We start from the raw sequence: 54,582 nt of genomic DNA on the forward strand, positions 1-54,582 counted from the left end.
GAAAGGGCTCTCACGCACCAAGGAGTTTCGACCTTCCTCATCCAGCCGTAGCATCAGTATCGCCAACCAATAACTATTTTCATTCTCCGTGGTGTATAGCTTTTTTGTGATACATGGTTGACTGCGGTGGGAATGAAATCGGAGCTTCCTGCCTTCATAAATATTATCGGGGAGTGCCTGGGACTGCGCTAAATGCTCGCCCCACCGAAAGCATTGGGACTACGGTACAGTGGTTCCTCGTCCCACCGAAATGCCTGTCACTCCCCGAATTGTGTCGAAAAATAGGTGCAGAGCAAATGTAAATGCTGCTCCTGATAAATCCCTTTACTTCAAGCCCTACCACAATGGGGTTGTGGTTCTTTGCGTATCCGCTGTTGTTCACCAAAAATTTGCCGAAGTCTGTCCAAGTGTTTATCCGATTTATCAATGATGTGTTCCAGCATCCCGATAACCGTCTAAACATTTTTCATTTCATTGCCTCATTTTTGAAAAAAGTAAAGCAATGTTCTATTTATATATCAATCACGGTTACTGTTTATTTCCTCATCATAACAGTTCATATATAATTCCCAATTTTAAAGCATAAACTTTGTCATATATGGTAAAAGACAATCTTTATTTCCCGGGAAATATCGACAATAAAGTTGCGGAGGGGATATAAGTCCGGATCTGTATTCGATTAAAACGAAACTGATGGAAGTATAACGTCTCATGGGATCCTATCAATTTATTGACAAAATAGATGAAAATAAAGTTGGTTTGACAGGGAAGGGCAAAGAGTCACGTTATTTGGAGCGGTAATAAAGCACGCTTTTTGTTATTCCTTTCGAAGAGGCTTCCTTTAAATAGAATTTACCCCGATGGATGAATTGGGGGTGGTGATCAATATTGAATGATAAGATCCATAGAGTAACCTTGTTGATATGGAAAAACCATTTGGGTCTTTATATTTCTTATGATTTATTGGTTTTTATCTATTAAGAATAGAAGCGGCATTGGCCCTTTCTTGTTCTGTAATCACATAACTTGTATGAACGGGAAGGAGAGGGCGGGAATCTATAGCACATGTCATATAGATCCCCAAAAAATATTCCATAACTCTAATCCTCTCAAAGTCCCGCTCCTAAACTCACAAACACGCAATACACAACGCTACAGCGCGATTTAAATCCTCCTGAGACCAGCTTGGCCCTTTCTTTTGCTCGATTGCCAGCTCATGGGAAGCAGGGATGTGAATAAAACCGGCCGGGAGGGACAATTGATTTTTCCGAATATAATACAGCGCGTGATACATTACATTGTTGCACAAGTAAGTTCCTGCCGTGTTTGATATCTCTGCGGGTAATCCAGCTTCGGTCAAGTATTTTACCATTTGATCAATAGGGAGTGTCGTGAAAATTCCATCTTTGCCGTCGGCGAAAATCTTTTCCCCGTTTGGCTTCCATCCTGTATTATCCGCGGGGCCGTCATTACAGTTGATGGCAATCCTCTCCGGTGTCATCTTATGCCGGCCGCCAGCCAATCCGAGGGAAATGATGGCATCCGGCTTTATCTTTTCCACCGTTGCCAAAAGCTGCTCGCCGCTTTTGGCAAAATCAACTGTCAAAATTTCTCCATGAACTTCAAAATCATTGATGACCTTCCCGGATAAACTTTTGACAACCTCCCTTGTCGGGTTGATCGGATAATCTAAAAAGGGTTCAAACCCCGTTAATAATAATTTCTTCATTCGTTTCCACCTCTTTTTATTTTCAGCGGACGCGCTCGTTTGATGTTTACATTATTTTCTTCATATGTTTTCCGGATAGCCTGGACATCTTTATTAATCCAATCAACCGCACCTAAATCAAACAGCTGCTGCCCTTCTTTGCATATTTCCAATGTCTCCCCGTACACGGTCTCATCGGCCGCCTCGGATATTAATTCGGCGCTCACCCAGTCAGGGAAACGCTCAATCCCATTTGTTGATGCCGGATGTGCTTTTGCATTCCATTGATAAAAAATAAATTCCTCTACCAGTTCAATCGGGAATAGTTCCGGCATAAACTGATGGCCATATTTCTTGTATCTGTCCAGCCAGTATTGGTTTAGTTCATGAATTTTTGTTCTGCTGACCTTTGCCTGGATGGACGCTGTGATCTTATTTAATATATCCGTATGCTGCGGATATTTTTCCGCATCTAGCTGACGGGCTATGCCGTACAGCATGGCACTTGGAATCCAGAAGGACATGTTAAATCTCGGCGGAATATGGTACCCGGCAAAAGGCTGTGTCCATTCATGGCTTGGGATGCCGTGATTATCAATGAGGATGTCCGGCGCCCACCGGTCCATGATTTTAGGAAGCACATTTGCTTCACCAAACACAGTGTCTTTGTATCTCACATGAGAGAATTCCAGTCCCACCGCATTATACCTTGCCGCATGAAGCTTCCACTCCGGATTATCCACTGCCATTTGCTGCTGTAGTGCGGTTCCATCCGGATTGGCGCGTGGGATCACCACGAGATTCAGATGTTTTAAAATTTCCGGATGTTCCTTATCCAAATCATCCAGCATCTCCATCACACCCGGTGTACTGGAAACTTCATTCGCATGATGGCCTGTTTCAATAAGCACTGTCGGCTTATGCACCGAGAGCTTGATGGCGGAATAAAAATCTTCCTTTATATCTTGAAAAAGCTCATAAACAAAGATTGGTCTGCCACGGTAGGAATAATCTGCCAACCATGGACGTATCTGTGCTGATTCCGGTCTTGGAAGATCATCCGGCAAAGGTACAAAACCGTTTTCCTTATGTTTATCGAGCGCGACCTTTTGCGGCGTTCCATCAACAAAGCATTCCGCCCATAACGGGTGCCTGTGTCCATATTGGAAACCGAGTCTTTTCGTCACAATATCCGGTCTTTCACGTTCTCCCCATTGATAAACCGTTATTTCTGCGCTTGGCTTCCCACCGGGTGTCACTTTCATAAAAGGATAGACTCCGCCCGGCGTGATATATGCTTTGCCCGCCGCTTCTTCCCCTTTCACATGAAAATAATCCAGTGTATTAAAATAGATATCCTCATGCAGGGCTTCCAGTGAAGAAATACGTTCTTCGGCAACAGGAATTTTCATTTCTTCTTCACTCATGCTTGCCTTGATTTCAATACGGTCAAATAAAGGCTTTAATGTACAGCTCGTATCATCGGATTCATCCGATTTCTCCCAGAGTTTTGGCAGAATTTCTTCCGTGTAATACAAATAAAAACGTTCTCGGTCTGTTTGAATGATGGATGTTTCCAGGACTTCTCCATGCTGCTCAACGTATAAATAGCTGGTAGTCGGATAGCTGTATGTATTTTTTTCCACATAAGGCACCTTGGATACAGGAATGGAAATGGTAGCCTCCAATAAAGCCTCTCCATTACGGTTATTCGCGATTAATCGGTATGTAGCATCCAATTCTCCGGTTAGTTCAAATTGAACTTTGGAGGCATCGATATTTAATTGTTGCGCGATGATTTCATCGATCGGGTACATTTCCTGAATCCAGCGAATAGGCAGCTCCAGTCCGTCATCCCTTTTTTCTTCTAAACAATAAATAGTAACAGCGTCAATATCACCGTCCAATGCAGTTAGACGGGGTAATATTTCTTCGGTTACCCAAAAATATCCTGGTTTAAATGCAGATCTTACACGCACTTCACTTTGAGGAAACATTTTCTGGATTTTTTCACGGGTATGATCCCTGATCTCTTTGGAATCAGATAAATAAACGGTCATACGGCTTGGTTCAGCTTGATTCACTTTTCCTTCCAATTGCTGAATAAGCCTATCCAGTTCCGCAACTTCTCCTTCATCGCTCCAGGTGAGATGAAATAATTCTTTTTCCTCATTGGCAGCGGTATGAAAGGACCGCTCCCACGAACCGAAATGACCTTGGAAATGCCAATTTTTTTCTCGGAAAAAATAAGAAATTGCATTTTCCAAGGCATCATTATTCCCTGTAAAATAAACGCCATTATCTATTAATGCTATGGCTGCTTCTTCATCTTTGTTTGCTTCAAAATGAAGTGTGAAAGGATGTACTGATAGATTTCCTGTCATTGGAAAAGCAAGCGCTGTCGATTCCATGCCGACTCTTGCTGCGCCGTAACAAATTTCTGTCCAGGCCAGTTCCGACAAGCCTTCCGTCGTATGAAAAGTAATCGCTTGCTGATTATGCGGACTCGGTTCCTGTCCGTGTAGGAATCCGGTATCCTGCCAAACCTCTGTCAAACTGTCTACTTGGTAATTTATATCTGAAGGAGCAGGAGCTTGATCCAACGGCCATTTTTCATCATGGATAACAATGGCATCACCGTCCAATAAAACTTTGGAGACAGGAGCATCTTTTTGCATGAAATTCCTATGCCATTTGCCCGCTAAAAAACGAAGCAATGCAGATAAGCTTTCCGGGTCTTCGTAAAAAACCGTGATTTCATTAGGTGTCTGGCATTCCATGGCCGTTTGTTCGTCACTTTGCACAAAGGCCAGTTTATGCGTATAACGGCTATTTTCAAGAAAAAATTCAAAGGAAAGACTGGTTGTTTCAAAGCCTAACCGGGCACAAAAATCAATAAGCCCCGGAACAACTACATGCTTATCGAACTTGATCCAAAGATTTACCTGATCAGCCACACCGTCATGATTCTGATCTTCCACAAATCCGCCGATTTCCCACATATTTCTTAAGTCATTCATATCCTCACCTGCTTACCATTGTTTTGCGGAATAATGTAACCGAAAAAATCGGATGACATGGATAAACCGCATGAATTCAACACTTGGATTTCATGCGGTTTGATTCTACTATAATATTAAACCAATTCTAGCTTCGTCTCTAGCTTTTTATCCTGAATTAATTTTCCAAGTAAACATCTTTCAGCATTAAATATTGGGTTGGCAGCTGCTCTAAACCTTTTACCTCATCTCGTACACCAAGCAGATATTCGGTGTAATGAAGATAAATATTTGGTGAAAGATCCACAAGTTTTTCCTGAAGTTCCTGGTAAACGTCATGCCGCTCTTCTTCATCAAAGGTCTGGCGGCCCTCTTCCAATAAACTGTCTACCTCATCATCTTCTAGGAAAGTCCGGTTTCCGGGTGTCCCGACATTTTGCGAATGGTACAACGGGTATAATGCATAATCTGTATCACCTGTACCTGTTACCCAGCCGAGCACATACATTTCATGATCGCCATTTGCAGTTGCTTCCAGGTAGGCACCCCATTCGAGTACTTCAATGTCAACCTCAATGCCGATCTCTGCCAGTTGCGCTTGTACATTTGTAGCTGAATCAATACGCTCTCTATCATCGTTCGTCATGATGGTTGTTTCAAAACCGTCTTCATATCCTGCCTCAGCCAACAGTTCTCTTGCTCTGTCCACATCATAATCAAGTCCAGTAGCATTTTCATCATAGCCAAGCACACCTGGAGGAATAGGACCTGCAGCAGGTACGGCATATCCATCATAAATGCCTTCAATAATATTTTCTTTATTGACGGCCATGGAAATGGCTTGGCGGACAAGCTGGTCATCAAACGGCTCTTTATTGATATTGAATCCGATATACGCCAGGCTCACACTGTCTTGCTGCTGTACACTTGCTTCCTCATGTGCATCAACTTGCTCTACATCGGACGGACTGAGCGGATTCGTTATATGAGAATCCCCGGTTTGCAGTTCTGCCACCCGTGTCAAGTCTTCACTAGTCACTTTAAAAGTCACAGAATCAAGTTTAGCAGGTTCCTCCCAATAGTCATCATTTCTCGTTAAACGGACAAAATCTCCCGGAACCCATTCATCAAATTGGAAATATCCGGTTCCAATGGGATTCTCATTAATTTTTGAACCAGGTTCTGCCCCATTTTCCATCGCTTCATAATCCTCATCAATTAAATCCGGTGCAACCATCCCGCTGACAGGGTGCGCCAGATGGGCAGGGAGTGATGCAAATGGATATTCTGTAGTAAAGCGGATCGTATAGTCATCCACGACTTCTATATCAGTGATCATTTCAAATAACGATGCTTGTGAAGATGCTACATCCGGATCCTGTATCCGTTCTATATTCATTTTCACCACATCCGCATTAAATGCTGAACCGTTGTGAAAAGTTACGCCTTCTTGAAGTTCAAATTCCCATATATTTTCTTCAATAGCTTCCCATGCTGCAGCAAGACTTGGTGTTAATTCCATATCTTGATTTTGTTTCACCAAAGTTTCAAACATATTAATCTGTACATCATAGGAAGGGATATCATTCGAGCCATTCGGATCAAGGGAGACAGCGTCTGAAGCTTTGGAAATAACCAAATCTCCGCCTTGACTCTCCTCGGTCTCATCGTTATCGTTCGCTGTGTCGCCTCCCGCGTCCTCATCAGGTTCGCTCGCACAGGCTGTAAGTATTAGCGTCAAAAATAATCCAATTGTGAAGTAAGCGATTACTTTTTTAGTCGATTTCATAGATGTTTTCTCCTTTTGTGTATGTTTTTGTAAATATGAGAATGATAGATATTATTATAATCCACTCCCTAACAAAAAACAATTGAAATTCCATTGCAAAAATTTGAAAAACGAAGCTGCGAATTGCTTTTATAAAGTGAAAGGGTCATGCTTCGAAAAGGTCTTATTTCCAGCAGTGATATAATGGTAGAAAACACGCTCAAAATGGATAACTCCTGCAATGAATGAGATAATAAAGTGAAACTTCATTCAGTGGGGGTTAGGCCTACAGGACGTAGGTCATCCAGGACGTGGCGATTTTAGTCTGCGTTTTCCCTCCCCCGTTGAATGTTAGCACCGCAAGGGTATGACCTAAAGGCCCTTGAATGATTCGGGCCGTTACTGGCTGTTGGATCTCCCACTTAAGTTTCCTTCATTCATGAAGTGGGCGCTTTCCAGCCAGTTACACTGCGATAAATACGCACGAAAACCAAGTTGATAAGGAGAAATACAAAATGAAACTAATCGCTTCAGACCTTGATGGAACATTATTGGATGAAAATGGGCTAGTCAGTGAGGAAAATGCTGCTGCAATAAAAAAAGCAATCGATCATGGCATAGAGGTTGTTATAGCTACAGGCAGAAGCTTTGGTGCTGCAAATCTTCCGCTCCGTCACGCTGGATTAAGCACGCCGATCATCTCATTGAATGGTGCGAACACGTATACAGCGGAAAAAGAATTGCTTCGGGATGTACCGATGCATGAAAGCCAAGTACAAATGGTTTATGAGGAATGCCGGAAGCATGACTTATATTTTGAAGTGTTCACGAATAAAGGTGTTTTTTCTACAAATAGGGAACATTTTTTAGGCGTTATGCTTGATATATTAAAATCGGCCAATCCGAATAAACCGGAAGAGGAACTGCGAAAGACGGCGGAATTGCGTTTTCAATATGAGAACGTGGCGTTTATCGAGAATTATGATGACATTTTTTCTAGAAAAGATATTAGTGTATATAAAATCCTTGCGTTTTCCATGGAAAAAAGCAAGCTTCATCACGTCCATAAACAATTAATAAATGAAAAAAATATGGCCATCACCTCCTCCGGGGACATAAATATAGAGTTTAATAACACAGCTGCACAAAAGGGAGTTGCGCTTGAGGAATACGCAAAAAATCTTGGTATAGAGATGAAAGATATTATGGCGATTGGCGATAATTTAAATGACGCCAGTATGCTAAAGGCAGCCGGCCGTTCTGTTGCTATGGGAAATGCCACGGATGAAATAAAAAACTTATGTGATTTTACAACGAAACAGAATACAGAAAATGGTGTAGCTTTTGCTATAGAAGAGGTATTGGCGGATTTGGGGATTAAAAAAGTTAATAGTGAAGGTCAAAGTTATAGTTAATTGGTTTATGCAAAATTAAAAGAGAATCAGCCTGATTCAACTTCTTTAGTGGGTGTCGAAGCTATGTACAGCCACTTATAAGCTTGTAAAGAAAATATCTTTACAGGCTTTTTTTACGTACGGCAAATGATTTCAACAACTTTTATCAAAAGCGAGAACTCACCCTAAAAATGAAAAAATGTAGATTTCCAAATGATTATGATCTTAGCTTCTTTCCATCAAATACATTGTGCTTAATAAACCTAAACTTTAACTCCTAATCTAAGTGTGTTATAATTTTATGAAAATGAATGAACATTCAGTCGAACTAGCCTACATAAAAAGGAGCATACCCATGACAAAGGAAAAAGTCCAAAAGATGAATAAATCTATGAAACTACCAGTTATTATGGCGCCGATGTTTCTTGTCTCCAATCCGAAAATGACGATTGAAGCATGTAAGGAAGGGATTGTGGGAACATTTCCTGCGCTCAATGCGCGCACCGGTGACATGCTAGCGGAGTGGATGGAAGAGATCACGACTGAGCTGGAACAGGCGAAAAAAGACAATCCTGATCAAAAAATGGCGCCGTGGGGAATCAATTTTATTACCCACCGCTCCAATAAACGTTATCAGGAGGACCTGAAACTGATGGAAAAATATCAGCCGCCATTGATCATTACATCTCTCGGCGACCCGAGTCCTGCGGTGGAAATTGCCAGCGAATACGGTGGCATCGTGTTTTCCGATGTAATCAATATCAAATTTGCCAAAAAAGCGATTGAAAAAGGAGCCGACGGTCTGGTGCTTGTTGCAAGCGGAGCGGGCGGCCACGGTGGTGAGCTCAATCCAGTGGCATTCGTTAATGAAGTTCGGGAATTTTTTGACGGCCCGATTGTGCTGGCCGGTGCCTTGTCGAAGGGGGAGGACATCCTGGCTGCGGAAGTCATGGGTGCAGATTTTGCCTATATGGGCTCGCGCTTTATCCCAACCCACGAAAGTGTTGCAGAGAATGATTACAAAAATATGATGGTTGATGCAAACATCGATGATATCATATACACGGACGCATTCAGCGGCATCAATGCGAACTACTTGATTCCAAGCATCACGCGCGCAGGGCTGGATCCAAATAACTTGGAGAGCAAAAAGGAAATTAATTTTGACAAAATGAACCAAACAGACGCCAAAGCATGGAAAGACATCTGGGGTGCCGGCCAGGGCGTTGGAGCACTCACGAAAATCCAATCCGTGAAAGAAGTCGTGGATGAGCTCGAAGTCGCTTATCAGAAAGCGATTGACAGGGTTGTGGCTAAAAAATAAGGAAAATGTATCCCTTCATACTTTGAGATGAAGGGATTTTTCTTCCGTTCGTTACGATTGCCATGATCCGTTCGTATCAAAAAAGCATCCAGAAGCTCGAGCCTGCCATTGTTATGCAGAAAAACTCTTGAATGTTTCGCCGCATTAAATAGTTATTTAATAGAAGGAAGAAGAAAAAAACGGTGCCGTATAACGAAAATGCAACCTTTTTATAGGAGGGCTGCATTTCTATTTTCATTCAGGAAGAAATAATTTTTCCATGAAACTTCCTGCTCCGGGGTCCGTCAAACTCACAAAAATAAACCCCCTGCCACGTGCCAAGAACGAGTTCCCCATCAGAAATCACCAACGTCTGTGCATGGCCGACCGTACTCGTTTTCAAGTGAGCGGCTGTATTTCCTTCCCCATGCCTGTCTTTTGGATGCTCCCACGGATACACCTCATCCAGTCGCATAAGCATATCTGTCTTCACATCCGGATCCGCATCTTCATTGACCGTGATGCCAGCTGTCGTGTGCAAGGAAGTGACAATGAGTATCCCGTCCTTCACACCGTTTTCCTGAATCCAATTTTCGAGCTGCGAGGTGATATCAAGCATTTCCGAATGTTTGTTAGTGCGCAGTTGAAATATTTTTTCCATGTGGTACATCCTTTCTATAATAAAGCTGATGTTGAAAATTTTATTGCAAATATCATTTGGTTTCTCAAAATCTGCCTCAGGGAATTGGTTTTTTTGCCATAGTGAATAGGTCCAAAAAGCATTTTTCCACTTTTGTATTATTTTAACCTTTTTCGTATAGTAAAATAAAGCTATACAATTTTCTAAAACATATTTAAAATTAGATGAAGAGGAGGAAAAACAAGGGAGAGAAGAAATAGAACAGCTGCCAGAAGAGGAAGCAAACCGCATTTTTCGTTTGCCAAATTCTTACTTTGAAAAAGGGGTGAAACAAGGGGGAGGCAAGAAGGAATGGAAAAAGCTGCAAAAAGGATGTTATTAAAAGATATGCCCAAGGATGATATTGCTGATGTTACTGGGCTGAATAGGGAAGAAATAGAGAAAATTGCTGACGTATTGAATAAATAGCCTGGGTTTCACTGATGTTAGCAATGGCTGATATCAGCTTTTTCATAAATTCTTACACGATATACCTATTTTAAACTAAAAGGAGATTGCTATGATATTACGCAACAGACCCAAACCAGTGACTTTGGAAAAGTATGAAAGACTCATCCCACGTCTCAGCCCCCACGTCCCCGGCGTCAGAAAAATTCATGCAGAAGCAGATAGAAGGTTGAAAGGATATGTTGGCGAGAAAAAAACGGATAATCACACGAACCTGCTTGCTTCTCAATTTTCCATTCTGTATGATATCGGCCTAAAGATTCAAGGAAAAACCGTTCAATTTGACACGCTCATTATTACCCCACATGCCATCTTTCCAATTGAAAGTAAAAATTTCAGCGGCGTAATTACCTTCGACGCCATCCTTAAACAGCTAATCCGTGATAATGGAAAGGCGGAAAAGGGCTACCGCTATCCTATTACCCAAGCAGAACTTCAAAAAATGAAGCTCCAGTTATGGCTGCAGCAGCATAATCTAGCACATATTCCTATCTATCCGCTTGTTGCCATCAGCGATCCAGCTACAGTCGTAAAAGTTATTGGAGATCAGGAATCTATTGCTAAAATGGTGTTCCATGCAGAATATATTCCGAAGCAGATTATGGACATGGAGGCACAGCTTAAGGGAGATGAATTAAATCATTATAAAATAGCTAGAATGATTCTGAGAGAGTGTGTGGAATTGGATAGAGATATTATCGCTGAACACGAGATTAGCGTTACTGACTTAAAGCCAGGGGTACAATGTCCGGCTTGCAAATATATTGGTCTGAAGCGAATGTACGGCGCGTGGTGGTGTGAGAGATGCAGGAAGAAGCATCGAAATGCACATAAGCAGGCGTTAGAAGATTATATATTATTGGTAAGGTCTTATATTACAAATGAAGAAAATAGAAAGTGGTTAAATATAAATTCACGCCACTTATCAAAGACGCTGCTACAAAAGTCAAAGCTAGTTTATAATTCATATAAAAAAAGATGGGAAAGCAGATAAACTTTATTACTCGCACCCTGGCTGAAGTTGCTCATGAGGCCGAAAAAGTAGCTCGCGCTCGACCTAAAGTAGCTCACGACCCCAGAAAAGCAGCTCGCGCTCGCCCTAAAGTTGCTCACGAACTCAGAAAAGCAGCTCGCGCTCGACCTAAAGTTGCTCACGAACCCAGAAAAGTAGCTCACGACCCCAGAAAAGTAGCTCACGCTCGACCTAAAGTTGCTCACGAACTCAGAAAAGCAGCTCGCGCTCGACCTAAAGTTGCTCACGACCCCAGAAAAGTAGCTCACGCTCGACCTAAAGTTGCTCGCGAACTCAGAAAAGTAGCTCGCGCTCGCCCTAAAGTTGCTCATGAACTCAGAAAAGCAGCTCGCGCTTGGCCTAAAGTAGCTCACGAACTCAGAAAAGTAGCTCGCGCTCGGCCTAAAGTAGCTCACGAACTCAGAAAAGTAGCTCGCGCTCGACCTAAAGTAGCTCACGACCCCAGAAAAGTAGCTCGCGCTCGGCCTAAAGTAGCTCACGACCCCAGAAAAGCAGCTCGCGCTCGCCCTAAAGTTGCTCACGAACTCAGAAAAGTAGCTCGCGCTCGACCTAAAGTTGCTCGCGAACCTAAAAAATAGCTCATATAGCCACCACTCACCCAATCAAAAGAACTCCAGCATCCGCTGAAGTTCTCACATAAACTATTATATTAATAAAATCGTTTAAATCCTTCAAAATGGCTCTTCCAATATGAATTATCCAAACTTGTCACCGTTACACCTGTTGATGACCCCGCATGAATGAACTGATTATTGCCTACGTAAATGCCCATATGCGAGATTCCTGACCGGTAAGTTCCGGAAAAGAATACGAGATCCCCGACTTGTGGTTTGTTTACATAGTAAGAACGATTATAATAACCGTCGGTAGACAAGCGGCTGATATCCATGCCTGCTTCCTTATATGCATAATAAATAAATCCGCTGCAGTCAAACCCGCTCGTTGATGTGCCGCCCCAAACGTAGCGTGTTCCTGTTAAGCTATTTGCTGTGCTGATTAGCTTGTCCACGTTATAGTCTACATCAGCAGATCCGCCACCTGAGCTGCCCGAACTGCCCCCTGAGCTTCCGGAATCACTGGAGCTGCTATTGATGTTCAGTTTTTGGCCAACGATAATCAAGTCGGAACTTAAGCTATTCCAACTTCTCAGATTTGACACGGATACCCCGTGATTGGCGGCAATTTTTGATAAATTGTCGCCTGCTTTTACGGTATAAACAGTAGCACTTCCCGTTTGCCCTGAACCGCTGGATGAACCTGAGTCCCCTGAACTACCAGAGCTGCCGTTGATTTTCAGCTTCTGATTCACTCTAATTAAGTCTGAGCTTAAGTTGTTCCAATTTTTTAGGTTGGAAACAGAAACGCCATGACTGGCAGCAATGTGTGACAATGTATCCCCGGATTTTACCGTGTATGTCGTTGAACTGCCGGAACTTCCTGATGACCCTGAGCTTCCACCCGATGAACCTGAACTGCCGGAAGAACCACTTGATCCGCTGCTTACAGCTAATTTATTTCCCGGATGAATCAAAGTGGAACTTAAATCATTCCATTTCATTAAATTAGACACGGATATATTGTGCCTTGAAGCGATGCCACTAAGTGTATCCCCGCTTTTTACTGTGTATGTAGATTGTGAATTTGATGAAGTTGAGTTGGAATTAGAGCTGGATGAACTGCTTGAACTGTTGCTTGTGCTAATAACCTGATTTGGAAAAATGGTGTCTCCGGATAAATTGTTCCAGGATTTTAAATTGGAGACAGATGTGTTATGATTTTGTGCGATGGTCCACAGGGAATCTCCGCTCTCGACTGTATAAGAAGCTGCCTCTGCTTCTTCTGCTGCAAAAATAGCCGATGCGATTGCGGCACTTGCTGTTACGGAAAAAATAATTTTCTTGTTCGCCAATTTTTATACCTCCTCATGCAGTTAAATAACAAGTATATTAACGATATGCATGCTATTTTATGAAAATTTGCATGGCTTCTGATTACCAAAATATACTAGAAAGTATTTCTATTATAGCTACTATGACAAAAAAATGATAGATAACTAGGTGTTTTGTAATGTATTTGTAATATATGTCGAACGGAAGTCGGTGTTTGTCGAGTGATTAGGATAGATGCTGTGAAAATTTGCGAGGCAAGAGAGAGGTAGCGAATTAGGGGGCATCTTGCTTTAGATGAAAAATGGTTTCAATATGTTAGTTCCAGTGAAGAGGTATTTAACTATATAAAAAATTTAACTAGTGAGATTGGAATTCTAGTCATGCAAAGCAGGGTAGCATTAAATAATACACATCGCAAATTAGATGTGGAAGCATTTCGTGCCTTTACGCTTGTAGATGAATAGCCCCATATCAAAAAATTTACCATGGTACGGTTAATAAGAAATTGGAAGAATACGTAATAAAAAACAATGGCGGACAATTTATGCAGGGAAGAAAGTGTAAAAACTTTCTTCCCTGCATAAGTGTAACTAAGGCATTCACCCAAAAGCTGGCGAATGCCAAGTTTTCTAGTAATACGGCACAGTCACGTCTAGACCATCGATTTTTTTAGGCGATGTCAAAGATAGTAAAATATTAAATACTACAGCTTATCAATTAACTGGATTAAACAGATATACTTTTGACCACTTGGAGAAAGTGATAGAAGGGGATGAAGGTTAATAAATATTTCTTTCCTTTTTAATAGTATTACTGTTATGGGCGAAGAGGCTTAACTATTTGTTCTGTCTTGGCTGACTAGTGTTCTTTTTGTTTAAAATATAAAAAAGACTATGTCCGAGCACGCGCACCTAAAAATCTTCATAATAAGGAAGTGGAAACGATGATTTATCCATATGAAAAACACAAAGGTGCAGGTCAGAGCAAACGTAATAATAAGAACTTCAGCCAAAGGCTTGCTGGAAAATTATAAAAACCCTGATCCCCTGGATGAGGTAAAAAGTGCCTGGTTAAAAGTAGTGGAAGAAAATCATGAAGGTTATAGACTCAAACCTAGATTAAATGAATGTAACAATACGCCATATTATCTATGACTTCACTTCAGCAATCCCCCCGCTCAGTTTCCAACAGTATTCGCCCCTGTTTTATGAAATAGTTTTAACAAACAAAGCACCTCTATCCCACTCACCGTCTATCCTTCATCCTAAACTGCTGAAAGATCGTGTTCCGCTTATTTCGATATACTTCCCGTCCGGCAAGAAAATTGATGATCTGAATGTTCCTTTGCACAGATAAGCCCAGATTGGTGGCAGCTGTCCCATGAGAATGCTCCAAATTGGTCAGGGTGAAAAAATGGTGCTCCCGCTCCGCTTGGTCGTTGAAAATAAGCCTGTAATCTCTTGTGACCTTATACCGCTTATCGTCTTCCCAGGCTATTTTTTTCCCAAAACGGTCATAGAACCAATCAGGAATATGGGGCTTATAACCCGTTGCCAGGATCACCTTATTTGTTTCATAGTCAAAGGAATTTTCCACCTGCCATTGCTGGCAATGAAGCACATATTTGTCCTGCTTTTTACTGAGGTGCTGAACTTCGGTATTCGGCTGGATTGTTACAGGCTGCTCTTTTTGCCCGATTGTTTTATGATACAGAGTCTCGTACAAATCTCTTAATGTATCCGGGTTAATCCCTTTTCTCAGCGTTCCCAAGGTTTCCAGCGTCTCATTCCGCTCTTTGAAGCTCAAACCATGAAAATAATCCACAAAATCAGGCGAGAAAAACTCCAGACCAAACTCTCCCTTCTCCAGCTGGAAAAGTCCGCTGGAGCGGGTGAATAACGTCAATTGAAATTCTTTATTTTCCTGCTCCTTTAACAGATCAAGGAGCACCTCAATAGCGCTCTGTCCGGACCCCACTACCGCAATTTCAGGATACTGCACCAAATTTTCCTTTTCGTACATGTAACGGCTCGAATGCAGCACATCTGATTCCGGGTTTCCTTCCATCGCATCCAGGATCAAAGGCTCACTCCCAGTTCCCATGACCACATGTTTGGCGAAATAAGAGGTTTCGCTTTGGGTGGAAGTATTTCTTACGACGACCTCATAATGCGGCTCGGAAGCTTTTTTATGATCAATCACATCCACAACTTCAAAACCGAAATGCAGTCCCTCCAGCTGCGTCGTGACCCATTGCAAATAATCATTATACTCCCGGCGCGGAATCATGGACTTACTGGAAATATAAAATTCATAAAGGCGGTTATGTTCATGTAAATAGTTGACATAGGTGAACCTGCTCGTCGGATTGGCAAAAGTGACTAGGTCTGCTAAAAAGGGGATCGTCAACACTGTCCCTTCAATTAACATGCCGGGATGCCATTCAAACTTTGCGGTTTTATCAAAAAAGACAGCATCCAGTTCCGGGGTATCATCCAGCAGTGCCGCCAATCCAAGGTTAAAAGGTCCGATGCCAATACCAATTATATCGTGCAATTTATCCGTCATTTTTCCACTTCCCTTATGTAAAGTACATTTTTGCTTAATGTACCCTTTTTTGCCGGTTAATATGCTTTGGAAAAAAGATGGAAGGGATGTGCTTGTAGCTCGAATTCGGTGCCTGAGACTGCGCTAAATGCTCGCCCCACCGAAAAGTATTTGTCACTCCCCGGTTTTGGCAACTTTTTTCGAAGAGGGATGTGTGATTTCTGTTTGTTGGTTAAAGGGAGGGGGTGAGCGGCTCGGAGATCTTTCAAATCAAATGAGTTCACTTATGTTCAAATTCAGAACAATATATAAATTCTTGTGGCATTTATATTGGAAGATCTGTAATATAGTAGTCGTAGTAACTGCATAAAGCGGATGGGCAGTTGGCACTTCCTGTATGAAAGGGGGTGTTAGTATAGTGACATATGATGCAATGAATATGCTATTCCAATTTGGAATTTTCCTGGCGACAGGATTAACAGCTATGGTTGCAATCGTAGCAATTGTCATCAAAAGAAAAAAGTAATCGTCCTCTGCTTTGCCCAAGTGTGAGACGATTACTTCTATGCTAAAACAATTCATTGGTCAACCACTCAAAAAGGTGGTATGCAGTTACTTCTGCTGGGTGCTTAAAGCATCCAGCTTCTTTTATTATACTACATTTCTATTTATAGTATACACCAATTGCATTATAGTATCATTTTTTTTAAAAAAATAATCGTCCTCCGCTTTGCCCAAGTGTGAGACGATTACTACCGTATTAAAACAACATATCGGTCAACCACGCAAACATGCAGTTACTCATGCTGAGCAGCACTTCACAACCAGCGATATTTTTATTATACTACAAATTAGCCTAGTGTAAACAATGGGCTGAAGATAAGGTGAATTGACACCAGGAGGAGTTGACATGATGGAATACAGTTTTATGGACATGCTGCTTTTAATTATAGGAATCTATTTAATACTCACGGTTACAAAACTTGATGGACGACTGAAAAACATAAAGTATACGCTGAACCAGATTTCCAAAAGCGTAGACATCCCAGAAAATCCAATCAATGATGAATTGCGTAAATTAATTAATGAAGGTAAGGATGTAAAAGCAGTGAAAAAGGCGCGGGAAACGCTGGGTCTTTCATTGGTAGAGGGTAAACAATACGTGGATGCTTTAAAACTGGAGAATAAATAAGTGAATTGTTATAAGAAAATAGAGGGGAACGAGAAAATTTTCCCATGCTCCTCTATTCAAATCACAAGAAAAACCTGATCCGTCCCCGCATTTATTTTGCAGCTATTTCCCCGGGAAGTGTCGTTTAAGCTTTCCCAGTCATTGAAATTACTTATTCACGGATTGGTTGTCACTTGAAGAAAGGAAAGTGGACTCCTGGGATACCACAATTCCAAGTCGGCCGCCTGCTTTGATAATCTCGCCTGTCACAAAAGAAGACAGCTCAGAACCAAGGATTGTCAACGCATTCTGTTCGTATTTCTTCAAGTTCATCCCGCAAGTCTTTCGGATTCATTTCCGCTGTTTTTTTGTGCTCCGTCTCCCGTAACCATCTGACAGGCTCCTATCATAGATAGTATGTATAACTTCAAACTCGATCCCATTAACTTTCATTGAGTCATCTATATTGTGTTTTCTATATCTATAAGCATGGAACCCTGCTAATACAATTTGGAATTTTTCTTGCAACCGGGTTAACAGCCATGATAGCGATCATTTGCACTCGTCACCAAAAGAAAAAAGAAGTAATCGTCCTCCGCTCGGCAAAAGTGCAGGAGATTACCTCTTTCACATAGCATACATCATTCACATAGCATTTCATTTATTAGTCAATATCTTTACACCATCCTCCAAACGATTGGTACACTTTTATCATCTATCGGTGGTTTTGCCCAACGGTTACGCAATTTCATCCAGCGATTCGCCACATTTCAGCATTTAACCCGGGACAAGAAACCTGTCCGCATGTCCCACGAGAATCCGCCTTATCCAGGGAAATCCTGTCTAGTTATGTCCCCGGTTTTCACGTGGCAGCTGTATACTTCTTTATTGGTTAGATCTACAAGAGATAGTGTTTTTCCATGACCGGCACCAGTGTCTATCCCAATTTTATCGGGTCGTACCCAAATATGGTTTGCCATCCCCAGGCGATCGGTTGAAGTATGGCCGAAGATCACCTGTTTTGGCAATTGATGCGGCTGGTTCAAAAATGGTTCCCGAATACGGAGCAGGTCTTCGGCAAGCTGCAATTTCATAGGGATGCCCGGGCGGATGCCGGCATGTACATAGATGTATTGATTATCTTCATAGTATAGGGGCATATGATGAAAAAAATTTTTTCCCCGTTCCATAAAGTACTGGGTTCCGGGCAAGGCATCTATTACTTTTTGTTCATGGTTTCCCCTTAAAACGACGGCTTCCTGATCCCATAATTCCCTGATGATGTTTATAGTTCCTTTCGTATCAGGTCCTTTATGTATATAGTCACCCAACAATATTAACTGATCAAATGGAGGGTGATAACAGGCGGCGTGTAAGAGGGAGAGCAGGAGCTCCCCATGCCCGTGAATATCAGAGATGGCAAGTTTCCTATTCACGCAAATCTTCCTTATATATAAATGTATGTTGCACAGGAAAGCCGATCGTTAGTTCATCACCTATATGCAATGGATGATCAGTAATAAAGGATAAACTTTCCCCTTTATTAACATCAAGAATGACACGCCATGACAAGCCTTGAAATACAGCATGCCTGACCCTTACTTTGATCCCGTTATAATCCTGATCTTCTTTCATTTCATCCATTACCTGGATATGCTCCGGATGAATGATAACTTTCCAGTTGCCTGCAGTTCCTTTGTGATTGCCCAGTACTATCCCTTTGATCTTTTGATCACCCCATATTACAGTCCCTGATTGGCTGTGCTGCGGATCCATTTCCGCATTTACTGATTGAAGCCGGTTGGTATAACCCAATAGCTGTGCCACCCATTCTGTTTTTGGAAACCGGAACACTTCTTCTTTTGGACCAAATTGTTCCAATTGGCCATCCCGCATGATCAATAGAGAGTCCGCTAACGCGAAAGCCTCCATCGGATCATGTGTCACATGTACAGCGGTGATATTTAATTCACTCAGCAGCATGGAGAGTTCTTCGCGCATTTCCAATCGTAACTTAATATCCAGATTGGATAATGGTTCATCCATAAGTAAAATGCTTGGTTCGGTTACTAATGCCCTGGCTATACCGACTCTTTGCTGCTGCCCGCCGGATAGATGGGAGACCATTCTATTTTTTAGTCCATCTAAGTGTAACTTGTGGAGAATATCTTCTACTTTTCCTTTGTTCCTCTTCGCATTTCCTTTACCTCTTTTTAATCCATAGACGATGTTTTCATACACGTTCATATGCGGCCACAAGGCATAATCCTGAAAAACCATATTAATGGGGCGTTTTTCGGGCGGTATGACAACCCTACTGTCCGATACTTTTTGTTGATCTATGAATATCTCACCGGATGAAGGTTTGATTAAACCTGCTATAGCTTGTAATAAAGTTGATTTTCCGCAGCCAGAAGGTCCTAAAATACTGACTAATTCACCTGGCTTAATAGAAAAAGATAAATGATCCAATGCGGAAACATTCCCATACTTTTTGCTTACGTTTTCGACTGTTAATAAATTATTCATCGTTTACTTCACCTTTCTTTGGTCTATCATCCGGAATAAGACTTTAAAGGTTGCCTCAACCATAAGTATGATCGCAATAATGACTAATCCGCCAATGATCGTAGCTGAAGTGGAAAAACCGTAGTCAGCCCGTTCAAATGCATTATCAATGGTAACAGGCAGCAGGTGGTAATTAGGCGGATGCAGCATGGTTCCTAATGCCAGATCGAATACACTTGTCCCCATCGAAGCAATAAAAGATATAACTAACGCACTTCTTACAAAAGGAAGGACGATCGAATACATTCGCTTGCGCACTGTAGCCCCCTGTAAGGCAGCAGCATGCAGCATCGTCTCCGGAATATTGGAAAAAGCGCCGACCTGCAGACGAACAGCAAATGGAATGGCACCGGCAATGGCTGCAAGGACAAGAATATAAGGTGTACCATATAAATTTAAATTGATTGACTCAAGCCAGGTCTGATTCCAAATAAAAATGTATCCTACACTTAATACAATGCCAGGAACAGCCAATGAAATAAGAGACATCATATTAATAAACCCTTTAAAGGGAAACTTTGTAAAGTAAATAATGAATGAAACAACAAAACCGATTATCATACTGAAAAATGCAGCTATTCCGGCTATTCGTAAGGAATTCAGCAAACTGGTGATAAATGTTTCATTGGTTAACGTGTCCAAGTAATATTGAATCGTTAGATTGTCTGCCGCAAATCCTCCCCCTATGGTGGACATAAATGACACCATCAGACTGGAACCGACCGGGATCCCAAGTACAATAGCGATAAACAGAAGAGTCCCAATGGTAAGCAGAGGGTGCCAGCTCACTGTCTTTGCCTCAAGTTTGACCGCCCGGTTTGTTAAAAAATCATACCGTGCCCGTTTCATGGCAATAAATAAAATAATTAACGCTAAAATGATAATAACCACAAGATAAAAGGAAAGTACCCCTGCCAGATCAAAACGGGTCGGCGACATATTGATGGAAGAATAAATGGTATAAGGCAATGTCGGAAAACGATAAACTGTCGATAAAGCAGAAGGGAGCCCGAAATCTCCTATGGTTTCCATGAATACAAGCGACCATCCTGCAACAAATGCAGGGATTAACAATGGCAGCCTGATGGTTAATAAGGCGTCAAAATTATTTGCCCCATTTAATCTGGCAGCATCTATATAATCAACGACATTCCATTCCAGTGCAGCCCTTAGTGACAAATAGGCAAGTGGGAACTTACTCAAAGCCATAATCACAATCAGGCCAAATGGCTGAAATATGAAATCGGTGACCCAGGTTACACCAAGCCATTCGTTAGCTAAACCATTCCCGCTGCCAAATAACACCCATCCCTGGGCAATAATAAATGACGGCATGATCAACAACACCCATACAGTGACATCCAGCCATTTTGCTCCTTTAAATTGCCAGCTGGATCGAACAATCGCCAATGTACCACCTATAAACGTTCCCAAAAAAGCAGCACCTGTTGCCAGTATCAAAGAATTTGTCAATGATACCTTCCAAAGCGGCCGTTCAAATAGTTCCAATAGTAATCCGAACCCTGCAAACTCCCTGCTCCCAAAGAAAAAACCAGGATAAATAATTTGTAAAATGACCGCCAGTAAAGGAAGCAGGATTAAAAAGAATAGAAGCAGGGTAGTACCTGCCCCTAATAGTTGTGTCGATTTTATTGACCGAAAATGTGGAAACCTCATTACTTCGCCACTCCGTTCGTCAGATTAATGAATAGCCTGATCCGCAAACCATTCTTTTATCTCCGCTTCATGTTCACTCGCCCATTCCGTATCCGGTAATTCAATATATGGTTCAGGTTCCCGTTCTGGATCAGCCACAGCTCCTTCAGCGAATGGTGTAAATAAGCTATCTCTGTCATCAATTTCAGCAAGTGCTGTTTGAGTTTCCGGATCCAGCATAAATTCCACAAATGCTTCTGCTGCTTCCAGATTGTCCGTGTCTTTGCTAATACCTACTGCACGTATGGATCCAGCCGCGCCATCTTCCGGCCATATAAAATCAACTGGTTCTCCATCCCATTTAAAATCATAGGCATGGTGCTCCTGCAACGCGGCAATTTCTGCTTCTTCATTGATTAGCGCCTGGCCAAGCGGACCATTTTTAGGGAATACACTTAAGCGGCCGTCTTCAAATAAGGTCTGGAATTTCTCTTTGGATTCATCCATCCCAATGTGGTCAAATATATGAGAAACAACAGGATACGCAGGTGCTGCCACTGCCGGATCAGCCATCGCCATGGTTCCTTCATAGTTCAGGAAATCTTCCCATGTTGCGGGCACTTCTTCTTCACTCATTAGATTCGTATTATAGGCAATTACTGCAGCAGCATGTACGCTCATAGGGAAATAACCATTATTCTCCGGTAAATGCTCCATACCTTCATCAGTCATGTATTGAAGATTCTCCGGTTCAAATCCTTCATGGAAAAAATCTCTTTCATTGAATCCATGAAAAGAACTTAAAGCGCCAGTCCAAACAACATCCCATTGTGGGTTCCCCTGTTCTGCTTCCATTCGGGATAAAATCTCTCCGCCGCCACCATGAACGACTTCCATTTCATAACCGGTGGCTTCTTCAAACATGTCGGCAATATAGTCGGTTAAGTCGTTGGCATAGAGTACCAGCGGCTCACTGCTGCTATTATCTTCCGTATTCTCCGATTCTGCTTCTGCATTGGAATCTGTTTCACTTCCTTCAGACTGATTATCAGCATCACCACACGCTGCCAGAAACAGTAAAGCTGTTAATAAAAAGATGATACTCAAATTTACACGATTCAACTGCATGCTTTCTCCTCCTATAATATGCTTGGATTTTCACTCATGAATAGCGTATCAAACAGATGTCAACTAAATATTAAGGGAATGTAAATTAATGATTAAATAATGTTTAATTTATTGAAAAAATATTAGATAAAATCTAATATAGAATGAAGTCAACCTAATAGGAGAGGGTTTAAGATGAATATTCAGCAATTATTAACCTTTGTTACGTTGGTAGAATATAAAACGCTTAAAGAGGTATCAAACCAGTTACATATTCGACAGCCAACCGTTTATTTTCATTTGAAAAATCTGGAAGAAAAATACCCGTTTGCCTTATTTAAATCCGGCCATAGTAAAACAACGGAACTAACGAAAGAAGGGAGGGTACTTTATCATCAGGCAAAACAAATCATTTCACTCTTGGATAAAACAAGTCTAATGATGGAGGATTTTGCTGAAAAGCGAATGGGCAGTCTGTCCATCGGTTCCACATACACTCCGGCAACGTACATGATATTGCCTACAATAAGCAGATTTAAAACGGCATACCCAAATGCAAATTTATCTGTAGAAGTAAAACCGGCAAATGTCTTAATTGATAAACTGAAAAACTTTGAAATTGATCTGGCCATCTTTTCCTACAATGAATTTAATGATGCGGAAATGCATGCCGATAAATTAATAAAGGAAGATCTCCAATTGCTTTTGCATCCTGATCACAAGTTAGCCGGGAAACAGACCATTACTGCTTCCGATTTAAATAATCAGCCTTTTATATTGCATGAAAAAGGTTCTCTCACCAGATCTTTTGTAGACAACTGGTTAAATGAGTATCAATTGAAAGTGAATGAGGTAATGGAACTTTCTTCAACAGAAACAATGAAAGAAGCGGTAAAAAATCAACTCGGCATCGCCATTGTTTCCATAAGCTGTGCAATGGAAGAACAAAAAAACGGTAAACTTGCCGGCCGGCCAATACCAAATTTTGAGGTGAATCGCTATATTTATGTGGGATACCATAAGAGACAGGTTTTGACGGATACCATGGAGAGTTTTTTGAATATGCTTAAGGAGGACTTTGAAAGCATTCGTAAAACAAGGGTAAATTAATCCAAAAGTGTTGCTGAATTGGGAGAACAAGATGGAAAAATTCGGTTTAGGATTCATGTCTTATAGGAGAAATAAAAAAGTAAGGACAAAAAAGAGTAAAGAGCACGACAACTATAAGACAAATAGAAGCAGCTAAGCATTCAGTGATTATATGGGTTCAAGGGTGTTTTTGACTGCGAAGTGGAACATTCAGCTTTATATCGCAATAGAAATCGTGCTGCTCACAGTTTTATTCAGCGATTCTCTCCGATTGTCCCACAGTTTAGCAGTTTCGTTCCGTAATTCAAGCGGTTTATCCTGCGGTACGTCGTAGTTAGCCAGCGTTTCTCCCTATTTCGAAAGTTAATTCAGCGGAGCGTTACAAGCAATATGCAGCAAATCACACAATTAATCCCGCGATATGCCAAATTTCCTGTAAATACACTTCTCCACGGCTTTTCCTGCTCCAATATTTTCCTCCAATAATTCCCCAACATCTTAAAATTCTGCAAAAAAGCTATACTTAAACCTTCCCAAATATGCTATAATCGTTTATTGTAATATGGAAATAGAAAATAGATTAATAGAAAAGGCTGTAGAATGCTGACTCAAAATGCAACTCATGGCACGAGTTAATATTTAGCTGGGGCAATGTACCTACCATGTGCCCCGCACTCAACTGGGACAAGGTATCCGGGGCTGTGCTAAAATGCTCGCCCCACCGAAAAAAAATGTCCTCATGTCCCAAAATTTACAAAAGGAAGAAGGGTTAACACCATGGAAGAAACGATTTCCTTAAAGGAAATATTTGAAGTCATTAAAAAGCGGCTACTTATGATTACCGCGTTTATTTTTAGTGCGGCTTTGATTGCTGCTGTCGTCAGTTATTTTGTGCTGACACCGACTTATGAATCCAGCTCCCAATTTATTGTTAATCAGGGAGAGCAGGATCCGAATGTCCAATATAGTGTAAATGATAACTGGTCTAATACTGAAATTATAAATACATATAATGCAATTATTACAAGTCCTGCTATTTTGGATGAGGTTGTGGAGGAGCTGAGCCTTTCGTATTCTGCGAGCACGCTTGCTGATAAAATTCAGGTGTCCAACCAGGATAATTCTCAGGTGGTCACCGTAACAGCTACGGATGAAAGCCCGAGTATGGCGGTTCAGCTGGCTAACACAACCGTTTCCGTTTTCCAGCAAAACATCCCAGAAATATTAAGTGTTGACAATGTTACCATATTGTCCCAGGCGGAGCTCAGTGCAAATCCGTCTCCAGTAGCACCAAACCCTGTGCTGAATATCGCCATTGCCATTGTCCTTGGCGGGATGATCGGTGTTGGGCTGGCCTTCTTGCTGGAGTACTTGGACAACACGATCACCACCGAGGATGATATTGAGAAAAAACTGGAACTTCCGGTACTCGGCGTGATTTCCCATGTGGAAGACAAGGACATACGCGAAGGGCAGTTTACATTTAAACCAAAGCAAAAACAGCAGAATCGAGGTGACGGGTATAATGGCGCGGAAAAGAAATCAGTCTAAAACAAATAAAATGAGGCATGTGATTGCCAAATTGAACCCAAAATCTCCGATTACGGAGCAGTATCGTACGGTCCGAACGAACCTGCAGTTTGCTTCTATAGATAATGAGCTCAAGTCGATGATTGTTACATCATCCGGGCCAGGAGAAGGGAAATCAATGACAACGGCAAACCTTGCTGTTGTTTATGCACAGCAGGGAAAAAAGGTGCTGCTTATTGATGCGGACCTGAGAAAGCCAACGGTACATTACACGTTCCGCCTTGATAATTTGCGCGGTTTAAGTAATATCCTTGTCGGGGAGCATACGCTGGAAAAATCGGTGAACCGGTCAGATGTCGATAATCTGGATGTCATTTCATGTGGGCCAATCCCGCCGAACCCATCTGAACTGCTTGCTTCAAAAAAAATGCAGCAGCTCTTACATGATGCAAAATTATCCTACGACCTCGTGATTTTCGATACACCGCCCGTGCTTGCGGTTACGGACGCACAAATTATGGCAAATATCGTGGATGGTTCCCTGCTGGTTGTCAGAAGTAACCAGACAGAAAATGAAGCAGCAATTAAAGCGAAGGAAGCATTGGAACCGGCACATGCGAAACTGCTCGGTACGGTGCTCAATGACCGTGAGAAGAAAAAGGCAAACTATTATTATTACTATGGGGCGAATTAAAGTAGAATGTATTACAATTTTTTTATTATTTCTCGCATGAGATGATATTCGGTGTTTTCTGTAATTATAACCCAATAAGACTCATGCGTTTTTTTATGACTTTAGAATGTAGAGGTAAGCTGTCGGTATATCATTATTTTTTTCAAATAGTTCATTGAAAATGATGCGCTGGGAGGGGAACCTCGAATAGTACCGACACGTCTTGCGCCAAACGTCGAAGCCACCACATCGCGGGTGGCTCGACGTTAACTTGCTTTTCAAATACTCCAAGTTAAGCTGCATCGAATTTTTCAGTCCTTTTATCATTCTTTGAACAAGTACTATGATGTTCTTATACGCTTCTCATTTTAAATATAATGAAAGGGCTTACATGATAAGGGAGATATTCTATATTTTACAAATGTCGAAAATTTCCTGTTGATAAGTGGAAAAAAATATAATAATAATATAATATTATTATTAGGGATGATAAAGTTACACCTGTTTTCTGTTTGGAGAAAAAAGGGCATCTGACCTAAGGGCGAACGAATAAACTTGGAAAGTATCGAAAAGGTTAAATTCCTTTTGCTACTTTCCGAATAGATGAGGGGGATTATGATGAGACCTTTTAATTTAAGTGAGCAATTACTGCATGATCTCGGCAAAGATATAGTGAATGGTGTATTAAAGCCGGGAACAGTGCTGCCGAAAGTGGAATTACTGAGTGAACAAAGAGGTGTCAGCCGGACTGTCAGCAGGGAAGCAATAAAAGGATTGGTCGCACGGCGATTGGTGGAAAGTTCGACGAGAACCGGTACGGTCGTAAAGGCCAGGGAAGAATGGCTGTGGCTGGATCCGGATGTATTAATATGGGCTTCTGAATCGGATCATCAAAAAGAATTCTTTATGCAATTAAATCAGCTGCGGTTTGCGATTGAACCAGCTGCAGTGGAACTTGCGGCGCAGTTTGCAACCGAGGAAGACAAAAAGGAAATCCGGTATCGATATGAACAATTGGAAAAATATTATAATGATAAAGAAAAATGGCCTGAAGCAGATTATGCTTATCATTGGAGTATTATTTCCTCTTCTCACAATGAATTAATGTTGAGCTTAATGCAGAACTTATATAATGCACTTATTAAAACCCGACGAATTAACGTTACGATCAGTTCAAAAAAAGAAAGAGACAGAAGTCTGAAATTACATAAGGAATTAATGGAAGAGGTTTGCAATGGAAATGGCAAGCTTGCAAAAGAAGCCATGAGAGAACAATTATTACAAGTAGAAAGCATTGTAAAAGCATATTAATAAAAATAAACGGTGACTGTCTTCAAGGCAGTCACCGTTTATTTTTATAAAACATTTCTATCACCATTTCATAACAGTTCCATTTCTTATTTTATTAAAAGAATTTAAAAAAATTTCACTATATCTATTGCTTTTTTTAATAATAATAATATAATATTATTAATCATAAATGCAGAGAGTAAGTAAAGTTAAATTTAGTTAGATTATCATCTTAAGGAGCTGGAAGAATGGAAGGCAACATGCTTGAAAAAAATAAAAAAACATCATTTGATCCATCAGAATGGACTTCCCATCGACAACTGAGGAAACGGGTGAATGAGATGAAAGAAAACAGTCTTGGAAGAATAAAAGTAACTACTCTTGGAACATCTTTTCAAGGAAGAGAAATCTACGCTGCGCGTGTGGGCACTGGGAAAAAGGTATTGCTTCTTACCAGTGAAATGGATGGGAAACAAAAATTTGGTACCGAAGTGCTGCTCTCCCTTCTTGACGCACTTTCAACCGATCGCAGTGGCAAGAATGAAGCATTATTAGAACAACTTACAATCGTGGCTGTGCCCAAGTTAAATCCAGATGGTTCTGAATTAGTACAAAAACAAAATGAAATTTCCTGGGAAGAAATAACTGAAATTTATCCCCAATTAAAAGGTACGGATCCATGTTGGTATTACAAAGGGAACGGATTGGAATTAAACAGGGATTTTCACGCAGATTTCAATTACGAACCCCGTGCAGAAGACTTGCCGGGCGACAGCTCTGAATTTGGACTCATGCTAACCAATGAAGCAAGAATTATACGAGATTTATATGTTTCACTTTTAGCGGAATTTGACGAGGTGGAAGCTTATGTTGACCTCAGGCAGATGGGCGGAAACTTTTCCCCCGTTAACTATATCAATGGCACCGACCAGCTTGTTACGATCGCACTCAACTATCCTAGTCTTGGTAAGGATGGTAACGAGAGATATGCAAAAGACTGGCCAAAGCTCGATCAGGACAAATCCCGCCGTTACGCAATGGCTGCTGTGAAAGGCGTTATGGAAAACGCGGATGCGGAATTAAGAAAAGGGTTGGCGCAATTTTATCATCCGATTGATCAGGATATGCCGGGATTATTTGGCAGCGCGCTCGCATTGCATGGAAGTGCAAGTGTATTAATAGAAATCCCTGGTCAACAACCTGATTACCCTAAGGATGAGAAATTATTAGAGCTGATGGATTACGCATTATGGGGGATTATTCAAAACATGGCAGATGGCACAGTGGATGATTTAGACGGTAATGAATACTATAGCCTGCCGAAATATTGGTAATATCAATCTATTAAAAAATACATGAGCTTTAACATATAAATTTAGGAGGAAAATACATGAAAATATCAAAATACTTTTATTACTTAATGGTTGCTTCTTTTCTGTTTTTGACTGCTTGTTCAGATGATGATCCATCTACAGATAATAGCGCTGCAGAAGAAGTAGATAGTGCAAGTGATTTAGTCGTAGCTATTCCTAACGATGCATCAGATTTAAATGTCCAGGGAGCCAACTCCATTGATACAGGCACGATTAAGTCCCATATTTTTGAAACCTTATTAACTCAAGATGAAAATATGGACATACAGTCAGGCCTCGCAGAAGATTACAATATGATAGATGATCTTACCTGGGAGTTTCATTTAAGAGAAGGTGTTACATTTCATGATGACACCCCATTTAATGCAGAAGCAGTGAAGACAAATTTTGACCGGATGTTTGACCCGGAAGTAGCCTCTGCCGTTGCTTCACAATTCGATATGGTAGAGGAAGTACAAGTGATCGATGATTATACGGTTCACTTTGTGTTATCGGAACCATTCATGTCCTTGCCAAAATCGCTTACCCACTACACGGGTGCCATCATGAGTCCGAAATCCATTGAAGATGATTATGCAGGGGATGTTAATCTTGATACAAACCCGGTGGGAACAGGGCCGTTTGTTTTTGAAGAATGGGAGCATGGAAATGAAATTGTTCTAGTTGAAAATGACGATTACTGGGGTGAACCGGCTCAATTGGATTCACTTACCTATAAAGTGGTACCGGAGGAAAATACAAGGATAGCCATGCTTTCCAATGGGGAAGCCCATGTTATTACCAATATCACGTCAGTCAATACTGATCAAGTAGAGCAGATGGATAATGCGAGTCTCCTGGCAGAAGATAGTGTGCGGGTAAATACAATAGAGTTTAATACGGAAAAAGAACCGCTTAATGACGCTAGCGTCCGCCAAGCTATTGCATCTGCGATAGACATTGATCAAATTGTAGAAGGAATATACCAAGGTTATGCAAATAAACCGACCGGTCCGATTGATGAATTTACTTTTGGCTTTAATCCGGAAGTAGAACCTTATCCATATGATATGGATGCTGCAAAACAACTGCTCGTAGAAGCGGGATATGAAGACGGGTTTTCCCTATCCATTTGGGCAGCAAATACGGATGCCCAAGCTATACAAAAAGCCGAATATATACAAGATCAATTATCAGAATTAAATATCGATTTATCCATTGAACAGGTGGAATTCAGTACTTTGGTATCCGAATCGGGAGCAGGAGATCATGATATCGTGATTACAGGATGGTCTAATAGTATCGCCGATCCGAATGATGCCCTTTATCGAATTTATCATTCCAACAATCACGGATCTGCGGGTAACCGCATGTTTTACACGAACGAACAAGTGGATGAACTGTTATGGGAAGCTAGACAGGAAGATGATGATGCAAATAGGGAAGCCATGTATCAGGAAGCGCAGGCAATTATAGCAGAGGATATCCCGAGAATCGCAGTAGCCAGCCCGCAGTATTTATTCGGGGTATCGGATGATGTGGAAGGTTTTGTTCAATATTTATCCAGCCATCACTCATTCAAGAATGCAACCGTGACAGGTGGCGTAACCCAGGACGGCGGCTATTAATCTTAAATAAAAATATGGATTGGTGTTACTGTTCTTTCGGTAACACCAATTAATCTATAATTTTCCTAAATGAAAAGCCAGTTATAAAGGAGTGATGAAGATAATGGAGACAATGAAAGAACCGTCGATGGAGGACGTAAAAATGGAACCAACCTGGAAATCATTGTTCAAAAAAATGCTGCGAAACAAATCATCACTCATTGGAGGAGCTATTATTGCATTTTTCATGATGGTTGCTATTCTGTCCCCGCTTCTCCAGATGCATGATCCGACGGAAGTGAACCTGATGGAGCGGTTTCAAACACCATCGGCAACACATTGGTTCGGTACAGATGAGTCAGGAAGGGATATTTTCAGCCGTATCATTGCGGGTACACATTTAACGCTTTATGTAGGGCTGGCTGCTGTAGCCATTGGTGCGTTTATCGGAACAGTGCTTGGCTTGTTTGCGGGTTTTTACGGGAGAGTGGCTGATTCTATTATAATGCGGACCTGTGATGTTTTGCTTGCTTTTCCCGGCATCCTGCTTTCATTAGCTATTATAAGTGCACTGGGTCCGAGCCTGAATAATATCATTATCGCTTTATCCATCTATAATATTCCTGTTTTTATCAGAATGGTCAGAGGATCCGTCCTTGAGGTGAAGAACATGGAATTTATCGATGCAATCAGGGTGGTCGGTGCAAAGGATAGTAAGATCATTTTTAAACATATTCTTGGAAACGTAACTTCACCAATCATCGTGACCATCACACTAAGGATCGCAAATTCTATTTTATTGGCTTCAGGATTGTCTTTTCTTGGTCTCGGTGCACAACCCCCAACACCAGAATGGGGAGCGATGTTAAATGCCGGCCAGAACTACATGTTGAACTACCCCCACTTGACTATCTTTCCCGGTTTAATGATTGTACTGGTCATTCTTGGATTCAATCTGCTGGGTGATGGTTTAAGGGACATTCTTGATCCGAAATCTAAATAAGAAGGGGGTAAAAAAATGCATATATTTATTATTCGGCGTTTATTGCAGCTTATTCCAATCCTGATTGGTGTAACGATTGTAGCATTTTTAATTATTCAAATTGTCCCTGGAGATGCTGCGGAGGTGGCTGCAGGTGAAGGGGCAACAGAAGTACAATTGGAACAAATACGAGAAAATTTGGGTCTTAACGATCCTTTACCTGTACAATATGGCAATTTTTTAATGAATCTCATTCAATTTGATTTAGGCGAATCGGTAAGTACCGGTCAATCTGTTACAGAATTAGTGGTTCCACGGTTCTGGATCACATTGGAGCTGGCCTTCTGGAGTTTGCTGATTGCGATTACAGGCGGTGTGCTGGCAGGGATTATTGCAGCGATGAGACATAATTCATTGAGTGATTATGGAACCATGATGGTTGCAGTCCTTGGACTTTCTGTACCGAATTTCTGGCTTGGACTTATATTAATGTATATCTTCTCCGTCCAGCTGGGATGGCTTCCAAGTTCGGGGTGGGGAACCTGGCAGCAGATCATTTTGCCGGCAGTCACAATGGGTGTGGCCGGTGCGGCGGTAATTGCCAGAATGACAAGGTCAAGTATGCTCGAAGTGATTGAAAAGGACTACGTGAGAACTGCAATGGCCAAAGGGGTAAAAGAGCGGGTAGTTATATATAAACATGCTTTTAGAAACGCACTCATCCCAATCATTACAATCATTGGTCTGCAGTTTGGATTTTTCCTGAGCGGTGCCGTTTTAACGGAAAAAGTATTTAGTATAAACGGGCTGGGCAGATTGGTCGTGGATTCCATTGCACAGCGGGATTTTCCAGTCGTTCAAGGTAGTGTTGTCATTTTTGCGATCACCTTTGTGATACTGAATTTTGTGGTTGATATTATTTACCATTTTGTAAACAAAAGAATTGAAATGAATTAGATGGGAGGTTGAAGCAAACAAATGGAAACCGACAATAAGGAAACTGTATTGGAAGTAAAAGACTTGAGAACTTCTTTTTTTACACCAGACGGGGAAGTGAAAGCAGTGGACGGCGTGGACTTCTCTGTCGGTAAAAATGAAACATTGGGAATCGTGGGGGAGTCAGGATCAGGTAAAAGTATTACTTCCCTGTCCGTTATGAATCTATTGCATAAGACCGGAAAAGTAACGAGTGGAGAAATAAAATTAAGCGGGGAAGACCTGACAAAAAAGTCAAAAAGAGAAATGGAGAAATACCGGGGAAATCGGATATCCATGATCTTTCAGGAACCAATGACTTCACTGAATCCCGTGTTGACTGTCGGGCATCAGGTGGCTGAAGCAATCCGCATTCATAAGAAAATCAGTACGAAAGAAGCAAATAAACAAGCTGTCCATATGTTAAAGCTGGTAGGGATTCCTGCACCTGCAGACAGGGCTAAAAGGTATCCTCATGAATTATCTGGCGGGATGCGACAGCGTGTCATGATTGCGATCGCATTATCCTGTGATCCCGAATTGCTTATTGCAGATGAGCCTACCACAGCATTGGATGTTACCGTACAAGCCCAGATTCTGAGATTAATAAAGATATTACAGAAAGAATCGGATATGGGAGTCATTATGATTACGCATGACCTTGGCGTCATTGCAGAGGTGGCAGATAAAGTGGTCGTCATGTATGCCGGGGAAATTGTGGAACAAGCAGATGTAAAATCCTTGTATAAAAAAACGCTGCATCCCTATACACAGGCATTAATGAAGTCCATGCCAAGGCATGATGTGGATGTAGAAGAACTGGAAACCATTGAAGGAATGGTCCCGCTACCTTCCAACATGCCATCCGGCTGCCGTTTTGCCGAAAGATGTCCATTTGCAAGGGATATTTGCAAACAACATCCTGTGCTTGAACAGCCCGAAGACGAGCAAACAGATCGAAAAGTGCGGTGCTGGATGCACACAGCAAAATGGGATAAATCAACAGGGGAGAAGGAGGCGACTGAACAGTCATGACTGCTCCATTATTAGAAGTAAAGCATTTAAAAAAGTACTTTCCTGTAAAAGGCGGTATTCTCAATAGAAAAATCAATGATGTAAAAGCAGTGGATGACATCTCCTTTTACATCGATTCAAGAGAAACATTAAGTGTAGTAGGAGAATCCGGATGCGGCAAATCAACGACAGGAAGAGCAATTCTAAGGCTGGATGAACCCACCTCAGGAGAAGTGCTCTTTGAAGGAAAAGATTTTCTCGAATTAAAAAAAGAAGCCTTAAGAAAAAAGCGGAAAGACATCCAAGTTATTTTCCAGGATCCGTTTGCTTCTCTTAATCCTCGTCAAAAGGTGAAGGAAATACTGGATGAAGCCATGGAAGTGCAAGGTTTGGGAGATAAAAAGGAAAGAAGTAAGAAGATAAAGGAACTCATGACAATGGTGGGCCTGCGTCCAAGCCATGCAGAACGTTACCCGCATGAATTCAGCGGCGGACAAAGACAAAGAATCGGCATTGCAAGAGCATTATCCTTGGAACCTAAATTAATTATTTGCGATGAAGCTGTTTCCGCGCTGGACGTTTCCACACAGGCGCAAATCTTGAATTTATTAAAAAAGCTGCAAAAGGAATTAGACCTGACTTATTTATTTATATCGCATGATCTTGGTGTCGTGCGCCATATTTCAGACCGTGTCATTGTCATGTACTTAGGAAAAATTGTAGAGACAGGGACGAAAAAAGAGATATTTGATGCGCCAAGTCATCCCTACACCCAGGCATTACTCTCGGCTATTCCGGTACCGGATCCGGAACACCTTACAAACAAGATCATGCTTGAAGGAGACATTCCTTCACCCATGAATCCACCGAGCGGCTGTCATTTCCATACAAGATGTCCATTTGCCACTGAACTATGCAAAAAGGAATATCCGGAAATGCGCACGGTTGACCAAGATGGAGGTAAACACCAGGCAGCATGTCATCATATGGAAGAAATAGCGATGAATCAGGACCCGGTGCTCCCGGAGCAGGTATAATCGCGCAGTCACCGCAAAACAAACATCTTGGACATATACGTATTCAAAAGAAACGAAGTACCGAAGTTTCCTATGAGGAGATAATATGAATGGGCTTTGAAAAGAAAAAAACAACAACATCATCCTACCGTGAACGGCTGCTCGAAGCACTCCAGGTGGCTGCAAAACTTGGTGTCACCGCTTTCGGTGGCCCAATTGCCCATCTTGGTTATTTCCGGGATGAATATATTGCGCGCCGAAAGTGGACGTCAGATGCAAATTATACGAATCTCATCGCTTTAAGCCAAATGCTGCCCGGTCCTGCCAGCAGTAAAGTAGGAACTTCCCTCGGTTTTATCCGGGCAGGGTTTTGGGGAGGCTTCCTGTCATTCCTGGCATTCACCCTTCCGTCATCCATTGCGCTTGTACTATTTGCTTATCTGCTTCAAGGGTATGATCTGACAGATGCGGGGTGGCTGAACGGATTAAAGATCGTTGCGGTAGCCATTGTCGCCCATGCGCTCATCGGCATGGCAAAAAGGTTAACGCCGGACTGGCAGAGAATCACCATTGCATTGATTGTCATAGGCGGAATTCTATTATGGGATATCCCCTACATTCAAATCTTATTCATTGTAGTTGGCGGACTATCGGGTATATTATTTCTGAAAAACAACGATATGCAAAAGAAAGAAACGATACAATCTCCATTTAGCCGGAGGACAGGTTTAATAAGCTTAGCTGCCTACTTTGCCTTACTCATCATACTGCCGATCATAAGTTACTTTTATTCCAATCAGTTAGTAAGCCTTTTTGACAGTTTCTATAGAGCGGGTGCACTCGTATTTGGCGGGGGGCATGTATTGCTACCTTTGCTGGAAAATGAAGTGATTGCTACGAATTTAATGGACGCAGATACCTTTTTGGCAGGATATGGAGCAGCACAGGCAGTCCCGGGGCCTATGTTCACATTTGCTTCTTACCTGGGGGCGATCATTTATGGCATTCCGGGTGCTATTATAACGACCATTGCGATATTTTTGCCTGGGTTTTTGTTAGTGATTGGCACACTTCCTTTTTTTAGCTATATCAGTCACTTCAAGAAAGTGCAAAGTGCGCTCATAGGAATAAACGCAGCAGTAGTTGGCATACTGGCTGCAGCTTGGTTTGATCCAATTATTACCAATGCTATTTCCTCCGTATCAGATGTCGTCTTAGCTATCGCATTATTTGTATTAATCCATTACTGGAAGGTTTCTCCTCTCTTTGTTGTTGCTATCGGAGCAGCAGCCGGATTTATCATTGGCTGATATGATCGGCATAACAATACTTCACAAATTCGCAATATATAGGTTAGTCATCCTATCGTAGAAAAGGCTGTCTCATGAGAAGATATTCTCTCGTTGAGACGGCCTTTTTCGTGCTCTTGTAATTTTTTCCATCTATTAAAAAGCATCCAAAGCTGTTAAACTTAATGTTTGACTAGATACCTATTCAGGGAATACACCTATAGATGGGTGTGTAAACTGTGGAGGTGTAGCGAAAAACCTGTATTATTGTAAAAAATTGACGCATTCTGCTATACTGTACAATATTAAACTATTCAATAATTCTAACAAAAACACTGTTTATTAAAATAGGAAGTGAACTCACATGATTGATATACACAGCCATATATTGCCGGGCGTGGATGATGGTGCGCAAACGGAAGCTGACAGTATTGCCATGGCGAAAGCTGCGGTAGAGCAGGGCATCGATACGATCATCGCCACCCCGCACCATAAAAATGGAAAATATAACAATGAGCGGAGAGCGATTATCCAATATACGGAAATTCTCAGTGAACTGCTTGTCAAAGAGGATATCCCGCTGACTGTGCTCCCGGGTCAGGAAATCCGTATCTACGGGGAACTGCTGGAAGATATGGAGAATGACCTTATTCTTCCTTTAAATGAGACAAAATATCTTTTCATCGAATTTCCGTCCGGCCATGTGCCGCGGTTCTCCAAGCAAATGATTTTTGACATTCAGGTGGCAGGTTATACACCGATCATCGTTCATCCCGAACGGAACCGGGAGCTAATCGAGCACCCGACAAAACTATATGATTTCGTGCAAAACGGTGCACTCACGCAAGTTACCGCCGGCAGTGTCACCGGAAAGTTTGGAAAAAATATTCAGAAGTTCTCCCAGCAGCTCTTGGAAAATCATTTGACGCATTTTATTGCTTCAGATGCACATAATACCAAGACGCGTGCTTTTTGGATGGAGGAAGCATTTCAGGAAGTAAAGAAAAACTTCGGCAGTGATTACTTCTATATGTTCCTGGAAAACAGCCAGCTGCTCGTCGACAACATGAATGTGAATCGTTTTGAACCATCCAAAATAAAAAAGAAGAAGTTTCTTGGTTTATTTTAGAGAGGGTTATCCAACGAAAAGTGATGGTGCTCACAACAATGTATACCCTTTCTAGTACAATGTAATGGTAAGTAGAAATCCGGAGCAAGGGAGCTGGAATCATGGTGAAGGTGATGATGGTGGATGGCCAGCGGCTGTTTATTGAAGGGGTCCGGGCCATCTTATCACAAGAAGAGGATATTGAGGTGGTAGGCCTTGCTTCCGATGGGCTGAAGATACTGGATGATATCGAGGCGTTAAAACCGGATGTGCTGCTCATGGACATCAATATTCCAGAGAGTAACGGGATTGAAGCCACCTTTCAAATAAAAGATCGGTACCCCCACATCAAGATTATTCTACTTACCACATTTGCCGAGGAAGAACTAATTATTTATGGATTTAACGCAGGCGCTGACGGATACCTTTTAAAAGAGCTGGATCAGGAACAGCTGATAAGAGCAATTCTAGACGTGAGCTATGATGAAGTGGTGATCTCGGGCAAGGCTGCAAAATTAATGGCAACCAAGATTCGTCACTTGAAATATGACAAGAAAGTCATACTGCAAGACAGGCTGAAAGGGCAGCACATTCATCTGACGAAACGGGAACTGGAACTGGCCTACATGCTGACAGAAGATGCGACAAATAAAAAAATGGCCGAAAAACTGATGTTAAGTGAAGGCACGATTAAAAATTATATCAGTGATTTATATGACCAGCTTAAAATGCGTAATCGAAAAGAAGTAAAGGCCTTCCTCAAAACTTTAATTACATGATGTTTATCACAAAAGGGAGAGCACAAGCGAAGCATTATGCAGACTTTGTCATATTATGTCGAACGAAAAAATGAAAATATGACTTTAATTTACAAAAGTCACTTCCAATATGACTAGTTATTTAGTACTATTGATGATGTTGCTTTTTTGTAAAGAAAATGTAAAGATAGTTTAAAGAAATGCAGATAGATTTAGATCGTAGAGAAATACATAGTATACTTAGTAATTGAAGTAGAAACATACTTATTCAAAGAGACGTGAATATTGAGGTGAGACCCCGAAAGAAAGCTAGTAAACTACGAAATACTTTATGTAGCTAAAAAAATTACCGAAATACGTCGAGACCAGCGTATACATAAGATAAGCGCACCCCATACCGTCATCCCAGGAAAGGAGCCGAGCGAATGACATACAAAACGAGATTAACTCTCTTGATCCTGTTGGATTCGATCATTGTCAGTACAGCGATATTCATTGCTTCCTGGATAGTTTTCCCGGTTTATTCCGACAGCCGGATTGAAGTATTGATTATCAGCGCCATTGCACTTTTACTTTTTCATCATTTATTCGCTTTTATTTATAAGCTGTACAATAAAGTTTGGGCATACGCGAGTATCGGGGAACTGCTTACGATTGTACAAGCAGTCACTTTTTCGATTGTGGCAGCAGGACTCGTCCAGTTTCTTGTGAATGACTTTGGGATTTACCGGAGAGCACTAGTCGTCACCTGGATGCTCCATATCATTTTCATTGGCGGTTCCCGTTTCATGTGGCGCATCTTCCGCGACAGATACATAACAGCAGCAGGCAAGCAAAAACGAACACTGATCGTCGGAGCAGGTTCAGCCGGTGCGATGATCGTCCGTCAGTTGAAAAATGATGGACAGCAATTCGAACTGCGGCCTGTTGCCTTTGTCGATGATGATATTACGAAGCAGAAAATGCAGATTTATGACCTGCCAGTTGCTGGCAGGGTAAAGGATATACCAGCTATCGTTGAGGAGATGAGAATTAAACATATTGTCATTGCGATCCCTTCTCTTCATAATGGCGCACTCGAGAATATTATCAATGCGTGTAATAAAACGAATGCCCAAGTACAAATGATCCCGAAAATTGAAGATCTGATGACCGGAAAAGTGTCGGTAAGCCACTTAAAAAATGTCGAAGTGGAAGATTTACTTGGCCGGGAGCCGGTTAAACTTGATATTAACGCGATATCCGGCTATGTAACGGACCGTACTGTGATGGTGACAGGAGCAGGAGGTTCCATTGGCTCCGAGATCTGTCGTCAGCTTATGCATTTCACACCAGGAAAAATTGTACTGGTTGGGCACGGGGAATTCAGTATTTATTCGATTGATATGGAACTCAAGCAAAAATTCGCTGATACGGATACGGAAATTCTGCCGGTCATTGGTGATGTGCAGGACAGACAGCGAATGTTTGAGATTGTGGAAGAGCATCAGCCGGCAATTGTTTATCATGCTGCAGCCCATAAGCATGTTCCGTTGATGGAATATAACCCGCATGAAGCAGTGAAAAATAATGTGATTGGGACGAAAAATGTCGCTGAAGCTGCAGATACATTTGGGATTGGCAAGTTTGTACTTGTATCTACGGATAAGGCGGTCAACCCAACGAATGTGATGGGAGCAACGAAGCGTGTAGCGGAAATGGTAGTCCAGACTATTGCCAAGCGGAGCAGGACGAAATTTGTTGCGGTGAGGTTCGGGAATGTGCTCGGCAGCCGGGGCAGTGTGATTCCACTATTTAAAAAACAAATTGAGAACGGCGGCCCTGTCACGGTAACAGATCCGGAAATGACTCGTTACTTTATGACGATCCCTGAAGCATCCAGGCTTGTTATTCAGGCCGGAACCCTGGCAAAGGGTGGAGAAATTTTTGTTCTGGATATGGGTGAGCCTGTGAAGATTGTTGATTTGGCTCGAAACCTTATTAAACTATCAGGTTATTCGGAGGATGAGATTCCGATAGCATTCTCTGGGATTCGACCTGGGGAGAAGATGTATGAGGAGCTGCTTGGGGAGGATGAAGTTCATCCTGGAGCGGTTTACGAGAAGATTTATGTTGGCCGGACGGTGGAAGTGGATGAAGGTATGTTGGAGAATTTGTTTGATGGGTTTGATACATACAACGGTGAGAAACTGAAGGATGAATTGATGAAGATTGTTTATATGGAGCGAACTATATTGTCTGTGAAGGGATCATAAGAAAAAAATACTGTATTTGCAGGGTTAAGGAGTTTGCAAATGATTGAGTACGCGAGATTGAAAAATAAAGAAGATAAAATAGCTGTTATTGGTCTAGGTTATGTTGGATTCCCGTTAGCGATTGAACTTGCTAGAAAATACGATTTAGTAGGGTTTGATACTAACAGTGAAAAAATAGAGACATATAAAAAAGGAAAAGATGTAACAGCAGAAGTTGGCGATGAAGCAACTAAGAATACCACTGCGTTATTGACCGATGATGAAAAAGAATTACAAAGATGTAAATTCATTATAGTGTCTGTCCCTACACCCATAAATGCTGACAAAACACCAAATTTAACACCTATCATAGAAGCAAGTAAAACAGTTGCAAGAAATCTATCTGAAGGATCTATTGTTGTTTATGAGTCAACGGTTTATCCAGGAACTACAGAAGAAGTATGTGTACCTATACTTGAGGAATACTCTAGCTTAAAGTTTAATGAGGATTTTAAAGTAGGTTATTCTCCTGAAAGAATTAACCCAGGAGACAAAATAAATACATTAACCAAGATAACAAAAATAGTTTCCGGATCGGATGAAGATTCTCTTGAGTCAATTTATGAAGTATACAATTCTATTATAGAAGCTGGTATTCATAAAGCTCCAACTATTAAAGTAGCTGAAGCAGCAAAAGTAATAGAAAATTCACAGAGAGATATTAATATTGCATTTATGAATGAACTATCTATGGTATTTAATAAGATGGATATAAATACAAATGATGTTTTGGAAGCTGCGGGAACAAAATGGAACTTTCTTAAATTCCAGCCAGGGTTAGTTGGCGGTCATTGTATTGGAGTAGACCCTTATTACTTCACTTATAAAGCAGAACAATTAGGTTATCATTCACAAATTATCCTTGCGGGTAGAAAAATTAATGATGAGATGGGAAAGCATGTTGCAACGAATGTAATAAAACAGATTATACATTCAGGTCAAGCTGTTAAAGGTGCAAGAGTTGCTATACTCGGTATTACCTTTAAGGAAAACGTGTCTGATGTCAGAAATACGAAAGTTATAGACATTGTTGATGAGTTAAAGGATTTTGGCGTAGATGTGTTAGTTCATGATCCTGTTGCAGATCAACAGGAAGTAAAAAAACAATATAATATAGGTCTAGTAAGTAATGAGGAACTTAAAAATCTGAATGCTGTGGTAGTGGCAGTCCCACACAAAGAGTTTACAAATTACAAACCAGATTTTTTTGATTCGTTATATTCCAATAAAAGAGTATTAGTAGATATAAAAGGGATATTAAATAGCAAGGAATTTGAAACCAAAGGCTATTATTATTGGAGTTTATAAGATGTTTAAACTATAAAACTCAGACATCAATTTTGTGATGGCATATTGTTAGGAGGGCTAGGATGAAACAAGTTAAAAAAGCGATTATCCCCGCAGCTGGGATGGGAACGAGATTCTTACCGGTGACAAAAGCGATGCCAAAAGAAATGCTGCCTGTTGTTGATAAACCTACTATTCAATATATTGTTGAAGAGGCCATTGAATCAGGAATAGAAGATATTATTATTGTTACCGGGAAAGGTAAGCGTGCGATTGAAGATCATTTTGACCACAACTATGAATTAGAAGATAGTCTAATGAAGAAGGGAAAATTTGATCTGCTTGATAAAGTGAATTATGCTTCCAATGTTGATCTGCATTACATAAGACAGAAGGATCCAAAAGGATTAGGCCATGCTGTATGGTGTGCACGGAAATTTATAGGGAATGAGCCATTTGCGGTACTGCTTGGAGATGATATTGTAAAAGCTGAAACTCCAGGGCTAAGGCAGTTAATTCAGCAATATGAAGAAACACAATCTTCTATTGTAGGTGTTCAACAAGTTGGGGATAATGAAACACATCGATATGGAATAGTAGATCCAAGTACGATTGAAGGCAGACGTTATCAGGTTCATGATTTTGTAGAAAAACCTAAACCAGGAACTGCTCCTTCTAATTTAGCTATTATGGGCAGGTATGTGTTTAATCCTGAAATATTTGATTTCCTGGATAAGCATGAAATTGGTGCTGGTGGAGAAATTCAGCTTACGGATGCTATTCAGAAGTTAAATGAGCTGCAAAAGGTGTATGCTTATGATTTTGAAGGAATGCGGTACGATGTTGGGGAGAAGTTAGGGTTTGTGAAGACGAATATTGAGTTGGCTTTGGAGAATGAGGAGATTAAGGACGAACTTTATAAGTATTTAGTAGAGAAAATAAAAGAAGAAAAATTGACTATTTAATGAGGAAAGGTAGTCTTACACATGGCAGACAGAATTTTCCTTTCATCACCTCATATGAGTGATGAAGGCTACGAACAGCAGTACGTACAAGAAGCTTTTGATACCAATTGGATTGCACCACTTGGCGAAAATGTGAATCAGTTTGAAAAAGAGTTGGCGGCAAAGGTCGGATCTACAGATGCTGCTGCTCTTTCATCTGGTACTGCAGCAATACATTTAGCTTTAAAAGCTGCCGGTGTGGGTGAAGGAGATATTGTTTTCTGTCCGACACTAACATTCTCTGCTACGGCTAACCCTATCATCTATCAAAACGCAATACCTGTTTTTATTGACAGTGATTTTGAAACTTGGAACATGAGTCCAAAAGCATTGGAAAAGGCTTTTGAAAAGTACCCAGAAGTTAAAGCAGTTATCGTTGTTCATTTATATGGTCTGTCTGCAGATATGGATAAAATTATGGAAATATGTAAAAAACATAATGTAGTGGTTATAGAAGATGCTGCAGAGTCTTTAGGGACATATTATAAAGGTCAGCATACTGGTACCTTTGGTGATTATGGTGTTTTTTCTTTTAATGGAAATAAGATTATTACCACGTCTGGTGGTGGGATGCTAGTTTCTGATAATGAGGAGAAAGTTGCTAAAGCCAGATTTTGGGCTACTCAATCAAGGGATAAGGCAAGGCATTATCAGCATAGCGAATTGGGTTTTAATTATCGAATGAGTAATGTAGTTGCTGGTATTGGTAGAGGACAACTTAAAGTATTAGACCGGCGAGTTGAAAAGAAGATATATATATTTGAGTTTTACAAGAGAGAACTTGGAGGACTTGGTGGCATGGAGTTTATGCCTAGTAATGAATGGGATGAGCCAAACTATTGGTTAAGTTCAATGACCCTGACTGGTAAAGTAAGACCGATTAACATTATGGAGGCTCTTGAAAAAGAGTATATTGAATCAAGGCCTATATGGAAACCAATGCACCTACAGCCATACTTTGAAAAATATGATTTTGTTGGTGAAGGTGTGTCAGAGAAGCTGTTTGAAAATGGTATCTGTTTACCTTCAGATACGAAGATGACAGATGAAGATCTGATGAAAATATGTAACCTTATTAAGGGGCTGTGGAATAAATAATGAGCACTTTAAATTTATTTATTAAACGTATGATTGATCTTCTTGGTAGTATAATAGGAACAATAATCCTTTCTCCTCTTCTCATCATTATAGCACTTTGTATAAAATTAACATCTAAAGGTCCTGTGTTTTTTAAACAGAGACGACTAGGAAAAAATGGTAAAACTTTTAAAATAATTAAATTTAGAACCATGGTAGTTAATGCTGAAAAAATTGGAGATGGGTTAACTGTAAAAAATGAGAAGGATAATCGGATTACTAAAGTAGGTAAAATCCTACGTGCAACAAGCCTTGATGAATTACCACAACTATTTAACGTTATAGCGGGACAAATGAGTCTTGTAGGTCCACGTCCCCCAGTTACTTATTTTCCGTATGATGGATTTGAAAATTATCCGGAGTGGGCAAAAAAAAGGTTTTCAATGAATCCTGGGGTAACAGGGTTAACTCAAGTAACTGTTAGGAATTCAGTTAGTTGGGATAATAGAATTGTTGTTGATAATAAATATATTGATGGATTTAACTTATGGATTGATATCAAGATTCTATTAAAAACTCTAATAAAACTTTTTAAATCTGAAGATATATATATGAAAACTGAAAATAAAGCTGAATAGAATAAATTATTATAAGTATAGAGGTGAGAATGTGATTAAAGGAGAAAAAGTATATCTTCGACCTATACTTAAAAATGATATTACATTTTTAAATGAATGGAAAAATAATGAGAACATTTTTCAGAATTTAGGTGGAGGGTTTATGCCAACGTCTATTGACCAACAAGAAAAATGGATAGAATCTATGATAGATACTACTGGTAATAATAAACGTTTTATCATTTGTGACATAGAAAATTCACCTATAGGTATGGTTGGTTTATATGGAATAAATTGGGTTCATAGGACATGTGAAATTGGTATTTATATTGGGAATATAGATTCTCAAGGTAACGGGTATGGAAAAGAAGCATGTAAACTGATGGAGCAATTTGCAAAAAAGTATTTAAATTTAAGAAAAATAAAATTAAATGTAGTATTTGATAATGAGGCAGCTACTCACATGTGGGAATCACTAGGATATGAAGTGATTGGTAAATTCAAAGAAGAAAGATATATTAAAGGTGAGTACAGAGACTTAATTTTAATGGAAAAGTTTATTTGAATACAGTAATAAATTGATAATATTTTTTTAAATGTGCTGCATTTTGGAGGATCCATCAAATGAGTAACGATATAAATATATTAATTTTAAGTTGTGGAACAAGGAATAAAATTGTTCAGTATTTTAAAAGAGAAGTAGACACTAAGGGGACTGTTATAGCCACAGACTGTACTGAATTAGCTCCAGCTTTATATGAAGCAGATAAACATTACATTGTACCAAGAATGGATGCTGATGGATATGTAGAGAAAATACTTTCTATTTGTAAGGAAAACAATGTAAAAGCAGTTTTATCATTGATAGACCCGGAACTTAGCCTTCTTGCAAAACATAAACAAGCATTCTTGGATGTAGGCACAACTCCTATAGTACCAGACCATGATGTAGTTGAACTGTCTTTTGATAAATATAAGATGTTTGAATTCTTGGTTCGAAATGGATTCAAAACTGTTAAAAGTTATATAGACAAGGAACAGTTTTACAATGATGTCAGGGCTGGTGTTATAGATTATCCAGTTTTTGTTAAGCCAGTTAAAGGTAGTGCAAGTATTAATATCAGTAAGGTTAACTCAAAAGAAGAAATTGAATTCTTATTTAGTAGGTTTGATAATTTAATGATCCAAGAGTTTATGGATGGGATTGAATATGGTGTTGATGTGTATATTGATATGATTTCTAGTGAATCGGTTTCCATATTTATAAAGCAAAAGCTTAAGATGAAAGCTGGTGAAACTGATAAATCAGTTTCAATTAAGGATGAGCAACTATTTGAATTGATAAAGCAATTTGTTAAAAAGACTGAATTTAAAGGGATTATTGATGTAGATGTTTTTAAAGTTAATGGAAAATATTATATCTCTGAAGTAAATCCCCGGTTTGGTGGAGGTTATCCTCATGCGTATGAAAGTGGAATGAATGTACCAGAGATGATTATTAATAATATAAATGGAATAGAGAATCCAAATTCCAATAGTAACTATAATGAAGGAAGTTATATGATGAAATATGCTGATGTTAAGATTATAAATATGTATTCGAAAGAGAAAAATTGAACTGCATTCCCAGTATTATTTATAAGCGTTGTTAGGAGTGGGATTATTGAAAAAAAAAACAAAGGTAGTTCATATGGTAACTGCTTCAACATCAGTAGGTTTAATGAAAGGGCAACTTTCATATTTGGTTAATTTAGGTTTCGACGTTACAATTATCTCCTCGTCTGGAAAAGAGCTTGAAGGAGTTAGGGTAAAAGAGAATGTTAATATAAAAGCAATTAATATGGAAAGAAGTATTTCAATTCTAAGAGATTTAGTTTCTTTAATCAAAATTATTTTTTATTTTTTAAAGCTTAAACCTTCTATATGTAATGCAGGGACTCCAAAGGCTGGTTTATTGGGTATGCTAGGTGCTTGGTTAACAAGAGTCCCTTTTAAAGTATATACAATAAGAGGTTTACCATTTGAGACGGCAAGTGGTCTACAAAAAAGAATTTTAATATTTACTGAGAAAATTGCTTGCTTTTGTGCTGATAAAGTAATATGTATCAGCCCTAGTTTGGAAAAAAAAGTAATTGACTATCAATTAACATCAAAAAAGAAGACTATAGTTTTTGGTCATGGTAGTAGTAATGGTATACAGATTGATAAATTTATCAAAACTCTTGAAGTGCAAAAACAGGTTGAAAGAATTAAGATAGAAAAAAAACTAAATAATTATAAATTAGTTATAGGTTATGTAGGGAGAATTAATAGATCTAAAGGTATTAATGAATTGGTAAAGGCGTTTGAAAACTTGCAAAAAAAGTATGACAATATCGCTTTAATTATGATTGGGGCTAAAGAAGAAAAAGATTCTATTTCTAAGGAGACTTATTTAAAAGTATCGAAAAACCCTCATATTAAAGAAATAGGAAAGGTTAAAGACCCAATTCCATATTATTTTATTATGGATGTACTTGCGTTTCCTACTCACAGAGAAGGATTTGGTAATGTGTCAATTGAAGCTCAAGCAACTGGTACACCTGTTGTAACTACTAATGCAACAGGCGCAGTTGATACAGTTATAAATAACGAAACTGGCTTAATAGTAGATATAGAAGATGAGATTGCCTTAGAACGAAATTTAGAAAGGTTTATAATTAATCCCAATTTGGTTAAAGAACTCGGTATGAATGGACTTCAGAGAGTTGAAAGGGATTTCGATTCGATGATTATATGGAGTAGTTTGGAAAAATTATATAAAAGTTCATTGAATAATAGATATAATTGATTTACATAAAATTTATTTTTTGAGTGTAAAATTACAAAACCGGAGGAAGTATTATGCCAGAAATTAGTTCATTAATAACTGTTTATAATGGAGAAAAATATATTAAAGATGCCATTGAGAGTGTTATTAACCAAAATAAGGTCAATAGTGAGTTAATAATTATAAATGATGGATCCACAGATAATACTTCAAATATACTTGATAGATATAAAAATAATGAAAGAATTCTTATTATTAATTCTGATCATATAGGTAGGGGTAAAGCATTAAATTTAGCTATAGCTAAGAGCAGCGGTGAATATATTGCAATATTAGATGCAGACGATCTTTTTCACCCTCTGAAACTTAAAATACAATATAGTATAATGGAAGAAAACCCAGGTATCGGCGTTTTAGGTACAGGTTCTGTTTTGATCGGGAGTAATTTTACTCTTCAGGAAATTGATAGAGAAAACGAAGATTCATTATATTTAACACCAAAAGAAGTGACTAATAAGTTAGTCTATAGAAGCCCACTTTCTCATAGCTCTGTTTTAATACGTAAAAATGTCTTAGATAGAGTAAGCGGTTATGATGATACTCGAGAAAGACAATATGATTATGATTTATGGATTAGAATTGCTAAAGACGGTTGGAAGTTATCACGAATTAATTCTCCTTTAACCTATAAAAGAATTCATGATGAACAAAATTTTGAAAGAAGCAACAGAATCAAACATTTGGCTTCATCAATTAAACTACAAAAAAAAGCTATTAGACTACTAAATGCACCCAAAAGAATGTATTTGATTTGTTACGGCAGGTTTATGTATGGTTTACTACCAAGAAAAATTAGGATGTTTATTAGAAATTATGTATAACATAATTTATTACAACTAAAATTATATAATCTTAATGGAAGAATCAATGATTAAAAAGTGAGTTTAGTGAAAAAAAGGGGTGATAAAAAACATGGTTATCTTTTCAATTATAATTCCACATTTTAATTCAACAGATTCATTAAATAAATTAATTGGAACTATCCCGAATGCAAAAGAAATAGAGATTATTATTATTGATGATCATAGTGATCCGTCGGAAAAGAGGGAACTTTTAAAACTTAAAGAAAGATATTCATTTAAAAATGTAACTTTTTTAAATAACACCCCTGATAAGAAAGGAGCTGGTGCATGTAGAAATATCGGTTTGATGCAAGCAAGTGGAGAATGGGTGTTATTCGCAGATTCAGACGATTATTTTCTTGAAGATTTTTATAAAATAATACAAAAATATTCAAGTTCGGGGCTTGACGTAGTTTTTTTAAAACCAACAAGTATTGAATTCGATTCCGGAGAAGTTTCGGATAGACATTTACCGTATGTTAAACTAATTGATCATTATAAAATAAACCCAGATATAAATTCAGAAATACGCCTTAGGTATTTTTACCATGTCCCTTGGTCTAAATTAATAAATAAAAGATTTATTAAAAAATACAATATTTACTTCGATGAAGTAATTGCTTCAAATGATGTTATGTTTTCTACTAAAGTAGGATACCACATGGAAAATTTTGAAGTATCAGATGAAAAAATTTATTGCGTGACTAGAAGCGAGGGAAGCCTCACCACTACTATTAGTCCAAAAGTATTTAAAACTCGTTTAGATGTATTTATTTGTTATTATAGATTTTTAAAAGAATTTGCACTAAACAAAGATGAATTTAAACTAATAAAATTAAATGTGAGTGGAAGGTATACTTTGTTAAATTCATTTAATTTTGGATACAAACAAAGCGTCTTAGTCTACAAAAAATTGAGGGAAAACAAGATTCATATTATTGATAGGGAATATTTTAATCCAATTTTTTTAATTAAAAAAGCTTACTCTTTTTACATAAGTAGGAGAAAAAAGAAAAAATATATTAAATTATATCAATAGTAGTTTTAGTTATATTGAGCTAATACAGTTTACTATACGAATAAGCTAATTCTTAGTGAAATTGAATGACAGGGATAAGTTAAAATATATTTAAGTAGGGATTTTTATATGGAAAGCTTAGGTAACGGTAAAACGTGGAATAACAGTGAATCACCGACAAAGATTAATAAAAACATTAAAGTAAAAGGTTTTGTAAAAGTAGCAAAAGTTAACAGCTTAATGATGGCAATTGTTTTAACCGCGAATTTCATAGCTATATTATTTTCTTCTTTAGGGTTTATTGAAGAAGGGCTACTTCCTGTATTATTACTTACAACGTTATTATTATCATATGTAACAGCAATATTTAAAGGGTATAGAGATTTTAGATTAAATAAAAAAGCCACTTTATTAATTTTATTAATATTATCTAATTTTGCGTTTACTTTTTTATTTCGAGGGTTAGATAATTTTACTACTAATTATTTTATTGAATTTTTAGCTTTCGGTATATTGGCCTACTTATTTACTTTATTACCATTCAATGCTAATGATGTTATAAGGTTCACTATGTTAGTTGGATGTCTAATTCTATTGAACCCTATTGGATTTTTAGAAAATAATTTGATGATGTATTCTGATGCCATGAAAATGGGAGCTACTTATGCAATATTGCCAAGTGTTTTAGCTGCAATAGTTCATTTCTTTTTTATGGGAAGTCGAATAAATATTATTAATCTGATAGGTTATATTTCAAACTTTTATTTGTTATTTTTAATTATAACTGAGGGATCAAGAGGTGCTGTATTATCAATTTTTTTATTAGTATCTTTTATTATTTATATAAAAGTATGTCAAAAATTTAATAAAGAAGATGGAATACTATTTCCATTGTTATTTGCTATCATTCTTTTTTTATTAATTACAATTATAATAAATTTAGAACGCATATTCCTTTGGTTATATGATTTATTTCAAAGTATTGGCATAGAATTGGTAGTGCTAATCAAATCTGCAGATTTACTAGAGCAAAGTGGTGTAGTAGGAATTCTAAATGGTCGAGAACATATTTATGAAAATTCATTTAGAATCTTTATGGAATCTCCTATTTGGGGGAAAGGAATAGGGATATATGCAGACATGTATGATGGGCAATACCCTCACAATATATTTTTACAACTTTTAGCTGAAGGTGGATTTGTTTTTATTATCCCATTTGGTATTCTTATAATATTGTGTTTTAAATACATAGTTAGTCCTTGGTCAAATGATAAGATAACAAATGAAATTAAATATTTAGTTCTTGTATTATTTTTATTATCAGTTCCAAGATTAATGTTCTCTATTTATTTGTGGCAATTACAAGCATTTTGGCTGCTTTTATTTATCTTCTTATCTGTAAGTACCTACAAAAAAACAAGTGCTAATTGATGTATATTAAAGGAGGAGTAGAAATTTCTGCCGGCGATTAAAACTTATATCAAAAAAATTATTATTAATAGTGGATTTAAAAAAATTGTAATTCTTACTTCAGGTGTAGTGTTGGCTCAAATTATAACTTTTTTATGTCAACCCATTATAACGCGTTTGTACTCACCTGAAGATTTTGGAGGGTTGTCATTAATAACTTCTTTAGTTAATATGCTAGTGCCACTTTTAACTTTACAATATCAAATGGCTATAATTACAGCAAAGTCAGATAAAGAAGCAAATGCAGTCAGTGCTTTAACTTTTTATATACTAGCTTTTATGTTATTTCTTATCTCTCTTGGAATAATTTCGTACAACTATTTTAATCCTAATACATTTAAAGAAGTTGGTAATTGGATATACGTCGCCTTACCCTTACTTTTACTAAGTGGATTTGCAAAAATAGCCGACGCTTATAATAATAGATTCGAACAATATAAATTGATGTCATCTATTGCATTAATAAGGTCAATATCTTCAAACACTTTAAAAATCACCTTAGGAATATTTAAAGTTGGTTTTTTGGGGCTTATAATATCTCAATTCGTTGCAACAATATTTGGGATAAGAAAACAATCCCAGTATATAATAGCTAAAAAAAAGGAAATTTTCAATTCAACTCGACTTGAACTTAAAAATGTTCTAAATAAATACAGAGTGCAACCTCTTTTTTCTATGCCTGGTCTATTTGCGACTGTTGTTTCATTTTCTATCCTACCTATTCTAATAACTTCTTTATATAATATAGAGGAAACTGGTTACTTTTATTTAACTATGAGTGTGCTGGCAATCCCAATGAGTTTAGTTAGTAGTAATGTAGCAAAAGTTTTTTTTAGAAAAGCAACCATAGAGAAAGAAGAGAAAGGAAACTTTTATTCAACATTTATTAGTACAGCAATATTATTAATAGTAATTAGTATTATTGGATTTTTACTATTATGGTTTTTTGCTGAACCTTTATTTTCTATAGTGTACGGTGAAGAATGGATGAGGAGTGGAACGTTTGTTAAGATTCTAATTCCTTTATTTGCTATAAGGTTTGTTGTAACAGGGTTGATGCATGGCTTTATTATTTCAGGAAAGCAATTAGTAAAATTAACTTTGCAATTATTATTTATTGTAATAGCCTTGGTTATTTATTTTATTGTTAAAAACCAGAATCTATCAATAGAAGAATTTTTGGAGTTAATTAACATTGGTTATTTTATATTATATTCAATACTATTTATTGTATTATATTTAACCAGTAAAAATAAAATTTAAAAGGAGTTATTAAAATGGAAAAAGAAGTAAAAGTGCTGTATTCTAAAATTAAAAATATGGGGGACTTGTTAAATGAATTAATTATAGAGGATGTTATGGGGTATAAAATTACCCTTACTAACCGCTGGAAATGTGAGAGTACTGGCATAGGAAGTTATTTAAGGTTTTTCTTTCCTGAAAAATCAGATCTCAAGGGCAAGCCAAGACAAATGCTAGAAAGAATGTATGGAAAAATACAATCTCCCCTTCAAATTTGGTCTACTGGTTTTATAGAATATTCAGATAAAGAGCTTATTCCATTAAGAAAAGATATAAATATATCTTCAGTAAGAGGCGAACTTACAAGAAAAAAATTAGAAAAAATATTAAATAAGGAACTGAATGTACCTACTGGAGATGGTGGATTATTAGCATCACACTTGATTAAAGAACCAATTGAAAAAAAGTACTCCATTGGTATTATTCCACACTTTAGAGAAAAAAATGAAAAAGTGTTTATTGAGATGAAGGAAAACTATGATAATTCCGTTCTTATTGACTTAACTGTTGATCCTTTGAGTGTTGTAAAAACTATTTCAGAGTGTGAAGTAGTTATATCAAGTGCTTTACATGGTTTAATTGTTGCAGATAGTTTTGGAATTCCTAATATGAGGTTAATATACACAGATAAATTGTTAGGTGATGGATATAAATTTGATGATTATTATTCTGGGTTTAATCTCTATTCTATAGAGCCATTTGATCTAAATAATTCTAATTATCCAAGCATCAATCAAATTATTGATGATTATAAGATAACTGAAAGACAAATTGATAAAAAAAAGGAAGAGTTGTTAACTAGTTTTTCTCAGTGTCTTTAAAACTAGATAACAAGCTCCTGATTCATTGCCGTATATGGTCCCATTATAATGTATCCGTAGGCTTGGACATTAAAAATTAATAAATAAGATAATACTAATGATGCCAAAAAAGAGCATGGGAACGGTTCTTTAAGGGGACAATCGGAAGTTTTGCGGGAAAAAGGGCACAATGAACGGTTTTAGTCGCTAATTGTGCCTTGTTCTTATTCTATGCAATTACTATCCGCAAAATTTTTGATTGCCCAAGAAGAATGAAGTCGCCTCATGGTTATAAATTTTAATTTTAGCTGGTTTGTCATAAAATGTTCATAAATTTAAGCAGGACTTTTTTGAACCGCGTCGAATTATGGGATTTCAATCTTTTCTTTAATTTAATTTACTTTTTAAGCATTCCGTATCGTTAATATACTCTATTTTGAGATGGGTATCATGGTTTTAGGGTTTTTGGTTTTGCCTTGCGCAGCGATTTCGTTCTTCTTCTGCTTCCAAGCGGTAGTTACCAACACAATAAATAGTAGGTATTGGGGTCAGACCCCCACTACACTTGTTTTTAATAAGAGTCCCCCTCAGTGCGAGTAATAACCTAATTATACATAGGGAGGTTAACGAAATGTCAGACGTCTCAGTTAGTCTAACACAATTTCTTGATTTCACATTAAAAAGAAGAGAGGACCACAGGGACAGGCACCCTGGTCCGCAATTTTAGTAGTACAGACTGAGTGTTCTTATACTCGGTCTATTTTTTTGGACTTTTAACTTTAAGTTTAATATCTTTTCATAAATTGTACCAAAATTGTATTTTGGCTCTATTCGTAGTGCTAAAAACTCAATTTTCTCTCCAATAATATTGAAAATTACTCACTCTATACATATCTAATTTTAGATTTTGGTATTTTGACATTGGTTCTGCTGTCGATTAATTTATACCTATCTAACTTACTTAAAAATAGGGGTTGAAAAAATGGCGACAGTAATTTCCAGTATTGGCTTAAAAGGTATGGAGGGATACCGTGTTCAAGTAGAGGTGCAACTCGTTCCTGGAATAGAAGGTGTGAGTATTGTTGGTCTTCCAGATGCCTCGGTAAAAGAATCGAAGGACAGGGTGATTGCTGCATTGTATGCGAACGATTGTGAAATACGGGATAAGAAAATAGTTATTAATCTATCTCCTGCAGAACAGAAGAAGAATAGCCCGATTTTTGACTTGGCAATGGCGATTGGGGTGATGAAGGAAGCAAAAGAGATAACGGATGAAATCCCTGACAATGCTGCATTTTTAGGTGTGCTTTCGCTGGATGGGTCAATTAAATCGGTAGAAGGTATGCTCCCGGCTATCATAGCTGCTAAAAAAGAAGGTTTCGATACGCTGTATCTGCCTAAGATGAAAGATATGCCCCTGGAATCCATTAATGGTATAGAGCTCAGGTTTGTTGAAACTCTGGAGGAAGTGATTGAATCTTTTTCCGGACAGTTGTCTGTTTTTACTATTGCCCCAAGTACCTTAAACGCATCTTCTGAGATAAAGCTTCCCTACCTATGATAAAGATTTCAAACATGTTTTAGGACATCAGAAAGCAAAACGAGCGTTGGAAATTGCGGCTGCTGATGGGCACAATGTTCTGATGGTTGGTCCTCCTGGTTGTGGAAAGAGCTTGCTTTCTGAAACATTCCCATCGATTTTACCACCACTAAAATTAGAAAACCAATTTGATGTTATGAGCATTTATCAACTGGCTGGAATGAGTCCATCAAATGTTTCTGCTCCTCCGTACAGGTCCCTACATCATTCCGCATCTGCAGTATCCCTTATAGGTGGTGGGACACATCCAAAGCCTGGTGAGGTATCACTTGCACATCGTGGTGTGCTTTTCCTGGATGAGATGGCAGAATTCTCTAAATGAACATTAGATATGCTGCGCCAACCAATGGAATCTGGAGTAGTTACAATTAGCCGGGCAGCATCCACTGTCACATACCCTGCCGAATTTTTACTCATCGGTGCTATGAACCCTTGTCCTTGTGGATATTTAGGATCTAAGTATCGCTATTGCACATGTACTCCCAACAGGTTACTGCGTATAACAACCGAATTTCCGGGCCGATTCAGGATCGGATAGATATTTTACTCAGACTGGACACCGTATCATTAGAGAACGAGACCATGGCAGAGAATGAAACTTCTGAAACCATTCGTGAAAGGGTGATTTCAGCAAGGGGAAAACAATATCTAAGATATGGAAAAGAGACATGCAATGCCACTGCAGATAACGAGAAATTAATGGAATGTACGGAAATGAAATTAACAGAAGGGCAGGAAAAGATGATGCGTAGCTGGGCAATTAAATATAATTGGAGCACTCGGGTTCAAATGAAAATAAGAAGACTTGCCAGGACGATTTCTGATTTGAACAGAAAGGAAAACATCGAAAATGAAGCAATATGGGAAGCGGTTACCATGAGGCGTACGCAATCCATCCATACCCAAAAAGGGATGGTGAGATAGCAGAAAACCCCAAATATTATTCACCCGAGGTGATTTGTTTATGCCAAGAGGTCCTAGAAAGAAAAGCCATAGTGGTATCTATCATATCATGCTAAGAGGTATTAATAGACAGACGATCTTTGAAGATGATGAGGACAAGACAAGATTTTTAGAGACATTAAAAAAATACAAAGCCATTAGTAAGTATCAAATCTATAGCTTCTGCTTAATGGACAATCACATCCATTTATTATTAAAGGAGACGGAGGAAAGTCTTTCAGAAATCATCAAACGAATAAGTTCCAGTTATGTGTATTGGTATAACATGAAATACGGTCGGTCTGGACATTTATTTCAAGAAAGGTTCAAATCGGAGAACGAAGAGTCAACTACATTTTTTTTAACCGTACTCAGGTACATTCATCAAAATCCAGTAAAAGCAGGACTAGTGAGAAATGTATTTGAAAGCAGGTGGACAAGTGTCAACGAATATATTCATCGAGTACAAATCGTGGATATAGATATG

Annotated in this window: 46 protein-coding genes and 1 pseudogene; 36 read left to right on the forward strand and 11 right to left on the reverse strand. The window is 39.0% G+C overall.

Translation table 11 applies throughout. From position 1 onward, the window contains the following. Window positions 1–1,129 precede the first annotated feature (1,129 nt). The 3 genes from ACDX78_RS18865 to ACDX78_RS18875 form a co-directional block, all read right to left on the reverse strand. Window positions 1,130–1,729, reverse strand: coding sequence for a pyroglutamyl-peptidase I (locus tag ACDX78_RS18865; RefSeq protein WP_486029788.1), 600 nt, complete (start codon window positions 1,727–1,729; stop codon window positions 1,130–1,132). Then, a complete protein-coding gene (locus tag ACDX78_RS18870; protein ID WP_486029790.1) occupies window positions 1,726–4,728 on the reverse strand; it encodes a M14 family metallopeptidase in 3,003 nt (1,000 codons plus the stop codon). Before ACDX78_RS18870 ends, ACDX78_RS18865 begins: the two co-directional genes overlap by 4 nt. 157 nt (window positions 4,729–4,885) lie before the next feature. Continuing rightward, window positions 4,886–6,496 (reverse strand): glutathione ABC transporter substrate-binding protein, encoded by a 1,611-nt coding sequence (locus ACDX78_RS18875; protein ID WP_486029792.1) that lies wholly within the window; start codon window positions 6,494–6,496, stop codon window positions 4,886–4,888. A 494-nt stretch (window positions 6,497–6,990) separates the two neighbouring features. Between ACDX78_RS18875 and ACDX78_RS18880 the strand changes: the two genes are divergently transcribed. Both ACDX78_RS18880 and ACDX78_RS18885 read left to right on the forward strand, forming a co-directional pair. Further along, a complete protein-coding gene (locus ACDX78_RS18880; protein WP_486029794.1) occupies window positions 6,991–7,890 on the forward strand; it encodes a Cof-type HAD-IIB family hydrolase in 900 nt (299 codons plus the stop codon). 334 nt (window positions 7,891–8,224) lie between these two features. Then, window positions 8,225–9,193 (forward strand): NAD(P)H-dependent flavin oxidoreductase, encoded by a 969-nt coding sequence (locus ACDX78_RS18885; RefSeq protein ID WP_486029796.1) that lies wholly within the window; start codon window positions 8,225–8,227, stop codon window positions 9,191–9,193. Window positions 9,194–9,431: 238 nt separating this feature from the next. Here ACDX78_RS18885 and ACDX78_RS18890 read toward each other — a convergent pair whose 3' ends face one another. Then, the gene (locus tag ACDX78_RS18890) at window positions 9,432–9,833 is read right to left on the reverse strand and encodes a secondary thiamine-phosphate synthase enzyme YjbQ (RefSeq protein ID WP_486029798.1); all 402 of its coding nucleotides are present in this window, start codon (window positions 9,831–9,833) and stop codon (window positions 9,432–9,434) included. A gap of 538 nt (window positions 9,834–10,371) precedes the next feature. On the opposite strand from ACDX78_RS18890, the gene ACDX78_RS18895 reads away from it, so the two are divergent. Further along, window positions 10,372–11,313 (forward strand): nuclease-related domain-containing protein, encoded by a 942-nt coding sequence (locus ACDX78_RS18895; protein WP_486029800.1) that lies wholly within the window; start codon window positions 10,372–10,374, stop codon window positions 11,311–11,313. Window positions 11,314–12,001: 688 nt separating this feature from the next. On the opposite strand, the gene ACDX78_RS18900 is transcribed toward ACDX78_RS18895, so the two are convergent. Further along, entirely contained in the window at window positions 12,002–13,261 is a 1,260-nt protein-coding gene (locus ACDX78_RS18900; protein ID WP_486029802.1) for a C40 family peptidase, read from the reverse strand. 936 nt (window positions 13,262–14,197) lie between these two features. Between ACDX78_RS18900 and ACDX78_RS18905 the strand changes: the two genes are divergently transcribed. Beyond that, complete coding sequence (locus ACDX78_RS18905; RefSeq protein WP_486029804.1) at window positions 14,198–14,395, forward strand: hypothetical protein; 198 nt, start codon at window positions 14,198–14,200, stop codon at window positions 14,393–14,395. A gap of 91 nt (window positions 14,396–14,486) precedes the next feature. On the opposite strand, the gene ACDX78_RS18910 is transcribed toward ACDX78_RS18905, so the two are convergent. After that, window positions 14,487–15,809: a lysine N(6)-hydroxylase/L-ornithine N(5)-oxygenase family protein gene (locus ACDX78_RS18910; protein ID WP_486029805.1), complete on the reverse strand. Its 1,323-nt coding sequence runs from the start codon at window positions 15,807–15,809 to the stop codon at window positions 14,487–14,489. Between the two features lie 397 nt (window positions 15,810–16,206). On the opposite strand from ACDX78_RS18910, the gene ACDX78_RS18915 reads away from it, so the two are divergent. Together ACDX78_RS18915 and ACDX78_RS18920 are read left to right on the forward strand one after the other, a co-directional pair. Continuing rightward, window positions 16,207–16,314 carry a putative holin-like toxin gene (locus ACDX78_RS18915; RefSeq protein WP_486029807.1) on the forward strand — a complete coding sequence of 36 codons (108 nt, stop codon included), beginning with the start codon at window positions 16,207–16,209 and terminating at the stop codon, window positions 16,312–16,314. Window positions 16,315–16,698: 384 nt separating this feature from the next. Beyond that, a complete protein-coding gene (locus tag ACDX78_RS18920; protein ID WP_486029809.1) occupies window positions 16,699–16,980 on the forward strand; it encodes a hypothetical protein in 282 nt (93 codons plus the stop codon). 147 nt (window positions 16,981–17,127) lie between these two features. On the opposite strand, the gene ACDX78_RS18925 is transcribed toward ACDX78_RS18920, so the two are convergent. From ACDX78_RS18925 to ACDX78_RS18945, 5 genes are all read right to left on the reverse strand, one after another. Continuing rightward, complete coding sequence (locus ACDX78_RS18925) at window positions 17,128–17,286, reverse strand: hypothetical protein (protein WP_486029811.1); 159 nt, start codon at window positions 17,284–17,286, stop codon at window positions 17,128–17,130. A 497-nt stretch (window positions 17,287–17,783) separates the two neighbouring features. Beyond that, complete coding sequence (locus ACDX78_RS18930; protein ID WP_486029813.1) at window positions 17,784–18,395, reverse strand: metallophosphoesterase; 612 nt, start codon at window positions 18,393–18,395, stop codon at window positions 17,784–17,786. Further along, window positions 18,388–19,488: an ABC transporter ATP-binding protein gene (locus tag ACDX78_RS18935; RefSeq protein WP_486029814.1), complete on the reverse strand. Its 1,101-nt coding sequence runs from the start codon at window positions 19,486–19,488 to the stop codon at window positions 18,388–18,390. Before ACDX78_RS18935 ends, ACDX78_RS18930 begins: the two co-directional genes overlap by 8 nt. A gap of 3 nt (window positions 19,489–19,491) precedes the next feature. Further along, on the reverse strand, window positions 19,492–21,204 hold the full coding sequence (locus ACDX78_RS18940) for an ABC transporter permease (RefSeq protein ID WP_486029816.1): 1,713 nt from the start codon (window positions 21,202–21,204) through the stop codon (window positions 19,492–19,494). A gap of 24 nt (window positions 21,205–21,228) precedes the next feature. Further along, window positions 21,229–22,311: an extracellular solute-binding protein gene (locus ACDX78_RS18945; RefSeq protein WP_486029818.1), complete on the reverse strand. Its 1,083-nt coding sequence runs from the start codon at window positions 22,309–22,311 to the stop codon at window positions 21,229–21,231. Window positions 22,312–22,485: 174 nt separating this feature from the next. Here ACDX78_RS18945 and ACDX78_RS18950 point away from each other — a divergent pair, with 174 nt between their 5' ends. From ACDX78_RS18950 to ACDX78_RS19095, 30 genes and pseudogenes are all read left to right on the forward strand, one after another. Then, entirely contained in the window at window positions 22,486–23,400 is a 915-nt protein-coding gene (locus ACDX78_RS18950) for a LysR family transcriptional regulator (RefSeq protein WP_486029820.1), read from the forward strand. A gap of 756 nt (window positions 23,401–24,156) precedes the next feature. Continuing rightward, on the forward strand, window positions 24,157–24,930 hold the full coding sequence (locus tag ACDX78_RS18955) for a YveK family protein (RefSeq protein ID WP_486029822.1): 774 nt from the start codon (window positions 24,157–24,159) through the stop codon (window positions 24,928–24,930). Beyond that, a complete protein-coding gene (locus ACDX78_RS18960) occupies window positions 24,905–25,603 on the forward strand; it encodes a CpsD/CapB family tyrosine-protein kinase (protein WP_486029824.1) in 699 nt (232 codons plus the stop codon). The genes ACDX78_RS18955 and ACDX78_RS18960 overlap by 26 nt, the downstream gene beginning before the upstream one ends. A gap of 597 nt (window positions 25,604–26,200) precedes the next feature. Next, window positions 26,201–26,893: a FadR/GntR family transcriptional regulator gene (locus tag ACDX78_RS18965; protein WP_486029826.1), complete on the forward strand. Its 693-nt coding sequence runs from the start codon at window positions 26,201–26,203 to the stop codon at window positions 26,891–26,893. 227 nt (window positions 26,894–27,120) lie between these two features. Then, on the forward strand, window positions 27,121–28,206 hold the full coding sequence (locus tag ACDX78_RS18970; protein WP_486029828.1) for a M14 family zinc carboxypeptidase: 1,086 nt from the start codon (window positions 27,121–27,123) through the stop codon (window positions 28,204–28,206). Window positions 28,207–28,262: 56 nt separating this feature from the next. Then, on the forward strand, window positions 28,263–29,852 hold the full coding sequence (locus ACDX78_RS18975; RefSeq protein ID WP_486029830.1) for a glutathione ABC transporter substrate-binding protein: 1,590 nt from the start codon (window positions 28,263–28,265) through the stop codon (window positions 29,850–29,852). 103 nt (window positions 29,853–29,955) lie between these two features. Next, window positions 29,956–30,834 (forward strand): ABC transporter permease, encoded by an 879-nt coding sequence (locus tag ACDX78_RS18980; protein WP_486029832.1) that lies wholly within the window; start codon window positions 29,956–29,958, stop codon window positions 30,832–30,834. Window positions 30,835–30,849: 15 nt separating this feature from the next. After that, on the forward strand, window positions 30,850–31,770 hold the full coding sequence (locus ACDX78_RS18985; protein ID WP_486029834.1) for an ABC transporter permease: 921 nt from the start codon (window positions 30,850–30,852) through the stop codon (window positions 31,768–31,770). A gap of 21 nt (window positions 31,771–31,791) precedes the next feature. Further along, a complete protein-coding gene (locus ACDX78_RS18990) occupies window positions 31,792–32,823 on the forward strand; it encodes an ABC transporter ATP-binding protein (protein WP_486029836.1) in 1,032 nt (343 codons plus the stop codon). Next, window positions 32,820–33,839, forward strand: coding sequence for an ABC transporter ATP-binding protein (locus tag ACDX78_RS18995; RefSeq protein ID WP_486029838.1), 1,020 nt, complete (start codon window positions 32,820–32,822; stop codon window positions 33,837–33,839). The genes ACDX78_RS18990 and ACDX78_RS18995 overlap by 4 nt, the downstream gene beginning before the upstream one ends. Before the next feature lie 89 nt (window positions 33,840–33,928). Beyond that, window positions 33,929–35,128, forward strand: a complete 1,200-nt coding sequence (gene chrA, locus ACDX78_RS19000; RefSeq protein ID WP_486029840.1) for a chromate efflux transporter — start codon at window positions 33,929–33,931, stop codon at window positions 35,126–35,128. Window positions 35,129–35,471: 343 nt separating this feature from the next. Continuing rightward, on the forward strand, window positions 35,472–36,236 hold the full coding sequence (locus ACDX78_RS19005; RefSeq protein WP_486029841.1) for a tyrosine-protein phosphatase: 765 nt from the start codon (window positions 35,472–35,474) through the stop codon (window positions 36,234–36,236). A 101-nt stretch (window positions 36,237–36,337) separates the two neighbouring features. Further along, the gene (locus tag ACDX78_RS19010; protein ID WP_486029843.1) at window positions 36,338–36,994 is read left to right on the forward strand and encodes a response regulator; all 657 of its coding nucleotides are present in this window, start codon (window positions 36,338–36,340) and stop codon (window positions 36,992–36,994) included. Window positions 36,995–37,398: 404 nt separating this feature from the next. Then, window positions 37,399–39,228 carry a polysaccharide biosynthesis protein gene (locus ACDX78_RS19015; protein WP_486029845.1) on the forward strand — a complete coding sequence of 610 codons (1,830 nt, stop codon included), beginning with the start codon at window positions 37,399–37,401 and terminating at the stop codon, window positions 39,226–39,228. 39 nt (window positions 39,229–39,267) lie between these two features. Continuing rightward, window positions 39,268–40,575 carry a nucleotide sugar dehydrogenase gene (locus ACDX78_RS19020; protein WP_486029847.1) on the forward strand — a complete coding sequence of 436 codons (1,308 nt, stop codon included), beginning with the start codon at window positions 39,268–39,270 and terminating at the stop codon, window positions 40,573–40,575. A gap of 62 nt (window positions 40,576–40,637) precedes the next feature. Beyond that, the gene (gene galU, locus ACDX78_RS19025; protein ID WP_486029849.1) at window positions 40,638–41,519 is read left to right on the forward strand and encodes a UTP--glucose-1-phosphate uridylyltransferase GalU; all 882 of its coding nucleotides are present in this window, start codon (window positions 40,638–40,640) and stop codon (window positions 41,517–41,519) included. Window positions 41,520–41,540: 21 nt separating this feature from the next. Next, window positions 41,541–42,656 (forward strand): DegT/DnrJ/EryC1/StrS family aminotransferase, encoded by a 1,116-nt coding sequence (locus ACDX78_RS19030; protein WP_486029851.1) that lies wholly within the window; start codon window positions 41,541–41,543, stop codon window positions 42,654–42,656. Next, window positions 42,656–43,273: a sugar transferase gene (locus ACDX78_RS19035; RefSeq protein ID WP_486029853.1), complete on the forward strand. Its 618-nt coding sequence runs from the start codon at window positions 42,656–42,658 to the stop codon at window positions 43,271–43,273. The genes ACDX78_RS19030 and ACDX78_RS19035 overlap by 1 nt, the downstream gene beginning before the upstream one ends. Before the next feature lie 31 nt (window positions 43,274–43,304). Beyond that, the gene (locus tag ACDX78_RS19040) at window positions 43,305–43,817 is read left to right on the forward strand and encodes a GNAT family N-acetyltransferase (RefSeq protein ID WP_486029855.1); all 513 of its coding nucleotides are present in this window, start codon (window positions 43,305–43,307) and stop codon (window positions 43,815–43,817) included. Between the two features lie 59 nt (window positions 43,818–43,876). Then, window positions 43,877–44,869, forward strand: a complete 993-nt coding sequence (locus ACDX78_RS19045) for an ATP-grasp domain-containing protein (RefSeq protein WP_486029857.1) — start codon at window positions 43,877–43,879, stop codon at window positions 44,867–44,869. Window positions 44,870–44,915: 46 nt separating this feature from the next. Continuing rightward, a complete protein-coding gene (locus ACDX78_RS19050; RefSeq protein ID WP_486029859.1) occupies window positions 44,916–46,082 on the forward strand; it encodes a glycosyltransferase family 4 protein in 1,167 nt (388 codons plus the stop codon). A 53-nt stretch (window positions 46,083–46,135) separates the two neighbouring features. Next, complete coding sequence (locus ACDX78_RS19055) at window positions 46,136–46,942, forward strand: glycosyltransferase family 2 protein (protein WP_486029861.1); 807 nt, start codon at window positions 46,136–46,138, stop codon at window positions 46,940–46,942. Window positions 46,943–47,033: 91 nt separating this feature from the next. After that, on the forward strand, window positions 47,034–48,002 hold the full coding sequence (locus ACDX78_RS19060; protein WP_486029863.1) for a glycosyltransferase: 969 nt from the start codon (window positions 47,034–47,036) through the stop codon (window positions 48,000–48,002). A 108-nt stretch (window positions 48,003–48,110) separates the two neighbouring features. Next, a complete protein-coding gene (locus tag ACDX78_RS19065; protein WP_486029865.1) occupies window positions 48,111–49,412 on the forward strand; it encodes an O-antigen ligase family protein in 1,302 nt (433 codons plus the stop codon). 90 nt (window positions 49,413–49,502) lie between these two features. Continuing rightward, window positions 49,503–50,714, forward strand: a complete 1,212-nt coding sequence (locus tag ACDX78_RS19070; protein WP_486029875.1) for a lipopolysaccharide biosynthesis protein — start codon at window positions 49,503–49,505, stop codon at window positions 50,712–50,714. A 14-nt stretch (window positions 50,715–50,728) separates the two neighbouring features. Next, window positions 50,729–51,574 (forward strand): polysaccharide pyruvyl transferase family protein, encoded by an 846-nt coding sequence (locus ACDX78_RS19075; protein ID WP_486029867.1) that lies wholly within the window; start codon window positions 50,729–50,731, stop codon window positions 51,572–51,574. A 961-nt stretch (window positions 51,575–52,535) separates the two neighbouring features. Next, a complete protein-coding gene (locus tag ACDX78_RS19080) occupies window positions 52,536–53,114 on the forward strand; it encodes a magnesium chelatase domain-containing protein (RefSeq protein ID WP_486029869.1) in 579 nt (192 codons plus the stop codon). A gap of 46 nt (window positions 53,115–53,160) precedes the next feature. Next, window positions 53,161–53,691 (forward strand): annotated as a pseudogene (locus tag ACDX78_RS19085) (ATP-binding protein). Continuing rightward, the gene (locus tag ACDX78_RS19090; RefSeq protein WP_486029871.1) at window positions 53,628–54,077 is read left to right on the forward strand and encodes a magnesium chelatase subunit ChlI family protein; all 450 of its coding nucleotides are present in this window, start codon (window positions 53,628–53,630) and stop codon (window positions 54,075–54,077) included. The pseudogene ACDX78_RS19085 and the gene ACDX78_RS19090 overlap by 64 nt, the downstream one beginning before the upstream one ends. A gap of 40 nt (window positions 54,078–54,117) precedes the next feature. Next, window positions 54,118–54,582: transposase (locus ACDX78_RS19095; RefSeq protein ID WP_486029873.1), on the forward strand; the 465-nt coding region annotated here is incomplete at its 3' end.

It is taken from the genome of Virgibacillus oceani (assembly GCF_041521345.1).
In the GTDB taxonomy this organism is placed as follows: domain Bacteria; phylum Bacillota; class Bacilli; order Bacillales; family Amphibacillaceae; genus Virgibacillus_N; species Virgibacillus_N oceani_A.

Coding starts and splice junctions, on each gene's coding strand:
- ACDX78_RS19055 (WP_486029861.1), top strand. CDS start 46,136: ATGCCAGAAATTAGTTCATTAATAACTGTTTATAATGGAGAAAAATAT.
- ACDX78_RS18905 (WP_486029804.1), top strand. CDS start 14,198: ATGAAAAACACAAAGGTGCAGGTCAGAGCAAACGTAATAATAAGAACT.
- ACDX78_RS18890 (WP_486029798.1), bottom strand. CDS start 9,833: ATGGAAAAAATATTTCAACTGCGCACTAACAAACATTCGGAAATGCTT.
- ACDX78_RS19065 (WP_486029865.1), top strand. CDS start 48,111: ATGGAAAGCTTAGGTAACGGTAAAACGTGGAATAACAGTGAATCACCG.
- ACDX78_RS18975 (WP_486029830.1), top strand. CDS start 28,263: ATGAAAATATCAAAATACTTTTATTACTTAATGGTTGCTTCTTTTCTG.
- ACDX78_RS18995 (WP_486029838.1), top strand. CDS start 32,820: ATGACTGCTCCATTATTAGAAGTAAAGCATTTAAAAAAGTACTTTCCT.
- ACDX78_RS19060 (WP_486029863.1), top strand. CDS start 47,034: ATGGTTATCTTTTCAATTATAATTCCACATTTTAATTCAACAGATTCA.
- galU (WP_486029849.1), top strand. CDS start 40,638: ATGAAACAAGTTAAAAAAGCGATTATCCCCGCAGCTGGGATGGGAACG.
- ACDX78_RS18945 (WP_486029818.1), bottom strand. CDS start 22,311: ATGCAGTTGAATCGTGTAAATTTGAGTATCATCTTTTTATTAACAGCT.
- ACDX78_RS18960 (WP_486029824.1), top strand. CDS start 24,905: ATGGCGCGGAAAAGAAATCAGTCTAAAACAAATAAAATGAGGCATGTG.
- ACDX78_RS19045 (WP_486029857.1), top strand. CDS start 43,877: ATGAGTAACGATATAAATATATTAATTTTAAGTTGTGGAACAAGGAAT.
- ACDX78_RS18935 (WP_486029814.1), bottom strand. CDS start 19,488: ATGAATAATTTATTAACAGTCGAAAACGTAAGCAAAAAGTATGGGAAT.
- ACDX78_RS18970 (WP_486029828.1), top strand. CDS start 27,121: ATGGAAGGCAACATGCTTGAAAAAAATAAAAAAACATCATTTGATCCA.
- ACDX78_RS19075 (WP_486029867.1), top strand. CDS start 50,729: ATGGAAAAAGAAGTAAAAGTGCTGTATTCTAAAATTAAAAATATGGGG.
- ACDX78_RS18875 (WP_486029792.1), bottom strand. CDS start 6,496: ATGAAATCGACTAAAAAAGTAATCGCTTACTTCACAATTGGATTATTT.
- ACDX78_RS19035 (WP_486029853.1), top strand. CDS start 42,656: ATGAGCACTTTAAATTTATTTATTAAACGTATGATTGATCTTCTTGGT.
- ACDX78_RS19010 (WP_486029843.1), top strand. CDS start 36,338: ATGGTGAAGGTGATGATGGTGGATGGCCAGCGGCTGTTTATTGAAGGG.
- ACDX78_RS19020 (WP_486029847.1), top strand. CDS start 39,268: ATGATTGAGTACGCGAGATTGAAAAATAAAGAAGATAAAATAGCTGTT.
- ACDX78_RS18985 (WP_486029834.1), top strand. CDS start 30,850: ATGCATATATTTATTATTCGGCGTTTATTGCAGCTTATTCCAATCCTG.
- ACDX78_RS19015 (WP_486029845.1), top strand. CDS start 37,399: ATGACATACAAAACGAGATTAACTCTCTTGATCCTGTTGGATTCGATC.
- ACDX78_RS18980 (WP_486029832.1), top strand. CDS start 29,956: ATGGAGACAATGAAAGAACCGTCGATGGAGGACGTAAAAATGGAACCA.
- ACDX78_RS18965 (WP_486029826.1), top strand. CDS start 26,201: ATGAGACCTTTTAATTTAAGTGAGCAATTACTGCATGATCTCGGCAAA.
- ACDX78_RS18885 (WP_486029796.1), top strand. CDS start 8,225: ATGACAAAGGAAAAAGTCCAAAAGATGAATAAATCTATGAAACTACCA.
- ACDX78_RS18950 (WP_486029820.1), top strand. CDS start 22,486: ATGAATATTCAGCAATTATTAACCTTTGTTACGTTGGTAGAATATAAA.
- ACDX78_RS18955 (WP_486029822.1), top strand. CDS start 24,157: ATGGAAGAAACGATTTCCTTAAAGGAAATATTTGAAGTCATTAAAAAG.
- chrA (WP_486029840.1), top strand. CDS start 33,929: ATGGGCTTTGAAAAGAAAAAAACAACAACATCATCCTACCGTGAACGG.
- ACDX78_RS19005 (WP_486029841.1), top strand. CDS start 35,472: ATGATTGATATACACAGCCATATATTGCCGGGCGTGGATGATGGTGCG.
- ACDX78_RS18990 (WP_486029836.1), top strand. CDS start 31,792: ATGGAAACCGACAATAAGGAAACTGTATTGGAAGTAAAAGACTTGAGA.
- ACDX78_RS18865 (WP_486029788.1), bottom strand. CDS start 1,729: ATGAAGAAATTATTATTAACGGGGTTTGAACCCTTTTTAGATTATCCG.
- ACDX78_RS19090 (WP_486029871.1), top strand. CDS start 53,628: ATGTACTCCCAACAGGTTACTGCGTATAACAACCGAATTTCCGGGCCG.
- ACDX78_RS18910 (WP_486029805.1), bottom strand. CDS start 15,809: ATGACGGATAAATTGCACGATATAATTGGTATTGGCATCGGACCTTTT.
- ACDX78_RS18870 (WP_486029790.1), bottom strand. CDS start 4,728: ATGAATGACTTAAGAAATATGTGGGAAATCGGCGGATTTGTGGAAGAT.
- ACDX78_RS18895 (WP_486029800.1), top strand. CDS start 10,372: ATGATATTACGCAACAGACCCAAACCAGTGACTTTGGAAAAGTATGAA.
- ACDX78_RS18940 (WP_486029816.1), bottom strand. CDS start 21,204: ATGAGGTTTCCACATTTTCGGTCAATAAAATCGACACAACTATTAGGG.
- ACDX78_RS18920 (WP_486029809.1), top strand. CDS start 16,699: ATGATGGAATACAGTTTTATGGACATGCTGCTTTTAATTATAGGAATC.
- ACDX78_RS18880 (WP_486029794.1), top strand. CDS start 6,991: ATGAAACTAATCGCTTCAGACCTTGATGGAACATTATTGGATGAAAAT.
- ACDX78_RS19030 (WP_486029851.1), top strand. CDS start 41,541: ATGGCAGACAGAATTTTCCTTTCATCACCTCATATGAGTGATGAAGGC.
- ACDX78_RS19080 (WP_486029869.1), top strand. CDS start 52,536: ATGGCGACAGTAATTTCCAGTATTGGCTTAAAAGGTATGGAGGGATAC.